67 protein-coding genes (2 of these 67 cut by a window edge) are annotated in these 55,638 nt (G+C 49.4%); 13 read left to right on the plus strand and 54 right to left on the minus strand.

From position 1 onward, the window contains the following. The 19 genes from ACKU35_RS14770 to ACKU35_RS14860 form a co-directional block, all read right to left on the minus strand. Window positions 1-212 carry the 5' portion of a hypothetical protein gene (locus ACKU35_RS14770; protein WP_319760302.1) on the minus strand. It extends 115 nt beyond the left edge of the window, so the window shows 212 of its 327 coding nt (coding positions 1-212); the start codon lies at window positions 210-212; the stop codon falls past the left edge of the window. Between the two features lie 12 nt (window positions 213-224). Beyond that, window positions 225-380: a hypothetical protein gene (locus ACKU35_RS14775; protein WP_319760303.1), complete on the minus strand. Its 156-nt coding sequence runs from the start codon at window positions 378-380 to the stop codon at window positions 225-227. A 40-nt stretch (window positions 381-420) separates the two neighbouring features. Next, window positions 421-903, minus strand: coding sequence for a hypothetical protein (locus ACKU35_RS14780; RefSeq protein ID WP_319760305.1), 483 nt, complete (start codon window positions 901-903; stop codon window positions 421-423). A 2-nt stretch (window positions 904-905) separates the two neighbouring features. Continuing rightward, entirely contained in the window at window positions 906-1,130 is a 225-nt protein-coding gene (locus ACKU35_RS14785) for a hypothetical protein (RefSeq protein WP_319760307.1), read from the minus strand. Window positions 1,131-1,134: 4 nt separating this feature from the next. Further along, complete coding sequence (locus ACKU35_RS14790) at window positions 1,135-1,320, minus strand: hypothetical protein (protein WP_319760309.1); 186 nt, start codon at window positions 1,318-1,320, stop codon at window positions 1,135-1,137. An 8-nt stretch (window positions 1,321-1,328) separates the two neighbouring features. Then, window positions 1,329-2,423 (minus strand): phosphoadenosine phosphosulfate reductase family protein, encoded by a 1,095-nt coding sequence (locus ACKU35_RS14795; RefSeq protein WP_319760311.1) that lies wholly within the window; start codon window positions 2,421-2,423, stop codon window positions 1,329-1,331. Further along, entirely contained in the window at window positions 2,420-3,286 is an 867-nt protein-coding gene (locus ACKU35_RS14800) for a hypothetical protein (RefSeq protein ID WP_319760313.1), read from the minus strand. The genes ACKU35_RS14795 and ACKU35_RS14800 overlap by 4 nt, the downstream gene beginning before the upstream one ends. After that, window positions 3,279-3,767, minus strand: a complete 489-nt coding sequence (locus tag ACKU35_RS14805) for a hypothetical protein (protein WP_319760315.1) — start codon at window positions 3,765-3,767, stop codon at window positions 3,279-3,281. The genes ACKU35_RS14800 and ACKU35_RS14805 overlap by 8 nt, the downstream gene beginning before the upstream one ends. A 42-nt stretch (window positions 3,768-3,809) precedes the next feature. Continuing rightward, window positions 3,810-4,922 carry a DNA cytosine methyltransferase gene (locus tag ACKU35_RS14810; RefSeq protein WP_319765413.1) on the minus strand — a complete coding sequence of 371 codons (1,113 nt, stop codon included), beginning with the start codon at window positions 4,920-4,922 and terminating at the stop codon, window positions 3,810-3,812. Beyond that, the gene (locus ACKU35_RS14815) at window positions 4,910-5,575 is read right to left on the minus strand and encodes a hypothetical protein (protein WP_319760317.1); all 666 of its coding nucleotides are present in this window, start codon (window positions 5,573-5,575) and stop codon (window positions 4,910-4,912) included. The genes ACKU35_RS14810 and ACKU35_RS14815 overlap by 13 nt, the downstream gene beginning before the upstream one ends. Then, entirely contained in the window at window positions 5,568-5,780 is a 213-nt protein-coding gene (locus ACKU35_RS14820) for a hypothetical protein (RefSeq protein ID WP_319760318.1), read from the minus strand. The genes ACKU35_RS14815 and ACKU35_RS14820 overlap by 8 nt, the downstream gene beginning before the upstream one ends. A 69-nt stretch (window positions 5,781-5,849) precedes the next feature. Further along, entirely contained in the window at window positions 5,850-6,107 is a 258-nt protein-coding gene (locus ACKU35_RS14825) for a hypothetical protein (protein WP_319760320.1), read from the minus strand. Window positions 6,108-6,109: 2 nt separating this feature from the next. Next, window positions 6,110-6,394 carry a hypothetical protein gene (locus tag ACKU35_RS14830; RefSeq protein ID WP_319760322.1) on the minus strand — a complete coding sequence of 95 codons (285 nt, stop codon included), beginning with the start codon at window positions 6,392-6,394 and terminating at the stop codon, window positions 6,110-6,112. Then, window positions 6,384-6,872: a hypothetical protein gene (locus ACKU35_RS14835; RefSeq protein WP_319760324.1), complete on the minus strand. Its 489-nt coding sequence runs from the start codon at window positions 6,870-6,872 to the stop codon at window positions 6,384-6,386. Before ACKU35_RS14835 ends, ACKU35_RS14830 begins: the two co-directional genes overlap by 11 nt. A 7-nt stretch (window positions 6,873-6,879) precedes the next feature. Next, window positions 6,880-7,380, minus strand: a complete 501-nt coding sequence (locus ACKU35_RS14840) for a hypothetical protein (protein ID WP_319760326.1) — start codon at window positions 7,378-7,380, stop codon at window positions 6,880-6,882. Then, window positions 7,370-7,573 carry a hypothetical protein gene (locus ACKU35_RS14845; protein ID WP_319760328.1) on the minus strand — a complete coding sequence of 68 codons (204 nt, stop codon included), beginning with the start codon at window positions 7,571-7,573 and terminating at the stop codon, window positions 7,370-7,372. The genes ACKU35_RS14840 and ACKU35_RS14845 overlap by 11 nt, the downstream gene beginning before the upstream one ends. Next, on the minus strand, window positions 7,552-7,749 hold the full coding sequence (locus ACKU35_RS14850) for a hypothetical protein (protein ID WP_319760330.1): 198 nt from the start codon (window positions 7,747-7,749) through the stop codon (window positions 7,552-7,554). Before ACKU35_RS14850 ends, ACKU35_RS14845 begins: the two co-directional genes overlap by 22 nt. 229 nt (window positions 7,750-7,978) lie before the next feature. Further along, a complete protein-coding gene (locus tag ACKU35_RS14855; protein WP_319760331.1) occupies window positions 7,979-8,428 on the minus strand; it encodes a phage regulatory CII family protein in 450 nt (149 codons plus the stop codon). 83 nt (window positions 8,429-8,511) lie between these two features. Continuing rightward, entirely contained in the window at window positions 8,512-8,766 is a 255-nt protein-coding gene (locus tag ACKU35_RS14860; protein ID WP_319760333.1) for a hypothetical protein, read from the minus strand. A gap of 147 nt (window positions 8,767-8,913) precedes the next feature. Between ACKU35_RS14860 and ACKU35_RS14865 the strand changes: the two genes are divergently transcribed. Together ACKU35_RS14865 and ACKU35_RS14870 are read left to right on the plus strand one after the other, a co-directional pair. Then, window positions 8,914-9,438, plus strand: coding sequence for a hypothetical protein (locus ACKU35_RS14865; protein WP_319760335.1), 525 nt, complete (start codon window positions 8,914-8,916; stop codon window positions 9,436-9,438). A 35-nt stretch (window positions 9,439-9,473) separates the two neighbouring features. Further along, window positions 9,474-9,704, plus strand: a complete 231-nt coding sequence (locus ACKU35_RS14870; protein ID WP_319760336.1) for a hypothetical protein — start codon at window positions 9,474-9,476, stop codon at window positions 9,702-9,704. 12 nt (window positions 9,705-9,716) lie between these two features. Here ACKU35_RS14870 and ACKU35_RS14875 read toward each other — a convergent pair whose 3' ends face one another. After that, window positions 9,717-10,298 carry a hypothetical protein gene (locus ACKU35_RS14875; RefSeq protein ID WP_319760338.1) on the minus strand — a complete coding sequence of 194 codons (582 nt, stop codon included), beginning with the start codon at window positions 10,296-10,298 and terminating at the stop codon, window positions 9,717-9,719. A gap of 150 nt (window positions 10,299-10,448) precedes the next feature. Between ACKU35_RS14875 and bamE the strand changes: the two genes are divergently transcribed. From bamE to ACKU35_RS14890, 3 genes are read left to right on the plus strand one after another with little or no spacing between them, the layout of a single operon-like run. Beyond that, window positions 10,449-10,871, plus strand: a complete 423-nt coding sequence (bamE, locus tag ACKU35_RS14880) for an outer membrane protein assembly factor BamE (protein WP_319760340.1) — start codon at window positions 10,449-10,451, stop codon at window positions 10,869-10,871. Window positions 10,872-10,882: 11 nt separating this feature from the next. Beyond that, window positions 10,883-11,623 carry a hypothetical protein gene (locus tag ACKU35_RS14885; protein ID WP_319760342.1) on the plus strand — a complete coding sequence of 247 codons (741 nt, stop codon included), beginning with the start codon at window positions 10,883-10,885 and terminating at the stop codon, window positions 11,621-11,623. Continuing rightward, a complete protein-coding gene (locus ACKU35_RS14890) occupies window positions 11,620-12,045 on the plus strand; it encodes a hypothetical protein (RefSeq protein ID WP_319760343.1) in 426 nt (141 codons plus the stop codon). The genes ACKU35_RS14885 and ACKU35_RS14890 overlap by 4 nt, the downstream gene beginning before the upstream one ends. 76 nt (window positions 12,046-12,121) lie before the next feature. Here the strand turns inward: ACKU35_RS14890 and ACKU35_RS14895 are convergent, their stop codons facing one another. Beyond that, window positions 12,122-13,426, minus strand: coding sequence for a pentapeptide repeat-containing protein (locus ACKU35_RS14895; protein ID WP_319760345.1), 1,305 nt, complete (start codon window positions 13,424-13,426; stop codon window positions 12,122-12,124). Between the two features lie 213 nt (window positions 13,427-13,639). Here ACKU35_RS14895 and ACKU35_RS14900 point away from each other — a divergent pair, with 213 nt between their 5' ends. Continuing rightward, on the plus strand, window positions 13,640-13,858 hold the full coding sequence (locus ACKU35_RS14900) for a hypothetical protein (protein WP_319760346.1): 219 nt from the start codon (window positions 13,640-13,642) through the stop codon (window positions 13,856-13,858). 58 nt (window positions 13,859-13,916) lie between these two features. Here the strand turns inward: ACKU35_RS14900 and ACKU35_RS14905 are convergent, their stop codons facing one another. From ACKU35_RS14905 to ACKU35_RS15060, 32 genes are all read right to left on the minus strand, one after another. Then, on the minus strand, window positions 13,917-14,141 hold the full coding sequence (locus ACKU35_RS14905; RefSeq protein ID WP_319760348.1) for a hypothetical protein: 225 nt from the start codon (window positions 14,139-14,141) through the stop codon (window positions 13,917-13,919). Beyond that, window positions 14,141-16,276, minus strand: coding sequence for a hypothetical protein (locus ACKU35_RS14910; protein WP_319760350.1), 2,136 nt, complete (start codon window positions 16,274-16,276; stop codon window positions 14,141-14,143). The genes ACKU35_RS14905 and ACKU35_RS14910 overlap by 1 nt, the downstream gene beginning before the upstream one ends. After that, on the minus strand, window positions 16,273-17,106 hold the full coding sequence (locus tag ACKU35_RS14915) for a hypothetical protein (RefSeq protein WP_319760352.1): 834 nt from the start codon (window positions 17,104-17,106) through the stop codon (window positions 16,273-16,275). Before ACKU35_RS14915 ends, ACKU35_RS14910 begins: the two co-directional genes overlap by 4 nt. Beyond that, complete coding sequence (locus ACKU35_RS14920) at window positions 17,103-18,248, minus strand: hypothetical protein (protein WP_319760354.1); 1,146 nt, start codon at window positions 18,246-18,248, stop codon at window positions 17,103-17,105. Before ACKU35_RS14920 ends, ACKU35_RS14915 begins: the two co-directional genes overlap by 4 nt. A gap of 1 nt (window position 18,249) precedes the next feature. Continuing rightward, entirely contained in the window at window positions 18,250-22,440 is a 4,191-nt protein-coding gene (locus ACKU35_RS14925; RefSeq protein ID WP_319760356.1) for a phage tail tape measure protein, read from the minus strand. Then, window positions 22,437-22,652, minus strand: a complete 216-nt coding sequence (locus ACKU35_RS14930) for a DUF1799 domain-containing protein (protein ID WP_319760358.1) — start codon at window positions 22,650-22,652, stop codon at window positions 22,437-22,439. Before ACKU35_RS14930 ends, ACKU35_RS14925 begins: the two co-directional genes overlap by 4 nt. A 74-nt stretch (window positions 22,653-22,726) precedes the next feature. Continuing rightward, window positions 22,727-23,083, minus strand: a complete 357-nt coding sequence (locus ACKU35_RS14935; protein WP_319760359.1) for a hypothetical protein — start codon at window positions 23,081-23,083, stop codon at window positions 22,727-22,729. A gap of 34 nt (window positions 23,084-23,117) precedes the next feature. Next, entirely contained in the window at window positions 23,118-24,554 is a 1,437-nt protein-coding gene (locus ACKU35_RS14940) for a phage tail tube protein (RefSeq protein ID WP_319760361.1), read from the minus strand. A gap of 10 nt (window positions 24,555-24,564) precedes the next feature. Further along, on the minus strand, window positions 24,565-24,999 hold the full coding sequence (locus ACKU35_RS14945) for a hypothetical protein (protein WP_319760364.1): 435 nt from the start codon (window positions 24,997-24,999) through the stop codon (window positions 24,565-24,567). Continuing rightward, window positions 24,996-25,769, minus strand: coding sequence for a hypothetical protein (locus ACKU35_RS14950; RefSeq protein ID WP_319760366.1), 774 nt, complete (start codon window positions 25,767-25,769; stop codon window positions 24,996-24,998). The genes ACKU35_RS14945 and ACKU35_RS14950 overlap by 4 nt, the downstream gene beginning before the upstream one ends. 2 nt (window positions 25,770-25,771) lie before the next feature. Then, window positions 25,772-26,116 carry a hypothetical protein gene (locus ACKU35_RS14955; protein WP_319760367.1) on the minus strand — a complete coding sequence of 115 codons (345 nt, stop codon included), beginning with the start codon at window positions 26,114-26,116 and terminating at the stop codon, window positions 25,772-25,774. Further along, window positions 26,117-26,380, minus strand: a complete 264-nt coding sequence (locus tag ACKU35_RS14960) for a hypothetical protein (protein WP_319760369.1) — start codon at window positions 26,378-26,380, stop codon at window positions 26,117-26,119. Beyond that, window positions 26,304-26,795, minus strand: coding sequence for a hypothetical protein (locus tag ACKU35_RS14965; protein ID WP_319760371.1), 492 nt, complete (start codon window positions 26,793-26,795; stop codon window positions 26,304-26,306). Before ACKU35_RS14965 ends, ACKU35_RS14960 begins: the two co-directional genes overlap by 77 nt. A 9-nt stretch (window positions 26,796-26,804) precedes the next feature. Further along, window positions 26,805-27,182: a D-Ala-D-Ala carboxypeptidase family metallohydrolase gene (locus ACKU35_RS14970; RefSeq protein ID WP_319760373.1), complete on the minus strand. Its 378-nt coding sequence runs from the start codon at window positions 27,180-27,182 to the stop codon at window positions 26,805-26,807. Next, window positions 27,175-27,753, minus strand: a complete 579-nt coding sequence (locus tag ACKU35_RS14975; protein ID WP_319760375.1) for a phage holin family protein — start codon at window positions 27,751-27,753, stop codon at window positions 27,175-27,177. The genes ACKU35_RS14970 and ACKU35_RS14975 overlap by 8 nt, the downstream gene beginning before the upstream one ends. Window positions 27,754-27,825: 72 nt before the next feature. Further along, window positions 27,826-28,182 carry a DUF2190 family protein gene (locus tag ACKU35_RS14980; RefSeq protein WP_319760377.1) on the minus strand — a complete coding sequence of 119 codons (357 nt, stop codon included), beginning with the start codon at window positions 28,180-28,182 and terminating at the stop codon, window positions 27,826-27,828. A gap of 34 nt (window positions 28,183-28,216) precedes the next feature. Next, window positions 28,217-30,463 carry a Mu-like prophage major head subunit gpT family protein gene (locus ACKU35_RS14985; protein WP_319760379.1) on the minus strand — a complete coding sequence of 749 codons (2,247 nt, stop codon included), beginning with the start codon at window positions 30,461-30,463 and terminating at the stop codon, window positions 28,217-28,219. After that, window positions 30,441-31,958 carry a phage portal protein gene (locus ACKU35_RS14990; RefSeq protein ID WP_319760381.1) on the minus strand — a complete coding sequence of 506 codons (1,518 nt, stop codon included), beginning with the start codon at window positions 31,956-31,958 and terminating at the stop codon, window positions 30,441-30,443. Before ACKU35_RS14990 ends, ACKU35_RS14985 begins: the two co-directional genes overlap by 23 nt. Continuing rightward, window positions 31,955-32,176: a hypothetical protein gene (locus ACKU35_RS14995; RefSeq protein ID WP_319760383.1), complete on the minus strand. Its 222-nt coding sequence runs from the start codon at window positions 32,174-32,176 to the stop codon at window positions 31,955-31,957. Before ACKU35_RS14995 ends, ACKU35_RS14990 begins: the two co-directional genes overlap by 4 nt. A 286-nt stretch (window positions 32,177-32,462) precedes the next feature. Further along, window positions 32,463-33,320, minus strand: a complete 858-nt coding sequence (locus tag ACKU35_RS15000) for a Bro-N domain-containing protein (RefSeq protein WP_319760384.1) — start codon at window positions 33,318-33,320, stop codon at window positions 32,463-32,465. After that, window positions 33,313-33,540, minus strand: a complete 228-nt coding sequence (locus ACKU35_RS15005; protein WP_319760386.1) for a hypothetical protein — start codon at window positions 33,538-33,540, stop codon at window positions 33,313-33,315. The genes ACKU35_RS15000 and ACKU35_RS15005 overlap by 8 nt, the downstream gene beginning before the upstream one ends. Window positions 33,541-33,856: 316 nt before the next feature. Continuing rightward, a complete protein-coding gene (locus ACKU35_RS15010) occupies window positions 33,857-34,663 on the minus strand; it encodes an SWIM zinc finger family protein (protein WP_319760388.1) in 807 nt (268 codons plus the stop codon). A 9-nt stretch (window positions 34,664-34,672) separates the two neighbouring features. Beyond that, window positions 34,673-35,080, minus strand: coding sequence for a hypothetical protein (locus ACKU35_RS15015; RefSeq protein WP_319760389.1), 408 nt, complete (start codon window positions 35,078-35,080; stop codon window positions 34,673-34,675). A 184-nt stretch (window positions 35,081-35,264) separates the two neighbouring features. Then, window positions 35,265-35,705 (minus strand): helix-turn-helix transcriptional regulator, encoded by a 441-nt coding sequence (locus ACKU35_RS15020; protein WP_319760391.1) that lies wholly within the window; start codon window positions 35,703-35,705, stop codon window positions 35,265-35,267. A gap of 1 nt (window position 35,706) precedes the next feature. After that, window positions 35,707-36,099, minus strand: coding sequence for a hypothetical protein (locus ACKU35_RS15025; protein ID WP_319760393.1), 393 nt, complete (start codon window positions 36,097-36,099; stop codon window positions 35,707-35,709). A gap of 48 nt (window positions 36,100-36,147) precedes the next feature. Further along, the gene (locus ACKU35_RS15030; RefSeq protein WP_319760395.1) at window positions 36,148-36,417 is read right to left on the minus strand and encodes a hypothetical protein; all 270 of its coding nucleotides are present in this window, start codon (window positions 36,415-36,417) and stop codon (window positions 36,148-36,150) included. Window positions 36,418-36,858: 441 nt separating this feature from the next. Continuing rightward, complete coding sequence (locus ACKU35_RS15035) at window positions 36,859-37,089, minus strand: transcriptional regulator (RefSeq protein ID WP_319760397.1); 231 nt, start codon at window positions 37,087-37,089, stop codon at window positions 36,859-36,861. Window position 37,090: 1 nt separating this feature from the next. Beyond that, on the minus strand, window positions 37,091-38,968 hold the full coding sequence (locus ACKU35_RS15040) for a terminase gpA endonuclease subunit (RefSeq protein ID WP_319760399.1): 1,878 nt from the start codon (window positions 38,966-38,968) through the stop codon (window positions 37,091-37,093). Continuing rightward, window positions 38,955-39,728 carry a hypothetical protein gene (locus tag ACKU35_RS15045; RefSeq protein ID WP_319760401.1) on the minus strand — a complete coding sequence of 258 codons (774 nt, stop codon included), beginning with the start codon at window positions 39,726-39,728 and terminating at the stop codon, window positions 38,955-38,957. Before ACKU35_RS15045 ends, ACKU35_RS15040 begins: the two co-directional genes overlap by 14 nt. After that, on the minus strand, window positions 39,725-41,248 hold the full coding sequence (locus ACKU35_RS15050) for a CHC2 zinc finger domain-containing protein (protein ID WP_319760403.1): 1,524 nt from the start codon (window positions 41,246-41,248) through the stop codon (window positions 39,725-39,727). Before ACKU35_RS15050 ends, ACKU35_RS15045 begins: the two co-directional genes overlap by 4 nt. Beyond that, entirely contained in the window at window positions 41,241-41,666 is a 426-nt protein-coding gene (locus tag ACKU35_RS15055; protein WP_319760405.1) for a hypothetical protein, read from the minus strand. Before ACKU35_RS15055 ends, ACKU35_RS15050 begins: the two co-directional genes overlap by 8 nt. Next, window positions 41,653-43,434, minus strand: a complete 1,782-nt coding sequence (locus tag ACKU35_RS15060) for a phage/plasmid primase, P4 family (protein WP_319760407.1) — start codon at window positions 43,432-43,434, stop codon at window positions 41,653-41,655. The genes ACKU35_RS15055 and ACKU35_RS15060 overlap by 14 nt, the downstream gene beginning before the upstream one ends. Before the next feature lie 813 nt (window positions 43,435-44,247). Between ACKU35_RS15060 and ACKU35_RS15065 the strand changes: the two genes are divergently transcribed. After that, entirely contained in the window at window positions 44,248-46,275 is a 2,028-nt protein-coding gene (locus ACKU35_RS15065; protein ID WP_319760409.1) for an RHS repeat-associated core domain-containing protein, read from the plus strand. 606 nt (window positions 46,276-46,881) lie between these two features. Here the strand turns inward: ACKU35_RS15065 and ACKU35_RS15070 are convergent. After that, entirely contained in the window at window positions 46,882-47,112 is a 231-nt protein-coding gene (locus tag ACKU35_RS15070; RefSeq protein WP_319760411.1) for a helix-turn-helix domain-containing protein, read from the minus strand. A 210-nt stretch (window positions 47,113-47,322) separates the two neighbouring features. Between ACKU35_RS15070 and ACKU35_RS15075 the strand changes: the two genes are divergently transcribed. From ACKU35_RS15075 to ACKU35_RS15100, 6 genes are all read left to right on the plus strand, one after another. Continuing rightward, the gene (locus ACKU35_RS15075; protein ID WP_319760413.1) at window positions 47,323-47,997 is read left to right on the plus strand and encodes an RHS repeat-associated core domain-containing protein; all 675 of its coding nucleotides are present in this window, start codon (window positions 47,323-47,325) and stop codon (window positions 47,995-47,997) included. Between the two features lie 197 nt (window positions 47,998-48,194). Next, window positions 48,195-48,641 (plus strand): hypothetical protein, encoded by a 447-nt coding sequence (locus tag ACKU35_RS15080; RefSeq protein ID WP_319760414.1) that lies wholly within the window; start codon window positions 48,195-48,197, stop codon window positions 48,639-48,641. Window positions 48,642-49,300: 659 nt separating this feature from the next. Continuing rightward, the gene (locus ACKU35_RS15085) at window positions 49,301-51,511 is read left to right on the plus strand and encodes a mechanosensitive ion channel domain-containing protein (protein WP_319760416.1); all 2,211 of its coding nucleotides are present in this window, start codon (window positions 49,301-49,303) and stop codon (window positions 51,509-51,511) included. Between the two features lie 29 nt (window positions 51,512-51,540). Continuing rightward, window positions 51,541-52,509, plus strand: coding sequence for a phosphatidylserine decarboxylase (locus ACKU35_RS15090; protein ID WP_319760418.1), 969 nt, complete (start codon window positions 51,541-51,543; stop codon window positions 52,507-52,509). Between the two features lie 733 nt (window positions 52,510-53,242). Continuing rightward, window positions 53,243-54,328, plus strand: coding sequence for a hypothetical protein (locus tag ACKU35_RS15095; RefSeq protein WP_319760419.1), 1,086 nt, complete (start codon window positions 53,243-53,245; stop codon window positions 54,326-54,328). 32 nt (window positions 54,329-54,360) lie between these two features. Beyond that, window positions 54,361-55,638, plus strand: the 5' portion of a protein-coding gene (locus ACKU35_RS15100; RefSeq protein ID WP_319760421.1) for a TolC family protein. It continues 270 nt past the right edge of the window; 1,278 of the gene's 1,548 nt are visible here — the first part of the coding sequence; it begins with the start codon at window positions 54,361-54,363; its stop codon lies off the right edge, out of view.

Consider the following 55,638-nt stretch of genomic DNA (forward strand, 5'->3'; position numbering starts at 1 on the left):
CAGACATTGCGCCAGTCATTATCCTTCACCAGATCGCAATCGCCTGAGCTGACCAGCCGCAGGTCGCGTTTATCAATGAGGATTGTTTCCCCCTTGCACATATGGCGCAGGTCGTTATTGCCGATCAGATCACATTCACCCGCACCGGCCATAAGGGGGGCGGCGAGGGTGAGTGTGGTTGTGGCCACGGCTGCGAGGATTAAATTTTTCATAACCAGCTCCCTTTATTCCGGCTCAGCAACGCCGACTAAAACGTCCAGTTCAACATCAGCAGCAGTTTTAATGCTGAATTCAACCTCGTTGAGGATTTCCTCTACCCGGTCAGCGGGGATGCCGCTGACTTTTATATCTACTGTGTAGGTTTCGTTATTTTCGCCCATAGTGTTATATTCCTCCTGTTTCTTACATTGGCAAGGCAACTTAAACCACAGTCACAGTCTTAGAGCCGTCACCGTGAGAAGTAGTAATCTGAACCGCAGGGGCTTCCCCCATTGACTGCCGCTCACTCGGCTCAACAACCGCCCCCACTTCGGGGAACTTACCGCCAACGGTGTAAGGCTTGGTGTGATCCTCGTATTCTTCATACGTTATGCCTTCATCAAAAATAGACTTTAAGAGTTCAAGCTGTTCGCCTTTGACTTCATAAAAATCGCAATTGGTGTAACTGCACAGCTTGCCATTAGGGAGGCGCAGCAGAACAAGATCAGTTCCATAATCGCCAGCCTTGATGCGGAGCTGCACAACGTACCCAGCGTAAAAAATCCACCCCTTCTCGCCATGCAGGTTCCCCTGCTGCATTCCGGTTACGTAATAATTGCCGGGCGTGGGGCTTTTCATAAGGCCGCACATAGATTTCCAGTCTCGGTTGTCTAAGAGTTTTTTGATAACTGTATCTCTATCCATCCTCATTCCCTCCCGCCGCTAACCGGAATTGCCGCCGCCAGTTCGCACTCTTTCACAGCCCATGCAACAAGAGACGTCTTTTCGACGGTATGAAGCGCACTGCAAAGAAATGGGAGTTTCAAAACAACCTGTTTTGCGACCACACCGTCAAAAGGCAGGACGCAGCCCGTGGACTTGTGGCGGAGCATGGTTCCTTTTTCGAGTTTTTTGAGTTCTTCGAGTTTCATTTTTTTACCCCTCCATCTCTTTCGGCTCACAAACCAGCAAAAAGCCTTCTTTGGTTTTAATGTCCTTTGCCACTATGACTTTGCCTTCTTCATTCTCGAACCCCAGAATATCGACCCTGCGCCCTACGAGGTCTTCAAGAATGAAGGTTTTGATCAAGTCCGGGTCTATGAATTGGTTGCTGTCTTCCATATTCCACCTCACATCCCCGGCAGCGTAAGCACCTTGCTCACAGCTTCCGGGTCACATTTAAATTTATTTGCCAATCCCGGCTTGGCGTTATCGCGGATGTACCGGAGCACTTCACGCATGCCCAGCTTGTCCATGCAGTAACTCCACAAGCGCGGATGAGTCCGGGCCAGTTGTTGAATGCGGTTCTGGCCTGTTTCCAGCTGCATGCCGAACAAACAGAACACGCAGCCCGTACCTTGAACTCCGGTTGTATCCAGACCGTGCGGAGTTTCTACGATGTGCCCATACACCGAGGCATAGGGCAGATCCTCGCGGCGGATGTATTCAAGGATGTCCTGCCGGGTCCAGAATGCAAGAGGCCAGCTGCGCGGGGTCTTGGCATCAAATGCATTACATCCGGTTTCCACATAGGTTTTCTCGCGGCCCTTGGATTCATCAGCGAGAATGCCGACAAACTGAACCCGCCCGGTTTTCTTCTCATAGCGGTGCATGGGTTCCTTTTTCATGATGTCGCAGCACTTGGATGAAATCTTAAACGGCGCATCAAGCAGGAACCGCCATTGCTGCGCCACCTTGTAGCCTTCAACCTTCTCACCGAAACGGTTGATACCGATGTCATAGAGTCGGTAAATATTCTGGTTGTTTCCGGTCGGGTTACGCAGCACGTTCAAGCCAAGTGCTGTTTTCTTGGAAGCGACCGGCCACCCCACTTCCTTGACCACCCGATGAAACGGCATTTTCGGGCGCATGACGGTTACGTTTTCAGTCCGCGCCACCTGCTGGTTGATTTCCGGATATTCCAGCCCGGTGTTACAATAAACGTTCGGGATTCCGGGACGAACTTTTTTGATAATGTCGATCATCACCGTTGAATCAAAGCCGCCGGAATAGGAACTGGCAACGTGCCAATCAAAAGCCTTTCCAAATTCCTCAATACGTTCCATGGAAAGCTCGATCTTCTTATCAAGAGGCAGGGCTTGCCGCTCTTTCAACGCTTCATATCGTTTCTGCGCTGTGCCGGAATTGAGCTTGTCCCGCCATTTCTTTTCATGGTCGGTCAGGGGTGCTGGGATGTTGCCTTTTGCGTCTAGGACTGTGTTCATGCTGCTGCCCTCACATACGCAGGAATCTCCCCACGATGTTTATAAAAATAGCCCATAATATGGCGTCTTCTTATATCGTTCCAACCTAGTCTGGTCTGTTCCTGCGTAACGGCGTTTTTGACAATTGCGCCTAACGGGTGAAACCACATGGGCAGGGCCTTGACTCCGTGGCTTTCGACCCACAGGCACCGCTCCCAACATTCACGCGGCCCACTATTAAAACCGATCAGGCAGTATGAGCGAATCCGGCTCTTGGGTGTGGCATTGGCAACCAACAGCTTGAAAGCACGTTCCCATTTGTCAGCCATGCCGAAATGGTCGAAAGCCAAACGGACCATCATCCTTTTCAAGCGGCCTATTCTCTCTGCGTGGTGATCGTTCAAAATTCGAGCATCTACACCCTGATTAAAATCAGTCTGAATCTTGCGCTTGTCCCACCGTTCAAGGCGTTCCATGACCCGGTCAAAATGTTCCGGGCTGGCGGCTAAAATATTGTTGTCACAGAGCACAGGGAGGTCGGGCCAATCGTCCAGCTCGACAAGTCCGCCGGGTTCCACCAGTCCTTCACCGATTGCGCAGAATTTACATTTGTTCACGCAGCCGGTTGTTGTGCGGGTAGCCATAGGGTTAACCAGCTGGAGCACTCCGGGATGGCTGTATTCAATGGTCACGTTTGGCATGTCTGCGAAAAATTCCGGCTTGAGGTATGCAGCGGGACCACCGACACGGACCTCATGAAACAGGTTCCCGGTCAGCCATTCACGGACTTCGGGCAGATTCCACGTAAATGGAATGGATACGTGCGGGATGCCGTTTTCTGTCCAGTAGGTGGGGCCTTTGGGCCATGTGGCTACGCTACCCATCACAACCCCCAGCCAAAAGCGGCTTATGAGCTGGAGGATATTCATAAATCTTTTCCAAATCCCCGCGCAGATGAACCCGGCGAAGTGCGGAAGTAAGCAAGGTCATTTCTGCCCTATGGTTCCGGGGCTGGTTTTCGGCCTTCTTGATCCTGCGGATAGTCTTGGGCAGGCAGTACAGCAGCCCCCAACCTTCGGGAAGCTCTTCCGGCTGGATCATGTCTTTAGGGCAAAGCATGTAGCGAAACATGCCCATGCCGTTCTCTGGAATTCGGCGGTGCCATTTTTTACGGTCAGCGCGGAAATCTGCCCGAGATGTTTTGCATTCCACGAGCGTGGAAATAAAGCCTTCGCGCCAGCCTATGGCGTCCGGTATTTCTGAACCGACTGAACCGAGTTCACGGAAAGCAAAATTGCATTTAACCGTACCCAGCAACCAGCGTTCAGCGCGGATAGTGAGGGCTTCGTGGGTGTATTCACTCATATCTAAACCGCCTCCTCGATCGAGCCGCAAAATTCAGCATAATCAGTCATTGTCTCGCATCCTTTTCCAAAGAGCCACGAACGCCAGCGCTGCAGCCACAGGAACCACTCCGTTTCCGAGCAGGCAAAGCTGCTCTGACCGCTGGCCCACCCCATAAGCTGCTCCACCCACGCCGGATTTAGTTGTCCTTGGTTCTTCCCATCCGTGCTGGTGTTCTCCAGGGCCTGCGGGCCAGAGGTCAGCGATTGTTGGCGAATAATTCCGCCCAAGCTCTTGCTCTGCTGGCTGTCTCCCTGCAAACGGTATTTGTGTTCGCTGGAGGTCGGTGTGGGCCAATTCTTTTGAACGCTGTTCATCATCTGCGGAAGACTCTGTCCGGACATGTTTTCCGTGATCGTTCCGCCTCGGGTCGAATCTGTCGCTGCGGGGGTTGCCCATTTGACTTGAGTGGGAAGTCCCGGCGAAGTTCTTTTCCTTTCGCAAGGGCAATCTCTGTGCTGGGAGGCTTTCGGGGTTGTCCACTTCTCCGGGCCCTGGACAACAACATCGTTCAAGTCTTTCGACCTTCCTTGTTTGTCCTTCCGTTGGTCCCGCGCACTGCCTTTCGGGTCTCCACTGCGAAAGTCTCTTGCTTGGGGTGTCGGCCAACTCTGCGAGGATAAACAATCTGTCTCGGACATGCGGCGCGCCGACTTCTTCCGCTGAGAAGATTCCTGTCTCAATCCGGTAACCATCTTCTTGAAGCTCCCTTCTGATTCGGGCAAAGCCACGGGTAAGGTGAGCTGCAACGTTTTCGAAGAACAGCCAGCGCGGATTAACTTCCCGCACAATCCTGCGGATTGCAGGCCAGATATAACGTGGGTCGTTCTCTGCAAGACACTCCCCGGCGTTACTAAAAGGCTGGCACGGGTAGCCGCCAGTGATGATATCCACGATTCCACGCCATGGTTTGCCGTTGAAGGTCGTAGCATCGTCCCAGACAGGAGCTTCATGTAATCCCGCCTTTTCCATCCGATCCACGAGAGAGGCCGCGGCATAGGCTTGCCGTTCGACAATACAAACGGTTCGGTACTGATCTGGCAAGACGAGCGATAAGCCCGCCTCGAGACCACCGCCCCCGGCACATAGAGCCAAGCCATTCACTATTCCCCCCATCCTTCCGGCTTCGCACAAATTTCATATCCGTAAACCCACACCCACGGGTTGTCTTCCCAGCGGGTGCCGGACTTGGTTGTGGTGGTGTCCCAGATATCGGCGAACCACTCAATAGCCATAAAATCAACATCGGCTTGATTTGCCCCCGGCACGGGAATATCAGGGCAGCCTTCCGCGCGGGCATCGTTTGCACTGATCTGCTGCAATCGCTCCATGCGAACATCAGTCACGCGCAGGAACAGGCGGCAGGCCCATTTGGGCATGTGGATAGATGGGGTCCATTTAATCCCGTACATTTCGCGGTCTTCGTCTTCAATGACATGTCCATCAGCTTTATAACAGGCAGGGGTGGACGGCTTTACGCTGCAAGTGCAGTAGTCGCCACCGCAACCGCATTCAGAATCTGACGAATGCCATTCGCGCCATGTTTCCCGGACATAAAGAATATCACCAACCTGATACGGTGCTATTTCTACGCCACTCCACCAGTTGCCAGCGTCGTCCTCAACACAAAAATAGCTAGGATCGTTGCGATCAGTATCGGCGAGAGAAACGTATTTCCACGGAATTAGTCTCCTGGTCTGCGTCTTCCGGTTGTCCAGAGTGGCGCGGGCCATTTCCGTGTTCATGAGGATGGGGCGGATTTTAGACATTCTCGGCCTCCTGCTTAGCCTTCGCAATCTCCACACGATTACGGATGATTTCATATACGGTCCGGTTCGTGGTCAGAGCTTCAACCTGCATATTCCATTCGTTGATAGCTGCGGATTTTTTGCTGCTTCTCGGACCGCATGTTCCGCATACAGTACAAATGACCTGACGCTTATCTTCACCGCCAGCAGTCCCGACTAGAATCATTGTTGGCACTCCGCCGCATGAGCACAGGTGCAAGGGCGTTCGGTGCGTTTGGGCCAGAATTCAGAATTATTATTCATTCTCGGCCTCCGGGCACTCCTCATGCCAGTAAACACCCTCGGTATCGAGGTTGTATTTATCCTTTTCGAAGATCGGCAGACCGCAGTTTTCGCAGTTACCTACGTATCCGCCGCGCTTTTCGTCCTCGGCTCCGATCAGGGTGTAGCCCTGTTCGGCCATTGCTTTTAAGTGTCCCTTAATCTCTTGATTGTTCAGATTAAACACGGATGCTTTTATTGTTTTTGTATAAGTAAGAATCATTTCGCCCATGACTACGCAGCCTCCTCTTCTTCCAATTCATCGCCTTTAGAAAATTCTTCATCAATGTGCCGATGATATTCAAACATCGAGCGGACTTTATCTTCTCCGTACTCGGCGAACTCCTGCGCGGCTTCGCCCATGGAATCGCAAAATCTGGTGTGGGTAGTGGTTCTTCCCCAGCTCCCTTCGGGAAGCATTGCCGGGGACCATTCAAATCTAAACTCTATCCTCGGCTTGAACTCAGCAAGGATGACTGTGAGGACTCCTTCAAAAATCTTGAATTGCTTAACTTTCATCGCAACCACCCTCCCCATCACATCCCTTGTGCCAATGTCCGCCCTGCCCGTCTGAACAAATCTGCTCACCGAACTCGATCGGGGTTTCGCAGACATTGCAGGTTATATTTGTATCCTCACGACCGAGATCAACCCCCAGACACTGAACTTCCTTCTCCTTAGGCTCCATACTGCTGCAAAACGCACTCACGTAATCGATATAATTCTCAGCGGAAAACGGGCCGAGATATTCAACGGCATCACCTGCCGGGACCATTTCATTGAGCACAGTATTATGCTCGAACGGATGCCACTTATTCACCAAGTAGCAATGCACCGCCGGTTCCGCTGCGGAGTCAGCCCGCACAAAATAGAAACCGGAGGAATTCGGTTTTTCGGTTGTCCAGCCTTTAATGTCGGCAAGACGGCGCATAAAAAAATTTTCATAAGCCTTGACCTTAGCCATGATTGATTCGTGCAAATTTTCTCTATGACTCATAATCCCCTCACCCCAGCGGACAGTAATCCGCCATTGTAGTTTCCTGAGAACCGATTGCGGGCTTGCCCACAGCAGCGGCAAAATCATCTAAATTCTTGAGCACGTTAAAGCGAGAACCCAGCCGGTGACGGTATCGATCTGTCGGAGCCAATTTCGGCTCTTGAGTCGGTGGGAGTTTGGGCTTGCAGGTCCTCTCCTCGCGCAATTTTAAATTGCTGATTTCGGCCTGATCCTGCAGCTGCTGCATGAAACGTTTTTTGTTATCGATAACCAGCTCCTCGCCGAACAGTTCGCGATATAGCCTCGTCACAGGTTTAACCATGGTTTTTCTCCTGCCACTATGGGATACATTCGTCAGCGGCAGCACGTAATAAATCGTCGCGCTCTTCATAACTGGCCGGCGGCAGTACCCAATCGGTGAATAACCGGACGGCACGACCCGAATTACGGCGCAGTCACGGTCCATGGCAAAATCAGTACCCGGTATCCGTTTAATTTCATCGCTCATGATAAACTCCTCTCTCGCATGTATCCGGCTCAATTTCCGGTACTCCCGGCAGGGCCAGTTCGTTTAATTCGTCCATATCAATCAACAGCACGCCTATTTTGCAGGACCCAATCGGTTCCAAATGAGGGCGCAGCCTGCGCAGCCTCCGCTTAATGGCTTCCACTTCCGCCATTACGTGGGGATTGTCGTGCATGGTTCCCTCCGTTCTGCTTCCCGCTCAAGAGCGTTTTCCAGCCGAGCCACGCAGACCGCAGCGGTAAAACCGTCAACAATAGGCATGTCCCGCAGCTTGTCGGCAACGCCGCGGGCAGCCTCTTCCACACTTTCTACGCAGGTCATGCCCTGCGGGTTGTAACTTAGCGGAATCATGCTTTTCTCCTTTCAACTCTCCCCGGTCGAGGGGTGTTATGTGGTAAAATTACCGGGGAGAGCCGAATTTTGCCGGGTAACCCGATTCCGGCTGGCCTGCTACAGGAGGATTTGTAAAATGAGTCCCGACCGGGAATCCTACGAACCGACCTTAGATCCCTAGGACGCATCTAACACCGAGGCCGACCCCATGCCGACCCAGCGCTCCCGGCCGGGAAATTTATGAAATTTATTTTATGGCCTCCAGCCCGTTGAGGATCGCAATCCCCTTGTTCAGCACGTCCCGCAGCTCTTTACAGATGCGCCGCGCCTCGGCTTTATCAACCTCGTTGTCTTCAACTGCTTTTTCCGCTTCTTGGGAAACCTCGCCCATTTCCAGCACCAGCAAATTCAACTCCCGGAGCAGTCCGAGGCAATCGAGGGCGTCAAACTCCAGCTTCAAACCGCCGAACTCAACCTGTGCCTGCAGCCAGTCCAACAGGATGGTGTTACCCAGCACAACGCAGAGCTTCGGAATGGTCGGCAGACTCGGCCAGTAGCTGTCGTCATAAAAAATCCTCTGCGCGTGACCGGGTTTCCAGCTCATTTCCGCTTGAATTTCATCTATAGTTTTGCCGGATTGGATGCGTGCCAGACTCAGGGCATCGGGGAGGCTCATGGTTTCAAATGATTTAGTCATAGTGTGTTTTTCACTCCGTCACTCACATTGGCAGGCTAAAATTTTTGTGTAATTATTCGAGAATTGGAAAAGCCGTTCCAGATTTAGACGTCCATTTTTGCCTTAGGTTGCAATCCGGGGCGTCCGCTGGTGGCGACAGGCAAATAGCGGGGTTCAACACCGGCCTGTTTCAACGCTTCACGTTGAGCAGGAGAACAAAGTCCGGAGTGCATTATCTTGGAGGCTCGCGCGGAGGAAACACCCAGCAGATCGGCTACCCACGCATTCCATTTTTCGTGCCGGATCAACCAGCAGCGGAATTCCTTTGATTGACGGGAGGCGTCGCTTTTTGTACTCATAATCTTTGTATTAGGTTAAATGGTTAACCTAATTGATGAGGTCAATTAGGTTTATTCGTTCACTTAGGTTTATAATTAATCCATTTTTGGAAAAAGAGTCAATACTAATTTCCAAAAATAGACATAAAAGCGGAAATTACTTTAAAAATGGAATTATTTGAACGCATTAATCAGGTTATAGAAACCTTTTATGATGGAAAATCATCACATTTGGCGGCTGCTGTGCGGGTTCCTGCCAATACGTTCAACAGACAAATTTCCAAAAACAACCAGCAAAAAATCAGTCTGCATCTACTTTTTCAAATTTTGGAAAAAACGCCTGAGGTCTGCCGGGATTGGCTGTTCTTCGGAGAGGGAGGAATGCTAAAATCGCAGACGGAATCATTGAAATCACCAGAACAATCCGAGCCGGAACAAACGTCAGAGGCACACCCTGCTCCGCCGGAGGTCTCCGACCCGATTAGTCAGCGCATTTTGATCACAACCCAAGCACTGGAAAAAGCGGGCGCATCACAGGAAAAAATTCAGGACGCCATTATGGCTATACTCAAACCCGGCACTACCTACACAACAGGCGATGACCGTAACAGCTGGCGAGAACGTAAATTCGCAGCAGAACAACACACAGAATATGAACCGAGTGAGGGGAAGGGGAAGGACAGGGCCAGCTAAATTTTTTATAACCAGACAGACGGGCTAAAAATACCATGAACGAGTATAAACATTTCGCGCAGCAGATAAAAAAAATCGGCGCAGATTTCCAGAGAGGAAATATAACGCCGGAAAGATGCGCCATAAGACTGCGCGCGCTGGCTGAATCAATCGAGGAAGAAGCCGCCACAGCAGGCCCCGAATGGCAAGATTTTCTCGCGGAACTGGTTGAGAGGATTCATGGCATCGTGGAAAATCTTCAGCCGGAGAAAACTGTATTGCAGTGAAATTTTAAATTATCAATCTTTTGCCACATACTTAGCTATACCCAGCTTTTTACGCCGCAAAGCCACAGCTGGAGGCTTGCATCCTATCATTTTGGAAATTTTGTAATCTGTATCAGTGCCCAGCAAATAATCCCATTTACTCCAATCCACCCGCCGCCGGGAACCTTCAGCGCGAAAAGCCTTTTCCGTGCGAACCCACGGCGAGATACCTTTGCTCACCCGTCTATTTCTCACAGCTGCAACTAAACAGCCTATTTCTGCAGCCAGATCAGCATCAGTTTCTTTTCCCAGACGAGAATCCCAGTCACTCCAATTTATAAAAAAACCGGGTTCGATCCCAAGCTCACGGCGTTTTTTCCTTAGCGCGATCAACGAGCACCCTATCTTATCTGCCAGTTCCGGGTCAGGCAGCACTCCCATCAGTGAAATCCACTTTTCCCAATCAATCCTTTTTTTGGAACCATATGACGGAATCCCCAATCTAGCACGATGCCGGGCAACTGTGGCTGGGGCACTACCAATCTCAGCAGCTATATCCTTATCAGACTTTGTGCCTAGTAAATGCCTAACTTTTTCCCAATCTATTTCAGACATACAATTCTCCTTGCCGCGCTAAATACCCAAAATAACATCCCTGAATCAAGCACATAATCCGTAAAAATAGTTTGATTCCCAATAATAATTACGCTAATTGAGTTTGGTTCTTATATATAAAACAAAACATGTATTTCCATAGGAGGGATCATGCATAAAATCAGGGGAACTTATTTAAATATTGTCTTGATTGGGCTGCTTTCGCTTACCTGCGGCTGCGTTGCCGCATCAAAACACAAGACAAATGTTCAGGATACAACCGCTGACAAAATTACAGTAGGTAAAGTACAGCGGGAAATTAAAGTCGGCATGAGCGGCGCAGATGTCATTTCCGTGCTTGGTTCACCCAATATTGTCAGCACCGATTCCAAACGCCGCGAAGTATGGGTTTATGATAAAATTTCTACCGAACAGGTCTACTCAAAATCAAGCGGCTTTGCGAGCTTGATCCTCATTGGTGGCAATCAGGCATCCGGAGCATCATCCACCAGCCAGCGCACCCTAACCATTATCGTTAAATTCGATGATCAGGGTCTGGTGCGCGACTTTGCATACAGACAGTCTAGCTTCTAATGGAACTACGAATGAAAAATATAGCAAAATTAATACTGCTGATTCTGATCTGTTCAGCTTTTGCCGGCTGCGCCACAAAAATCCCCAAAGACGCGTTGACTCTGGCTCCTGAGAGCCTCAAGGAACGCGAAAGACAAACCCGCTATTTTGAGACCGGCGATGAACAATTCTTGATGTCTGCCGGAGCTCAGGTGCTGCAGGATATGGGATTCAATCTAGAAGAGTCCGAAATGGAGTTAGGAGTCGTAACCGGCTCAAAGCATAGGGACGCAACAGATGGCGGTCAGGTTGTTGCAGCCATTTTCGTGGCCGCGCTTACCGGTGCGGTAGCCCCTATTGATAAGGACCAGATAATCAGGGTCTCTATTGTGACCAGACCACTCGACTTCAACCAGGAACAAGCCGATAAAATATCCGACAAGCTCCGTCAGAAACTTACCAAAAAAATCAGGGATAAAACCGCACAAGTCCTTAAGAAAGAGTTTGAAGATGGACTTGAAGGACAGGTTCAGCAAAACTTGATCTCTACAGTTGTCAACGATCTCTCCGAAGATTTTGGCGATCAGGTAGATATGGAACTCCGCCAGCTCTTAAGTTCAGGCAGAGTCGCTTTTCGCGTCACGTTCCAGAGGCTGATCTACAACACTCAGCGCATGGTAACTAAACGCGAATCAATTAAAGACGATAAAGTTTATCAGGAATTTTTTGCAAAACTCAGCAAATCAGTATTCTTAGAGGCTCATAACATATGAAAAAATTAATTCTACTCGCCACACTACTTACAGTTTTTATGGCTGCAGGCTGCGCAAATAGAAATCAACACATCCTTGATTCAAACGGCGCGGAGCAGCTCAAACTTAGATCAATGCAAACCAGAATTTACGATACATCAGATCGTGAATCCACCCTGCGTACTGTCATTGCTACCCTGCAGGATTTGGGATTTGTTATCGATAAGGCTGATAGCCGCCTCGGCTCAGTCTCAGCCACAAAACTCGAAAAATACGACCTGCGCATGACTGTTTCAGTCCGCCCCAAAAGCGCAGAACAGCTCTCAGTCCGTGCCAATGCGCAGTACAACATCTACCCCGTGACCGACCCAGAGCCGTATCAACGGTTTTTTGATGCTCTATCCAAGTCGTTATTTTTAACGGCGCAGATGGAAGAAGAATAAAGCAATAAAAAAGGCCACGACTAAATCGTGGCCTTTTTTATTGCCTGATAACGCTTAGCAATAATAAGAAAATAAACTATTCCTCAAAGGGACCGGGCTTAAAAGTTCCGTCGGGATGCAGGTAACCGGTTTCGGCCACAATTTCCTTTGCCTTCCTTTTTTTACATTGTGCAACTGCACTCGTCATAGGCTCAGCCGCCTCAGTAAGCAAAATTTCTTTATTCTCTTCAACGGTCTTACTGTTAGGAACAAACTCGTCGGGAATGTCTAGATGCTCTTTAATGATCTCCTTAGGCACCTGAGGTGTTTGCATTTCCTCTGGCAAATCTATGATACCACGCAAAGCCATTTCATTTTTCATTTTCACAACTTCAAGCTGCGCTTTTTCTTTCAGTACCTTGTTCAATTCCGTTTGGGAAACAGATTGCTGGTGAAGGTCCCATGCTGCCAAACTACAAGAACTGGTGATTACCAGTCCCGCCGCCACAATTAAGACTTTTGCATATTTAGACGGGAGGGTCTTTTCAACGAAATTTCCAAAAAAATCCAAAGACCCCGTATGAATGGATGCCACACGCATAGTCTGGGCATACCCGGGAAAGGCAGTTCTCAATTTAAGTTTAATCTTCTCCAGGTCAGTTTCTTCAGTGGTCATCAGATACTGCACCCGGTTGACACTAAGCTGAATGCCCATAAGAAATACGCTCATGTCATAGGGGGTCCAATCATAAGCATCAGTATAGATTCTAAGCGTATAGACTGGTTCATTTTTGGTTTCAGTGTCCGCTTTTTCGTGGGACTGTTTTTCGTAATATTCTTCTTCATCTCTGAAAATACACCCAGAAAGTTGTTTCTCTGTTAAGGGTACTTCCAATTCATTGAGCTGTACTTTGGAAGTAAAGGTAGTATTCAAAAGGGTCCCACCTCTAAGGTTCGCCCCTTGGAGATTCGCCCCTTCGAGGTGCGCCCCTTTGAGATACGCCCCTCCGAGATACGCCCTTTGAAAGCTCGCCCCTTGGAGATTAGCATCTTTGAGATTAGCATCTTTGAGATACGCCCCTTGGACATTCGCCCCTTTGAGGTTAGCCCCCACAAGACACACCGAATCGAGGTTCGTAGCTTGGAGGCTCGCCCCTTTGAGATTAGCCCCTTCTAGGTTCACCTCTTTGAGATACGCCCCTTCGAAATCAGCCCCTTTGAGATTAGCCCCTCTGAGGTTCGCATTAAAAAAATTCGCATCACAAAAAATCGCATCTTCGAGCTTCATAAATTGGAGGTCCGCCCTAAAGAAATCCGGTTTTGCACCTTTATTTTCCCCACGCCATTTATTCCAAGCCTCAACTCCTTGATTCAATATTGCCATATAATTAAGACCCGCCATCGTTATAACCTCCTTAGAAAACTAACAGTAAGAAATTTTTTAGCGATTTGAATGAAAATAACAAGCAATGTCAATATATTTAACTGATTATAGTTTTGAGATATGCATAAGGTAGGGATAAGAAACAGACGAGATAGATTTTTTATATCCCGTCTGATAATAAGGAAAGGGTAAAACTAAAAATACCACTATTCAGTAACAAAGGAGAGCAAGATGTCTATGGCTACTGGAATTCTCGTGAAGCTTAGATCAGGCGGACCGATCATGGTCGTAGAAAAGACAGAAAACACAAACGAGGTAACATGCGTGTGGAGCACTGAATATTATACAGCCAGAGAAACTTTTTTAGAGAACTGCCTCACGAGAGTAAAAGAGAATACAGATAGTGGTTTCATTGTAGCGCCTTTGGAAGATAATTATAACGAAGAATAAAAACAACAATCCCTGCCGCTCACAACGAACGGCAGGGATTTTTCAGGGGTACGCGATTCTATTTCAAAATTTCAGCTACCACATTCCGCCCCAGCACGGATTCAAAAACATGCCTGTAATCATCGGGGGTAGCACCGCCGTCCCGGCAGACACGTATAAATGATTCCCGTGTTTCGGTACTCATTAAGCTAATATCAAAATCCTTGGAGCTGCGTTTTGCCGGTATTTCACGGTGGATGGAAACTCCTGCCTGCTCCGTCACCTTATGCATAATCTCGCTCATTACGGTTTCTCCTTGATATAAATTTTACCGGATTTGAAAGTCAGTCCATCCGCCCCGCTCACAGCCAGTGCCAAGCGCTTAAGCGCGGGATCGTCTTCCAGCGTTATCTCCGCCCCGGTAATTTTGAGGTCGCTACCGTCTAGCGCATAGCTATAACTGTCAGGAGAAAGTGTACAACGGTCGGGGATTGATACAGATTCAGGAACTGCCGGGAGTTCTACTTCAGGTGTAACAGTAGTAATGGTTATATCTCCACGCTCTACGTAAAGAGCATTAATCTCGTCAGTAGTAAGAGTACGATTAAAAATACGGAGTTGGTCAAAGTATTGCGCTATGTTGTTGTATGTTCCAACCCTAGCAAGTTTGTGTTTACCTGTAGGTCTAGCTTTTCGGAACACTTCAACCTTATCTGCATAAACAACAACGTCATTCTCCTCTACATTGTAAACAAGATGGTGAGGCTGACCATCTTGTAACGCCCAAAGCCATTCTTGTCCGTCAGTAGTGCCATCTAATGTTGATACCCAGCCACCGGGGGTGGTTGTGTATCCTTGAACACCGACTTGAACAATAGCATTATCAGATAAACGTTCAAAGAAAACTTGTTGCTTCAAGCCACCACTTTGTGATCCATCGTACCATGATGACAGACAAAAACCTGTATCTAAATCAACTATAGGACCTTCAATCCTGTAGTCTGACTGACTCTCAACCAATGAAGCTTTACCAAAAACCCCATCAACATATATTGTAAACTCTGCTACAGGTAGTTCAGGAGATAAATCATCAATCGATTTAAGTGTATCATCAAAAGTGTAAGTGGCTACACAAGACGTATCACCAAAGGGTTGTGCAAGATTTGCGGTGTCACCCTCGGCAACAGACTCACTAGCAGAACTAATTTTTATGTCCTGCCCATCAACAGTTAGGTTGTTGTTTAGACCACCCTCGGTATAAATTTTGTTAGCATGTCCACCCTCTACATCAAACGAAGACGTAGAAGGAGTTCCAGTAAGTGCGAGGCTCTTTTCAGGTCCGAGATACTCCCCTACTACGCCTGCGCCGACTTTAAGAGTGGCGTTAGATTTTTTTACTGCCACAGCAGGGATACTTGGTAGAGGTTCGTTTAGAGTGACACTGTATACGCCTGTATTTTCCGACACTGTTAATACCGTTCCTTGTCCTGTATCAGTAAAAACAACGTCACCAGCCTCAACAGCTTCATTAGTATCAAAGCCGCTGGCGGTTGCATTGAAGATATTGAGATTGTCGCTGGTCTGGGTAACCTCTGGCTGAGCAGAAACAATCTGATTTGTATTATCCGCTCCTACGGAATGAGCGGGAGCATGAACACCGTCAGCGTCTACGGTTGCTCCGGGATAACCAGCGGTAGTGTCAGCGAAAGCCACAGTGGGGCCGTTCTGCACCGGCATATCAATCACAGTCACGGCCAGACTAATATCGTTACTCCGGGCGTAGCCGTCCTTTGTGGCGTAAACCAACAGGGAGTAAACAGCATCAACGTCCAGAGTCGGCATGGTCCATTCAAATCCCCATTCCCCGGCATATAGTCCTCCGTCCTCCGGGAATTGTTTCAGCTCTGAAAGCATCCCGCCGGAAACCATGGGCCAGTAACGCGCGTTCGCATCGTGGCTCTGGCCGAGGCTGATCCGCTGGGTAGTACCCTCATTGGCGGAAATCGGTCCGGCCAGCGTGGGCGTTGGACATTTTTCCCAGCCGAGCATGTTTTTCCAGACCGTATCCGCTGGCGGGGCCACCCCGGACACAGGATCGGCAGCAATGCAGATATACAGCCCGCCGTCAAAAACTACGACATCGTTTTTGCTATAGGTTGCCGCTGGATCATACAGCACCGGGCCAACCCCGGCGGCCAATGCCTGCACCATCGCCAGCAGGTCAGCGTCAACGCCGTCCATATCCTGAATTTTTGCCAGCAAGTTTGCAGCGCCGGACCGGGCCGCGCCCACTTCGGCGGTTACGGATGCGGTTGCGGCGGTTTGAGTGGTTTCCAGCGAATTGATGTAGTCAACTATTTTATCCATCAACGGGAGGAGCCACGTAGTTGCCCAGTCGAAATTGTTATCACAATCAACAGAATCACGGGTAAGGGTCATAATGCCTCCGTTAAGCTTATTTTTGCCGCATAGCGGTTGTATGCGGGTTGCGTCACCTTGGGGACAGTTGAAAATTTGCAATGAATTGATGTGTACTGGCTGGCAATGGCATCATCCGGCAACAACGAGACCACCAGAGGAATCGAAGTACCGCAGTGGTGGCGCATTTTCATCAGCGGTCCGTTAACCTCACCCTCGGCGAGGTTGTCCAGCGAAAATGAAAAACCATAACGGCGGTTTTTCTGGTCAACCCAGTCCTGCCCGCCGAGGGAACGCTGGGTGCTGGAATCATCGCCAAGATTGTCCGACCAGCCATAGGAAAAATTAATCTTCGGCTCCCAGTGTTCGCACAGAATGACCCGGCCCACGTGGAATGGGTTGGGTGAATCTATTTCTATTTTAGTGTTTTTGCGACAAAACGGCTTATCCAGCAGCATAATCAGGTTTGTACGCGGCAGGATGGATAAATCGTCTTCCGAGGGATAACCGAGCATGGACGAATTACACAGCGGTAGCTCCTTCATGTTGTAAACAGGTTTAATTACCTCGGTTTCCTGCTGGTAAATTTCGGTCAGGAAATTATCATCATAAACCCGCAGCCGGACCTTGGAACCGAGTCCGAGGTTATGCCCCACCAGCACCAAGGCGGTAAAGGTGCGCGGGATATCGTTGGAAACCTTGATCCAGCCCCCAGCGTCTGGACATTTCCATGCCCGTGCAATCTGCGGGTTCTGCAGATTCTGCACGGGCCAGCCCGGAGCCGAGGCCGAGGCCTCAAGCACGGCTTTATCAAAATGGGTGTTGTTCCAGAAAAAATGCACATTCTTCATCGAAAAAGCTCCAATTTTACTTGGTTTTTGGTCATGTCGTCGGAAATTTTCTGCACCCGGTAAACGTGATCCACGTCCAGCCGATCACGGGTTACGCGCACATGATCCCCGATGTTGAGTGCGAACAGCTCGATATGTGCGGTGCAGCTTGCCACCAGACGGCGCACCGAAAAAAGATCCTTCCAGCGGTCGCGGATGGTGTCGGCGTCCGTGCTGCTGGTCAGGGCTGTTTTTTTGGTCACCTCCTCGGCGGAGGGATTTGCATCGTGCAGCGCGGAATCCTCCCAGCTGCGTTCGGCAGTATCGGCGTTATCCCCGGTAGCGCTGTAATAAACAACGCTGATTTTCCAGTACCGTTTGCCGTGGTCGGCCTCGTTGAATTTGAAAAGTTCGATATCGGAGAGATTGAGGACGGGATCGGCTTCGGCAACCGGAGCGGCGAAGGTGGACACGCGAAACAGACCCGCGCGCGAAAATCCGAACCAGCAGCCCAGCGGTGCAAGCAAAATATCCAGAACCGAACCAACGGACTGATTTTTTGTGACCGGGAGCCAGACATTGAAATTATTCTCAGTCGCCCAAGCATCCCAGAAAGCGGAATCGCGCTTCTCCGGAACTATCCCGGCATCATCGAGCAGCCCGGAGACCACCGTGGGCAGTGTGCCGGATAGGTTCTTGTCGCTGCCAATTTTCTTATCCAGCAGGTCGCGCACGCCATCCACCAGCGGCAGGGTAAGCTTGACGTCATCCCATGCGGGTTTCGGCCCTACCCGGCCGGAAAAGATTTCCTTGAATTCAGAATTATTCAGACCACCGAAACCGAGTTTGATGGAAACAGGCGCGCCCGCAAAATCCCTGTTACGGATTGAATCGTCCAGATGCCCGCTGGCAGTAATCAGGGCACAGTTTCCGTAGGTGGCAACAGTACGGCCCAGCGTCAGAGCCTGCACCGATCTAGTCAGCACAGGCAGGGATTTGATACACGGCGCGTGATAGAACTCACATAAGGCGGGGTCGATAGCGTCCGAGGAAAAGTAAAGAGTTTCGCGCTCCGCTGTCGGGTTCGCCGGATCGCTAACCTGCACCTCAAGAGTGTAGATTTTGCGGCTCAAGGGTTGCGCTGCGTAAATTTCCCAGCTCATATTATGCCCCCGCCTCGATCAGCGTGTCCGCATGGACAAACTGTTCACCGTTTTCCGATGCCTCGCGAAGGTGAGGAACCATAACCTGTGCCAACTGCTGCCCGTCCAGATGGATGTTAACCACAGTTGTCCCGCCACCGCTGCCGGAAACAGCAACACCCTGCTCACGCGCTGCAACCAGATCGCGCACTGCTGCGATAAACTGTTCGGAAACCTCATGGTTGAGCACAAAGCCGTTAGTCTGCGGCATGAAGATTTCACCGGGGAGACCTGGTTCCTGCCAGAGATAGGAATCACCCCGATAGGTAGGGCCGCCGTGACGGCGGGAGCCATCGGTACCACCGGAGTCGCTGTCAGAATCGGAACCACCGGAATCGCTGTCAGAATCGGAACCGCCTCCAAATCCACCTCCAAATCCACCTCCAAATCCGCCACCGAAACTACCGGAAACGCCATCATAGCCGCCGTAGCCTCCGAGATCGGAGGAAAAACCGCCACTACCGCCAAAATCGGAGCCACCGCCACCACCGGACCAGCCGTCTACTCCCGAATACTGACTGTAGGAGCCGTAGCCGTCCCAGTCCCCATAGCCAGCTGCGCCAAGCCCATCCCCAAACGAATAATTATGAATAGCCTGTGCCTGAGCGTAAGCCTTACCCCAAGCGGAATTGGGGTTTTCCCAAGATTCCCGGTCAACCCTGCGACCATCAGATGTATAATAGTCATCACCATAGGCAAAACCGCCGAGTTGTTTAGCGGCAAATTCGCGGGCAGTGTAGCCGAAAAAGCCGAGATCATCTTTAATGGCTCCGGCAATGGCCGTCCTATCTTCGGCAGAACCGCTCATCATAGCTGAGGTGTATTCGTTACCGAACTGATGGGCTGAGGCTAACGCCTTAGAAACCGGACTAGGTTGCGAAGCAATGCCGTAAACGGCCTCCATTTTCTTCTCAATTAATTCCGCAATCTGAGCAGTGGTGAGGGCTTGCGGACTAAATCCCCAGCTAAACTTATCCGGGTCAATAGCACTAACTGAAAGAGCATTCCTGAATCCCTGAAATGCTACTCGCCCACCAATAGCACCAAGACTATCCTCCAGCTTGTCCCGCACTGTTTCGTACTCGCGTACATCAAATGCGTCTGCGATACCCGAGACCGCCATAGAAAAGGCAGGCGAGAGCACACCGGAGACAATAGCTCCCGCCGGGCCGCCCAGCAGGACCGAAGCTACAGACCCAAGTACATTACCAATATTTGCAGAAGAAATCTCAAAAGGGCCGAGACTGAAAGCTCCGTCATCCATACCCAAAGCCCGGTTACCCCACGAACCAACGAGATTCCCGGCAAAATTCGGAGCAAAAGAACCTACAAAGCCGGAAAGAGCGTAATTGTACTGAGCGTTATCCACAGCAGACTGCGAAATATCCATGCCCTGCTCGCGCAGAAAATCGGCCTGTCTGCCGATGTTACTGTAATTCTGGAACGCAGTTGAAAATCCGGACAAAGCTGATATGCCCGCAGCACGCAGAGCATCCCAGCCGTATTCATCCCGTTGGGCGTTATTGAAATGGTCAAAATTTGAGCGTTTACCCACCGAAACGTAATCAACAACGTTATCAAAGAACTGCCCTTTACTTATTCCATCGGACCCCATAGTCTGACGGATGGTCTCAGCCTGCTTGGCCGGGATAACCATTTCTCCTTCCTGCAAGATAGCTGCTGCCTCATCAGCTGCAAGGCGCACGTTCCCGGAATGCCAGATATTAGAAAAAAACGTTCCGGCCATGTCGAATAGGCCGCCGCCCATATTAACAAGGGCATCAATGCCCTTGTTAACCATCAAATCGGCAACATGATTCATCACCGAGCGAGTCATGCCCTGCCAGAAACTATCCCAGTAATCGGAAAAGCTTTTCATTTTCCCCATGGCAACGTCAAAACCCAGATCGGAAAGAGACGATTTCGCGCTGGTGGCGAAACCATTAAAAATATCCACGCCCCGCTCGGCCCATGTCTGCTGGTTTTCCAGCATATCCTCATAGCCGAGGGCTATACCATCGAAAAAATCACCATGAGCCAGCAATCTTTCACGCGCGGCTTTCTTTTCTTCCTCCAGCCGTTTTTTATTTTCCTCTTTAACCTGTTTAGTATGCTCACGCTCTAATTTCGCAAGCTGGGATTTTTCCCACTGGGCAACCTTGACCTTGTTGTTGCCGTCTTCTCGGTAGATGCGGGCCTGTTCGCGGATGGCGCGGCGATCGAGTAGGTATGAATCAAGGAACTCCTTAGAATAAGCAGAATTGAACTCTGCCTGCCTGCGCAGCCTCTCAGCGTTGTACTTTTCGTCAATCTCGCGCAGGGCAAAGGTTTCCCACTCCACCAACTCTACATGATCAACCCCGGCTTTTTTCCAAACCGCTTTCTGCGCTGCAATCTGCTTTTTCTCAAACTCGTAAGGCTCGCTGGTCAGCTTGGTGATCGCGCGGTTAAGCTCTTTCTGGGCGCGGGTGCGGGCTTTCTTTTCTTGATCAGTGAGGGAAGAAGATAAATCAGCGAGAGCCGGGTCTTTGCCGCCAAAAGCCTCCCTATGCCTTCGAATTGAAGCCTCAGAAGCTTTTAAAACCGTATCGAGATTTCGAACCCCATCCATTGAGGTAGAAAAAGAATTCTGAACCTGTTTAGAAAGGTCATCACCAAAAACGCCAGCACCACCGACAGAGAAACGAAGTCCTTCAGTCAGGATCTGGGCATCTTTTGTTCTAGCTGTTTCCAGCTTACGGATTCGATCAGCATTCTCTTTGAGAGAATCAAGTCGCTTGCGAAGCTGTTCTCCATTCATGTCCGAGAACTCGCCCCAAGACATGTGTCCCATTGAAACAGCAGCCAGCCCCTGACCGATATCCCAAACCATAGGACCGATAGAGAGCAGCGAACCAAGTCCCCAACTCCCCAATAAATAGCGGCCTATGATTCCAGCCCCGGCAGGTCCGGTGATTCCATCAGGCAAAGTGTTATAAAAATCATACAAGCCGGCAACAGAGGCCCCTATCGTATTAACGCCCTGCCCGACATCCTTGGCTAAATCTTTAACTTCATCGCCGTGATCGGTAATCCAATCTGAAAGATGATCCAAACCCTTGTTGAATTCCGGGGCAAATGCTTCCCCGAAAGTCTTCATGGAATTATCCCACACAGAATCGAACTTCTTGCGGGTAGCTTCTGAGGTCTGGGACCATTTTTCAAAGGCTTTATCCGTAGAGCCTGCAGCCCCGCCGATGGCTTTGATATTATCCGCCAGCTTGCGCCCGTCTTCAGCCAGCAGCGCGGAAACACCCATGAATGCCTCTGAGGATTCAAACAGGCTGGAGACTCCCACGCCTGCGCTGTCCGCGTATTTCTTCAAGAGCTTCAACGAGCGGACAACACCCTTGTCCGCAATCAGGGCATTACCGGATTCGTAACCCAGTGAGGTCAGGGCCTCGCTCATGGTTTTGGTGGGTTTGAGCAGGTTGACCAGCATGGCCTTGTACTTGGTGGCAGCTTCGGCAGTGGAACCGGAGGTCTGCGTCAGCAGCGCCATGGACGCGCCCATCTCATTTGTGGAGACGGCGGCTTCATTAGAAATATTTGCGAGGTCACCGATTACAGGCACCAGCTCACTAAAGCTGGTCTGGCCCTGCCGCTCGATGGCAAAAAGGAGGTCCGAGGCTTCACTGGCGGTTTCAATTTCATCGCCATAACCGGCCATAACTTTGGTCAGGGCCTTGATGGTCTCGGACTGGGTGACGTGCGCGGCCTGCGATGCTTTGGAGGCCACGGTCAGCATTTCCACAGACCTGACCGGATCGGTAACGCCTGCGGAAATGGTCTGGTAGTACCCGCGCATCAGCTCGGTGGAGCTGCCTAGCACGGGGTTGATTGATTCTATATCTGTGCGGATCGCGCCGAGGTCGCGGTCGGAGACCTTGCCCATGTCAACGAGAGCGGTTTCAAACTGACCGAACTTGTCCACCGCACTGGCTACCGACATACCTATACCGGATAAACCACTGAAAGCAGCCAGCCCGCCCATGGCGGAGCCGAGGGAATTTACCCTCCGGGTAACGCCCTCGGCTTCCATTCCGACTCTGTTGAAAACTCTAGAAGCTTCGTCCTTTGCGGAAATAATTATCCGGGTGTTGGTGTCGTTCAAAGTCCATGTTCCGTACTCCGCTCGGTGCTAGTCATCGCAATTTCAACAGCCCTAATTTTTTCGATTTCATGCCGCCCGATTTCCATGCCCAGCCTATCCGCAACCGCGAAGACAGCAGGCATATCAAAACCAACCAGACCGCCGAAACCAACACGAACCTGCCGGGCGCAGAGGCAAAGAAGCTCGAAAACCTCCTCATTTTCCTCCAGCAACTCCGGGGCCGCCCATTCGCACTCTCCACAAGGCGGGTGGCCCCGGAAATGTTTCCGGCAGTGTTCGCAGTGTATTATTTTTTCTTCTTTGTCCGGACTGTTGTGCCAGAGCCAGACGTCAACAAGTTTTTTATGGCGTTCTCGTTCATTCCTCTGGAATAATTTTCAACAACACCACATAAATAGGCTACATCATGGGCGTTTTCTTCAACCTTCTCTTTTATTTCAGGGTACAACTCCAGAATCAAATCCTCTTTCCAGAAACGAAAACCCAGCTCTCGTACACCAGCCGAAGCGGCGTCATCGCCCTCCTCAGCTTTCTTGCACAGCGCAAGAAACTCAGCCTGTTTTTTATCCAGTTCATGCAACTGGTTACGGGAAAGAGACTTCACTTCGAAATCAAGACCGGAACAAGGTAAAGTAAGACTCATTTTTCTTTTCTCCACAAAAAGTTAAAGTGTTGGTTTAAGCGTAAGAAGCGATGCCGTTAATCAGCTCCGCGACAAAAGGTGCTTCATAGGCGTTGTTTTCCTGAAAACCCTGCACCTGTGCTTCAATGGTAATCCCGGAGGGACCCTTAATTTTTGGCTTGGTTCCCTTAGGTTCAATCTGGCTTTCCGGCAGGATGAAGGAAATCTGCGAACCCTTTGAAATAAAGGAATCCACAAAATCCATAACCACACCGTCTGCGGCTTTTTCGCCCAGTTTGGTGTCTGTGTAATGGCAGCTCAGGGAAGCGCCGATGGTGATATCGTCCTCATTAAGGCAGGTCAGAGTACCCTTGCTGCCCTTGGTGTAACCGTTGGTAGTATCAAGGCTGAACCCCACGTTAATCCCGGAGGAAATCGCCGAGGCCATTTTTTCACCGCCGAGCTGCAGCTCACCATCGGAATGGGTAAAGTTGACATGGGCAAATTTTTTCACTGACCCAGCTGCGGTTTCCAGCGCGTTACGGCAGATCGCAGCGGTGGCATTCAGGGAGAAATCAAGCGCGCCCTCAGTAGAACCGGACGAAGAATAAGAAAAGGAGGAAATCTTGCAGCCCTCGCTCAACCAGAACGGGGCATTATTTTCAGCAGCATCAACCGGAATTTCTTCCTCGACCGTAAAACTAGGCAAACGATCAGAAGTTTTGAAAAGGTGTCGGAAGAATCTGGACGCGACTTCTTCGGCACCACCAAAATTTTCATCAGCGAAAACAGATTCGATAACAATTTCATCGGCAGTACTGGAGGCATGAACAACATAATTGCCATCGTATCCGGTAGTGCCTGTAACGGTAATATTTTCGCCGTAATTATAACCGTGGGCCTCACAAGGCAGGCCGACCAGACCGTCACCCTTATCCACTGCCGCCGCGGCCTTGAGTTTGCGATAGGCACCGCGCTTTACGGTTTCGGTTCCGGCAAAGGCTTCGTCAACGTGAATCGCTTCAATCACGATATCATCGGCACCGGATTCGGGCTGGACGATGTAAACACCGTCGTAGTTTGTGGTGCCCCGGACCGTGACCTGCGTATAATGGCGGAATCCGTGTCCGGCACAGGGGAGCTTGACCAGACCGGGACCAACCTTGACCGGAGAACCGGAAAGGGTCGGTGCGGCAGTAATCTCGGTGGTAACGGGCAGGCCGCAGAGCATTTTCATGATAATGCCGGACATATGCAGCCCCGCAGTCATGCGGATGCTGCCCCCGGCAGTCATGTTTCCCTGTGAGGGCTTGCTGGGCGCGAACTGCCCAAGGATGGATTTATCAGCAACCAGACTGCGTCCGCCATCCAGATCGCAATCCAGAACCGGAACCAGCACCGCCTCAGGATTATCAGGCCGGGTGCGGTACGCGCTTTCAAAAATAACCTTAACCGTTGATTTGTAGCCTCTTGCGGCTTCGAAACTAGCCATGAAAGTCTCCTTAAAGTACGTTTTCCCGGCCAACGGCGCGGGTTTCATTGAAATAAATATCCGAATAAACCACCCGCAACGGAGAGCGGCTGGATACGTCAAAATCATAGTCGGCGCGGCAAACTGGAAAATTGTTTTTGACCAGTACGTCAATTACCTTGGCGTAGAGCTGCCAGACCTGCTTGACCCCGGTTTTCGGGTCTTTCTCGCGGATACCAATATCGAGCCCGATAAACCCGGTCAGCTTCTCAGCCTCAAGCCCGCCGGAACCTGATTCCGGGTTCAGAACGATCCAAGGGGCCGAGCTTTCGCCCTCCGGGTTCAGGTCGTCAGCCGGATAAATCACACTGGGGCTATCCAGCCCGACTTCCGCACACCACTCCACGAGAACCGGGGAGTTCTCAAGAATGGCGGCGGCTTCTAAGACTTTATCCATGGCACTCATTTTTTACGCTCCTTCTTCAGATACCCGGCAATGCGGCGTTCCATGAGCGGGCCGATTTTCGGGCGAAAATCCTCGAACGCCGGATCAATAACCGGACGCTGCGGGGATTCAATGGAGGTCATGTCTGCCGGGAGTGCGCGGCCCGTGGCAGCAAAGAACCGCCGCATGCGCGGGGTTACGATCTGCGGGCCAGCGTGCCAGTTGTATTTTCCACCACGGGAACCGAGAGCCAAAGCCCGCCCGAAACTGCGCGAGGACAAACCCATGTAACCGATTTGCACCTGTTGTTTGGCGGGTTCATGCAGGTATCCGATAGCCTGCGCGACCTTGCCGTATGCGCGGCGGTGCCCGCCCTTTGAAGCCCTGTAACCGCCGATAAGTCGACCGTTACGCATACGCCGTTTCGGAGCGTCAGTTTTGTCTCCAGTACGGTGAAAAGCTGCCATCCTGCGAAAACGGGGGGATGTTTCGGCGGGGTCAATGGTCTCACCGCCTACCCGGCTTTGATAGATGGATTTCTTGATATACCGCTGCAGGTGAAAACCAACAGAACGCAAAGCCCGGTTGAATTCACCGGGAAAGCTTTGCGCCAGATGCTTGAGATACCGTTCACTGCCGTTATCAATAACCACCAGAGACCCGGAGCCGCCGGAATAAAAATCATACCGCTGGCCACGAGTCATGCGCCCGGTAGGACGTCCCTGGTTATCGAGAGCTTCGCGGATTCCGGTGCGGACCTCACCGTCCGATTTAGGTCTTTGCCATGGCATGGTTAGCTCCGTTGGTCAGTGTTGGCGAAAACACGCCAGATTTGCACCTCTCCATCCACGTGTGTGGGCTGGAACTGACGCACGGTGAAAACAGACTCGCCCACCCGGACCTGTTCATCATGAACAGGAGAAACGTCTTTTCCGAGTCTATTGGAGGAAAACGTAAATTTTGCCCAGCGGGAAGCTCCTGAACGGAAACGCTTATTAACTTCCGGCGGCTCCGCGCCATAGCCGTAATCTTTGAACATAGCCTTAAACGGAAGCGGATCGGCCCCGCCCTGCATGTAAAGAATTTCGGCCCCGTGGGCCTCGCATGTCTGGTCGAAAGTGTCGGCGATTGATGACATTTATTTACCTGCCTGTGCTTCGTAGCAGTCGATTACAGCATCACGCTCCTCCACCGCATCGGTCAGGCTCATAACATTAAGCCTCTGACGGCGGGTGTTTTCAGCAGAACCGATATGTTCGACTTCAACCAGCGGATAAACTTCATAAGGACCGGGACGCGGACATTTTTCCAATTTGGCCTCGACCTCAATAATCTGCACTTGCGGCTTGGGCAGTTCGGTTGCCTTCGGTGCGCATGAGCACAGAATTAATAAAATGAACATTGTTACGGCTCGTTTCATCGTCAATCACTCCGCTGGTTTGTTCAGGGGAAACATTAACGGCCTTGCGGTCCAGTTCCTGAGAACGGGCCAGCCGCTTGATATAGTCCCGCTTGGATTTCTGCAGGCTGGTGACCTGCCCTTGAAGCCCGGTCACTTTCTTATGCAGTTCGGCCTCATCAGCCTCGGCAAGGTTGGCTCGGGTCTCGGCGTTAGCGCGCAGGGCCTGTTCAGTAACCAAAGTGGCATTGAGACAACCATTTTCATAACGCAGCTGCTTGATATCACCCTTTAAGGAACCGATCCGCCAGAGCATCCCAGCGAGGATCAGAGCGACCAGAACCAAACCGCCCACGGAGGCAGCAAGTTTGATTTTGCTGCCTCCGCAGAGGTTTAAGAGGAGGGATAAAATTTTCATTTAGCGCACCTACGAGTACAACCAGACCACAGGCCCGAACTGATTAAGTTTTTCGGGGTCGATATCCACATGGATAAAGGTTTTAGCAATGCCTATACGCTCAAACCCAGCCATGACGAGTCCCCGAAGAATCTCCGCACGCTGAGGACTGCCTTCCACTGCGATATCAACAGCGTATCCACCCAGATGGGAAGAATTAGACTTACCGCCAACAGACTCATTATGAGCCGCACACCGATATCCGCTGTTGATTTTAAAAGGCACACCAGCAAGAGAACGGGCAGCGTCCAGTTTTTCGAGGAGGTAAGGGTCAAGTTTGCAATCAGCGCAGCAAGGACATGCGAGCATCGGGTCAGTGGATAAAGAAAAGAACTGAGAGTTAACCATAAAGTTCCTCGTCATTTGCTCCAGCAGGACCGGAGGATGAATTATTTTTGTGAGCTACAGGACGATTATAAGGCCGAGACTGGGGACCGTATTGGCCGGGGCCATAACCATATCCACCTGCGCCGTAGTCAATCCGTCCGCTGATGGGGTCGTAATTGTCCTGATAGTATTGCAACCGTTCAATCAACTTTTGTGGGATGATGCGCACACCCATCCTTGTCAGGTGCTTTGTGATGCTGATGAACTCAGTCACTGCGAACCAAAAAACTACGAACTCACGAAATTTAGCTAAAACAGCGGGGAAATCACCTTGCTCTATGGTGATATCGACCATGTTTGAAACGGCAATGACCACTCCATAAAGTAGAAATTTGAGGCAACCGCGTACAATTCTAGGGTTGTTATATGTTCCATCCCGCAGAGCCAAAGAAACCCCAAGAATAAGGTCCGCAATCATCAGAACCAGAATGGCAGCAAGGGCCATGTCATACCCACCCACCAACCACGAAATACCCGTACAGCAGGTAGATAAAATTGTTTTAACTATGGCATCGCTGAAAAGCTGATTCATTTTCGACCCCGGTTGCCCGCCCCAAGCCCCGCCAGCGGATTGGCGAGACAAGGGGCGGACGGTTGTGGAGATTTATCCGTTAAGCTGGATTTCGACGGTGGGATCGTCGGTGCCAGCGGCTTCGTACACGTATCCGGCATAGGTGTTGTCGGTGGCGGTTGTGGTCAACGCACCGGAACCGATCTCGCCACCCTTGGGATCGCCGTCTGCATCCCAATAGACTTTGGCTCCCTGAAGCAGGACGCCAGTAACCTTGGGCAACGCCCAGACTCTGGTTACAGCGCAAGCCCCTGACTGACCGACCGGGATATCCACGGTAGCCACGCCCATAATCTCGCCGATAACAACGGACTGGCCGGAAAGAATATCCGCAGCGGTGCCGTTGGTGTAAATGATGACTTTGCCGTCACAAATGCAATTCTGTGCCATTTTGATTTGCTCCTTTTGAGATTAGGGCTGCTGGTTAGCCAGTAGCTTTGCCTGTCTTCTGGAGGCCTTCGCGACCCATGGGACCACCGCCGAAGCAGATACGACCTTTGTAGGAAATAGAATCTGTTTTAAAAGAATCGTGTTCGAAAATTTCCGGCTCTTCACGACCACGGAGGAAACCGACGTCAACGGTTTCGACCTGATTAGGATCACCAGCTAGATAACGCGCACCCTCTTTATCAAGAGCGGGATCGGAAATGATTTCGAGCTTTCCGGCGTTGGGGTTATGGACCCCAGCGGAAAGATTCGCTTCGGGCAGAGCCGTGGAACGCAGAAGAATTTCTGCATTTGTTTCCATAGTGGTGGGGACGACCAAATATTTAGGAGTAACGTAGAGAGGATCGCCGTTCTCGTCCTTCTGGGTACGCATTTTAGCGCGAGAATCAGCCAGCGAAGCAGACGTCAAGTCACAACCATCAAGTAAGTTGCCAGCCCCTGCATAGAAAAGAGGGTATCCGTCGGACATGTTCGGGTTGGAAATAATCATATCCCAAACAATCTTATTCAGAACCTTTGCCGCAGAAGAACCGAGCTTCTGCGGAATTTTGGTAAACAGGCTCAGATCGTCGTCAGTAATCATTTCAAAAGTCAGAGAAATAATGCGTCCGTATTTAGCAATCTGGAAACTTTCCTGAACATCCTTGAGGTAGGTTTCTTTGTATTCGCCGTTTTCCTTAACTTCGCGGAAGTCACCAGCATCTTTGAGCGCAACCCCGTACTGTTTTTTGAAATTGCTCACCGGAACAATGTTAACCAGCGGGCGCCAATTCTGGGGGATAGCCTGAAAAGACTTCAACACCCGAATATTAGAAACATCCATGAAAATGGATTTAAAATCGCTAGTGGAAGTCGGAGCACCAGCAGAAAGCTCAAGGATTTTCTGGGCAAGCTGATCAGGAGCCAGCGTGGAAGCGTCAACATTCATGCGGGAAAGGCACTGACGCGCCAGTTCATGAATGGGCATGAAGCGGAACTTTTCATAACCGGGTGCAGGCTTGTCATCACCTTCAAAACGTCCACCAAGGCGAGCGACAAGACCGTGCACAGCGGCAAGGCGGAACTTATCAGCCTCATCAGCCCCCATCTCAACACGACCCATTGCAGCGGGACCATTCTTTTTCCCAGCAAGCTCGAACATCTGCCGGGTCAGCTCGGCCATAGTGTTTCCGGCCTTGATGCCATCGGCGAGATCGTCAAGCGAAAGACCCAGCTGCGCGGCATTCTGGCCGAGAAGCAAAGTATCAGTAGCGGAAAGGGTTGCCACCGGAGCGGGATCAGCTGTAGGAATAACCGGCTGTTCGCCACCGGGCTGCTGCGCGCCGAAACCTGCCTTGGCTGCTGCCAATTCAGCCTTAGCTTTCGCGTAAGCTGCCTTTGCTCCCTCAAGGTCATTGTTCAGAGTGGCAGTGGTGCCGGGTTCGGGATCACCTTCGAAGGTGGGAACGGTAATGATGCCAGCGTCCTCGATCTTTGCCAGAAAAGCCTTTGCGGCTTCGTCAGTTGCTTCGGCACTGAGGCCGAGCGAAACCAGCCATTTTTTTAATCTTGCGTCCATGCGGACCTCCTTATTTTTGCGGGGTCCAGTCATGGAGATACCCGCGGTGTCATCGTCAGCACCGAATGTGCAGAACGAAACTTCAAAAACACTTGATTTAAGCCAGACATCAATGGGGCCGGTTACGGTCTGCCCGTTGACCTCGTATGTCTCTCCTTCTGCAATTTCCAAAACCTGCAGGGCACGGACTCCGATGGAGCACTGCCACGGGAAATCCTGATCAGCGCAGTTTAAAACCTCTTCCGCTGCGGCAGTTCCTTTGAGGAAATAGCCGTCAGCAATAAAGCCGTTATCACTGGCTTCTGTTTTATCGATCACACCAACCCGCTGATTGGTGTAGTGGTCCAGCAGCGAAGGCATTTTTGCTTTTTCCGCTTTGATGCCATCAAGAGAGATGATGAAACGCCCCCAGAAACCCCAGTCGATCTCTTTCCCGGTGTAACCGAGCATGGAAAAACGGCGCGGGGTTTCGGCTTCATTCCCTTTTGGTTCGGCCTTCAAAAACCGGACATCACCGCGCAAGTGGGCGATGTTGTCATCTGCAAAAGCGGTTAACCGGGCCTGATTCCAGAACCCGGAACACTGCGCCATGGAATTTTCAGCACGGCACCGCTTTAAAAAATCCTGTTTTGCCTCGTCCTTATTAGGCAGCAAGTGCGACATCATCCGCCTCCAGCAGTTTAATTTCTTTCAAACGCTCTGTTTCCTGTTCGAGCTTGTCCGCCACCTCAAAAAAATCCTTGCCCTGCTTGGCGCAGGCTTCCTGCCTGCTGGTAATGCCGAGTTGGATTTCAAGTTCTGTGGCCCTGGAATCCTTGAGCGGATCAATCCATGCCCAGCCGGGATTCTGCCAAGTGACCGGAACTTCATTATCCAGCGCACCGGAAAAAAGACCGGTCATACGCAGGAAGGAAATAAATTTTTCCCAGATGGGATCGTTAAAACGCTCATTGATGAAATTTTGCAGAACCTCGTAACCGCGCCGTTCCAGCAGGGTGCCGGAACGCGCGGAAGAATAAGAAGCATCGGTAAAATCGTTAGAAAAAGTTTCGTAGGAAACGCCCGCCCCCACAGCGGCACCCTTAAGAGTGCCCTTAGTGAAACTTGTGTAGGCCTCACCGCCACGGGTATACTGCTGGGCTTCGGGTTCGAATCCGGGCGGCAGCTCCACGATCTGGCCCGGACTGGTATATTTTGGAACACCAGTTCCACCGGGGATGGGCTGACCGTCCGGGCCTATCTGCATAGCTCCGGGAAATGTCCCACCACCATTGCCACCCATGGTCCGCTTGAGAAAATAGACGAAAGAAGACATCAACCGAGCGGCGATACGCTCGGAATTCTGATAGTCTTCAAAGTCGTGCATGGTCATGATCAGCGGGGTCAGCCAAGGCATGCCGCGAGACTGGGAAGCGCGTTCACGCTTGAAAATATGCTGGATCTGCCCTGCAGGAATGCGGCGGGATTCGCCGGAATAACGGATAAAAGACCCGTCACCGGGATGGACGGGCAAAATGTGATAGGCAAGGGGCTTGCCATAACTGCTGTATTCAATGCCATGGCGGGCGTACTTTCCGCCCTCAAGCTCACCGTGTACCATGCGGTCGAGCTGGTCGGTTTCGATCAGCTCGATACCCAGCGGCACCACACCCTTTTCCAGTAATTCCGGGTCCGGGTGAGTATGAACGAGGATTTCGCCATCCTGATACAGGTGGCGCACAACCAGCTCCTGCAGCTCGGAAAGTTTGACCTCTTTGGCCCACTTTTTATAAATCTTTTCAAGCCTGGTATTTTTTCTGGTATCCAGCTTTTTATCAGCCTTGCGGCACCCGGCTTGCGGGAAAATGCCCTTGTAGATCACGTTGTCACAGATACGCTTAAGCGTACCGGAAACGTATTCCGAGTTGCGCGCCAGATCGCGGGCACGGGCTACGGTTAAATCACGGTCTTTGCTGATCAGGTTATCAGCGGATTCCTTGGAGGGACGCCAGCGGGCATTCGGCCCTTTGCGGGTAGCGGCCTTGTAGGAAAGCAAGGCTTGACGGCCACGGGAAAATTCAAGAGCAGCCGAAGGGCTGAAAATTCCGAGGCAGGCACTAACGGTGTTTGTCCAGCCGTTAAAAATTTTCTCGGAACGGGTCAGATGTTCGGGAGCGCTCATCGTCCACCCCCGAAAACAACCTGCGAAACACGAATGCCACCGGAACCGTCCTGCTGAGCGATACGCTCTTCCAGTTCGTCAATTTTTTTCTGAATCTTATCCAGCTCGGCGGACTGAAATTTCATGCCCTCGATTTCAACGGAAAAACTGCCGTTCAGAATTTTAGTTTCTGCGGCCAGATAAGCGTCAAGTCGTATTTTGTCCCTTTCCAGTGACATTCAAGCCCCCAATGTGAGATTTTCCTAAAAGGCTACACATTGGGTGCTTTTCCACAATTGGAAAAATGTGTTTTGTAGTAAACTAGTCTGGCCCAATTTTGGAATAACAATAAATATCAAAAGGTTACAAAGACCGGAATTTGACTTGTTACTAGATTGCTTAGATTTTTTCTTGACAATGGAGTTGGACAAGAGATTCGGGAGGTTAGGTTTTATTTCATACCGTGAATAGGTGGGAATAAGAAAACCCCCGCTTTGTTGGTTACAAAGAGGGGGTTGAGGTAAATCAAGCTATATTGATGTCAGAAAAAGGAATTGTTTTAGGGCCATCATCGCCGAGCCATTCAACAAAATACCAGCCCTTGGCCCGTTTTTCATGACGAAAATTAACCTCAAATTTCATCCAACGGCCCCACATCTGGATAGTCACGGGTTCGCATTCCTGCTCGCGTACCCACTGGCAATATAGCTGGTAAAGCGGCGTGGCCTGAATAACCATTCTTTCCGAAAGACTGAACTTCTTGGCCGAAGGCTTAAGGAATCGTTCGACCCATTCGCGGAACAATATCATGGACTGGTCCCCGCCCTGAATCTGCAATCCAGAGCCGGGGCGCACATCGGAAAGAAGGTGGCAATATTCAAAAAACAAACGGTGAATATCATCTTCGCAACCACCATTCATTCGTGCTACCTGCACAGCGGATTGTAAAGCAACGGACCGCTGATTCGGACGCAGCCGGGGAAGCTTATCCAACTCATACGGCAAGGAAGGGGTCGAAGCAGATTCTTCGCTTTCGGGATCGTCATCACCAAGAGCATAACAACCTCGTTCACGCAGAGTAGGAAGAACTTCCGAGGTGACCCAACGGCGAAACTTTTTGGCTTCGGGTTTACGGCTTTTGAAGATTAGGGAGTAGAGGCCGGATTCGGAGACGGCTAAAACCTCCTGCCTTCTGCCTATGGGGTCGGTAATACCTACCCCATCTCTTTCGTCATCATCCAATCGCGAAACTGCGTCTTTGTGGTTAGAGATTTCCAAAGCAGCACAAACATCCTTGGCCACAAACCAATAAAGACCTTCTTGATCTGTAACAACCCGGACCACACGGTCACCGAAATCAAAAGGGATAATTTTATCAGACATTGCCAAGCCTCCGCTCCAGATCGCGCATGAACTCGGCGTTCTTGGCTTCCATTGCCTCCCATTCAGTTTTTATCAGATGGGACACACCGCCGAACTTCTCAAAATCAAGGACATCAGAAAGAATTATGAAGGGATAGAGATTAGCTTGAAGCTGTTGCTGGACAAGAGATAAAACGCGGGATTGTTCGGTTTCGTTGATGGGGGTTACTTTTGAGCTCATGAAGAGCCTCCTTGCGGCTGAAAGTGTTTCAAGACTTTAAAAAAATTACCGGGAGCTTGAAACAACGTCCGCAAGAACGCCCTGCTAAACTTTCCCCCTAAGGGTCTTGTATGGTAAAGCAGACTCCCGGCAAAAAATGGAGACTAAATATGATTATGCCCAGAAAGGGGTATGGTTAAAAATAGGGCATAAAAAAGCCACTTCTGACGGGAGCGGAAGCCGCTTGCGGTTAAGAGTGTTTCAAGCTCTTGAGTAATTATTTATCCCGTTATTGGTTAACAAGTCAACCAATAACGGGATATTTTATGTGGTAAGGTCATTTCTTCTTTTTCAATTCATCTCGCAACTTTTCTTTTTCATCCCTAATCCACTTAGACAAGGCAGGCATCAAATGAATATACTTACGTTTAGAAACTTCCCTGTTCTCTGAATGAAAATTAAAACTATCACCGTTGAACTTGATCTTAGAATTTACAGTATTTGCTCTGAGGCTTACTTCAGCACTTATTTTTTCTCCTTCAACCTGCCCTGCAATTATCCACTTCATAGGATCATCAAGCTGGGTCTCTTCAACAGTTGAAATTGCATCTACTGGCAAATCATCAGGAATTCCATGCACAGAGCGAAAAACAATATCCTGTACTTCTATCGGAGTTCCATGAGTCCAAACATTTCCACTCTTTTCCCATCCATACCGCTTGCCTTGGAAACAAACACTGTACCAAATATCATCCTCGCGATCTTTAAAGTAAGCAATTTCACCATGAGGGCTGTCCAGCTTCACAATTTTTTTATCCGCTGGAATTTTCCACCCTTTTTTATAAAACCACTCCAAAGCTTCTTGATACAAAGATAAATACTTCGGTAATCTATCCTGCCCGATACAGTACTGTACAAGATGTTTACAAAGTCTACGGGGATCATCCTGTGGGAATTGCTGCCTGCGTTTCTGCCAATCAGGACAAGTACAGGACAATTGCCCCAGACTGACATGGTAAGTTTCCCCGGATGAACGCGAAACCACCGCTACAGCATCATCTGGAAGAACCGGCCCAGAATTCATCTTGAAATTCTTGAAAAGCCAATAAAGACCAGCCGCGAGAACTATTAATAGCCATTCCATAACATCACCCTAAGGAGTAAATTCAACGTTTCTTGCACTTCCACTGGTCGCATATCCAAGCGCCGCATTAAAAAGGATACCCAAAATAGAACTGACTGTTTCCTTCCGAATCACAGTAGCTGAAGCATACTTGTTTTTCTTAAAAGCAAGGTATTTTTCATTTTTCACGGCAATGTCATAGTCATTATTCCGCATCTGAAACAAGATTTTCCTGTAAACATCTTCCGGGATAGGCTTGGCAAAAGTCACATAAACAACATTTTTCGCATATGTTAAATTATTATTCCTTGAATCTGGATGATTATACGAAAACTTTACTCCATAAGGATTTTCTTTACCTTCATCATATTGCATTTTTTTTGCTGCACACCCCCCAACTAAACAACCCACCATAACCAATAACAAAATTTTTCTCATAAATGCCACCTCGTTAAATTTTACCACCCACCACGATTATAATATTATCTAAAGAGTATCAAGGCGACACAAAGATTCCATAAACAGAAAAATCCCCGGCCGCACAAAATGCAACCGGGGATACAGATGAGGGAGATCCGGACAACCCGGAGACCCTGAAATCTATTTATGCACTAAACTAAAATCAGTCAACGCCATCCTCCGCCGCTGCGTAGACCTCCCATACGGCACAAGCCCGCGCGGATAGCTCGGCAACCCTGATCCGGTCCGGTTTTTCATCCGGCCAGTCAAATTCTCCGACAGTAACCCCCGACTCAGGATCAGTGAAACAGCCCTCGCCCGGTTTATCCATAACACGGACGCTAAAACGTTCCGGGTGCAGGTGAAAAACAAAAAATATTCCCTCTTCGCCATGCTGGACCATCCACTCAGGCCCATCTGTAGGGTCCAGAGCCCAGCCGCGCAATTGCAGCTCAGCGCAGAGCGATTCAGGGATTTCCATTTTCTCGGATTCCATTTTACTAATACGTGTCTGGTCTATTCCGTTTATTGCCAATTCCTCAGCAAATTTAGTCTGGTTCAGTCCAGTCTTTTTCCGTATTTTTTTCAGGTCTGATCCTGTCATTTTATAAATCCTCAATTTTTCGTGCCAGTTCATCACGGGCAATCTTCACCAACACATCAACTACATTTTTAGATTTTTTCGGGCCGATATCCCGCCTGCGTGAACGGATCGCCTCCGGGGTTCTCCATGGCAACAACTGGCAGCACACACAGTCAGGCCATTTAAGTAATAGCCTATCCTCCTCCGGTTGCCACTGATGAATCATTCCTATGCCGGGATCAGTCGGGAGTTTCCATTCAGGAACCCCGGCAACCATGGCAATACACAGCAACTCATAAGTTCCGACCAGAGGGGCGAAACGTTCCTCTGGTAACATCCCTTTTGTCATGCCAGACTGAGGACTACGACGCCCCTTTCTACGATTTTTTGAACGCTCACCGGGGGGTTTACACATAAAAACCTCCAGAAAGGAAATCCCCGCCCGAAGGCGGGGAACATGCTTTTAATCTTCAAGCATTATTGAAATTTCTTCTTCGGCTTCTCTTACCAGCTTGTTTTCCATAAATGCCCGAACAACAGTGTGGAGAGGGCCTTTGTAGTCTACATCATGGATAACGTTTACAGTCTGACTTTCTTCAAAGCAGACCTCATCATAACCATTCTTCTTCAGCCACCTGTTGACTCTCATTTCAATCTGACGAGTGCGATCAAAAGCTGCTGTCCCGTCTGATACTCCGTGCCAACCAAAGTGAGTTGTTGTTGAAGCTGACATCCTAGTTCTCCTGAGTTTGGTTTTGTCTGGGGAGGATTCCCCTCATCTGTTGAAATCAGATTATCGAAACCATAACTCGCCGTCAACATATTTTTGCATATTTTTGCATATTTTTATTTATCTCATTTCAAATACTGAAAAGACACAATAAATCCCCCTCCCGGTAGCCCGGAAGGGGGATTTAAATTTTCATCACACAGGCGATTATATAAACCAGCTCAAGAGAAACAACACCGCCACAGGTAATATAAACCACCGCCTGAAACTACGCCAGAAACTAGCCCAGAAACCCAGCTGCGGCTGTTCCAGCGTGTAGCTATACCCGTGTCCGCACTTCGGACACTTGGCCGGACAATCTGAAATATCAGTTCCGCAGATATGGCAATAAAATTTACCCATAACCCACCTTACCTTTTTGAACTTTCGAAAGCGAGGGGAAAATCACCCCTCGACAACCTCCACACTCTTCATTTGTTCCTTGAGCGCACAAATCAAACAAGAATCGTTTGTACAGGCATGGTAGCGCACCCGCGCCCTGTCCTGTTTTTTTGTGGTCACCACCCTAGCCCGTTCACCGCAGAGCGGACAATCAGCACGCTTTTTCTCGCTGTCCCACTCTACTCCCTTGCGGGCCAGTGCCATTGCCATTCTAACTTTATCGTGTGTGCTCATTTTATCCGACCTCATGAGTGTAGGGGTTGATGACCGGTTCTTGTTTTATGACAACGGGATTTTTCGGCATAATATAGGGACTGCCCAGCGTAATCAGCGAGGGCGTCCAGATGTGTTCCGCGCAGGCATGGCAATAGACTTCACAGTCCAGTAGATGGTTATCGCGTTTTTGGGCAATCCACTTGCCATCCGGCCCACGTTCCTCGGCGAACATCTGCTTGAAATAGTCCTCGCCCGTCTGGGAATGCAGCCACATGGGCTGTCTGGAAGCGGGATTCATGCGCACCAGATGAATTTTATCCTTCATGTCATCAGTGCCGACCAGATAAAGCGGCACTTTCTGCTGCATCTTGGCAGGAATTCCGGGCTGCCCACCCATGGAAGACGGTTTAATGGTATCCTGCTGCCGCTGGGATGCACCCTTGACCCCGTAGACCAGACCGGGCCAGCACCCCGGCTTTGCGTAGTTGTCGATAGAGAACAGCCACGCTTTTACTTCATCGGTTTTTGACCAGCCGAGTTCGTTGGACTTATCTTTGTTACCGCCGATATCAATCCCTGCGCGCCAGATCGGCATAACCATATCGTCCCGGCCTTCAATCGGGTAGCGGGTACGGAAAAGCAGCTCTTCAACATCCGCGAAAGTGTTCAGCCAGCCGTATTGCAGCATCCAGCTTTGCATCTCCCGGCCCCACGCGCGGACCACAAACCAGAATCCGGTCATCTGCATATCAATACCGCAGGTAATCGCCACAGCTTCCGCCGGAGCCACCAGCGGCGGCAAGAGCGGATCAACCATTTTCCGGGCGCGGCTCTCGTTGGTTTCAATGGCAACGACTTTATGCGGTTTGGCACAGAAATCATTATCAAAGCGCTGCATAGCCTTGGGCGTGCCGTCTTTGATAGCCTCAAACCACGCCGCCGACACGGTGGACAGCGAAACATAGCGGCTGATCCATGCCGGAATATGGAAAGCAACACATTCCGGACGGCTGACTTCCTGATCGCAGTGCCAGTGCCCGCGCTTGATAGCCTCGTTGCGTTTGTAATCGTTCCAATGCGCGCCGCAGCCCTGACACTCGTACCAAGCAAGCGTCTGGTGCCGAATCTGGGCAGGATCGCGCATTCCTTCCGGCACCCGGATATGCTTGTGATCCATCACCTGCGCATGTCCGCAGGTCGGGCAGACAGCCTGGTACTGGTAAACAACCTGCGCTTTGTGGGTTAAGGCCTTCCAGATGGATGATTGATGCTCGTTGCCGCGCGGTTTGGAAACGCGAATAATTTTGCTATCCACCGGATAACCGATAGTTCGCTCAATCATGGTGTCCACGCTGGCCGGATCGGGGTAGGCATCCTCTTCATCCAGCATCAGCACCCGCATGGAAACCGAGGACATGGACGCCTCAGACCCGGAAGTCATGCCGTAAAGGGTTGCGCTGTGAGTATTGAGACTCATGGACTGCACGGATTTCTCCGCATCGGGCAGCATCTTGCGCAGCTTGGGCGAACGTTTGAAATGAGGGCCAAGCTTTTCCTTGAAAATTCGCTTAGCGACCTTTTCGTCAGGCATGCCCAGCCCTGTGGGGGACGGCTCCCGCTCCATTTCCGCAGCAAGGCAGGCGTAGCCCGTGGAGGTTTTCACAGTCTGGGAAGTCCCGACCACGATAATCTCACGAGTCCACGGCTTATCCCACGCCTCCATGATGCCCCGCGCGTAGGGCGCGAAATCGTGATTAAAATTGCGGTTTTCATAGGTCCCGGTAACCAGAACAAAATCATTTTCCGCAAATTCAGCAGTGGAAACCTGTGGACGCAGGGCCAAGACCTCGATTTCAGCCGGGGAAAGCTTGAGCGGATTCTCGTTAGGACAAGTCATCGGGACGCTCCATCAGGTCAAAGTATTCCAGCAGCTCGCCGACCTTTTCCAGATTGCCATCCACCAGCCGGATCGCGGCCCGCGCATCCCGCCGGGAACCCTCGATACGATTCCGTTGCCATGTCTCCCATGCCTCGCGCATTTCCTCGGTGTACCACTCGCCCGTGACCAACGAATCAAGCGCCTCGCGCACGCGCTCCCGAAAAATCTGGGTGAATTCCGGCAACTGCTTGACCATATGGCGGGTGATTTCCCCGGCCTTGTCCGGGTCACCGCCGACCAGCTCCACCAGCTCGCGGGCCTGTTCATCACCACCGAAAATCTCGGCAACTTCCGGCCCGACCTCATAGGAAAAGTTAGTCAGCATCAGCTTTGTGGACTTAAAACGCTCCGCCAGCTCACGATAAAAAACCAGCACCGGAATCAGCTTCCCGATTTCCTGCTCGAACATCATACGCTTGCGCTTGGCCTCGATGGACTTCAGATCGGCATCAGCGTTGATTTTCCGCTCATGCGCGCCGCTGGTGGGTAACGGGGCTTGTTTGGGGGAGGCGGTGGCATCTTTTAAACCGTATTCATTGATAGCAATCTTCAAGATTTCATCTTCATCCCATTTCCCTTTTTTCTCCCCGCTCTTCCAAGTAGGCGCCAACTTCCCACCGAAAACAGCCTGACCGGTAGGATTACAGACCACACCGCGCGAAACCTTGACCCCATTTTCCTTAAGGAATTTATATAATTGATTTCGATTTTCGATCATATCCGCTCCTTAATCCGATCCGGGAAATAGTATTCGATAATTTCCTGCAAACATTCGTGATCCACCCACATTTTCCAGATGGCCTGCATGGTTTCATGATGCTTCTGGCCCCATTCAGGCTTGACGCTATCCACGTAAATCCCGCCGAACTCGTTCCGGTAGAACCCGACCGGTTTGCCTTTGATCAGTTCCCGGAAAGACTTGAATACCGCGTAAAATTCCGGGAACTTGGCAACCTCCGCCATAACCGTTTCCATTCTGCTTTTCGGTTTTGGCGGAGGCGGTGGTGGCTTGACCGGAGCCGGGGCAGGCTTGGGAGATTGCTGGAGCATACTCACGGCCCGGCGCACCCGCGCGGATATTCCGGCCTCAATCCACGCGCAGATGTCGAGATAAAAGGGATCAATGCCCATGTTGTAGAAATCATCGAGAGGAAAATGGGCAGGTTTGAGCCAGAGCGGACGCACAGCCTCGCCCACGTCTTTGCCGTACCGGGGCGGCACGGGCCAGCGGCGCGCATTTGGAAATTCTTTTTTCCAGAAATCCCAGAATGCCTGTTTTCCGGCAAAATCGTTATCAGTTGCGCAAAGAATCAGCTCAGCGCGGCACAGGATTTTCGCGGCATAGGCATCGGGACGCGCCCCAGCAGCGCCCACGGCCATAACGCCTATAGGCAGATCAGGAGAAAGGACACGGCAGGCAGCCCAAACCAGATAGGCATCACGGTCAGTTTCCACGATTACCCAGATTTTCCAGCGCGGATCACCGGCTATGAGATACGGCGGCAGATAACCGCGAGGAACATCACCGGCGATAACCTGCCAGTATTTAGGCATCCAATCTTTTTGGTCTGCAACCCTAATTTTGACCTTTGCCGGGAGGCCGTCACGCATAGAGGCAAAGACCAGACCCACAGGCCACCAGACTTTACGTTCAGCTTTCGGATTATTTTTTGAAGACTGATAGGGAAGATCCATGGCCGTGACCGGATAGAAACGGTCCTTTGCGTTCCAGCCGATCCGGCAAGCCTTGGCGGTGGCGGCATCAATCCCCCACTCTGCGAGCTGGGCCAGCACTTCCGGCCGCTTCTGCAGATCTTCCACGCTTTCCATGACAATCTGGTGCGCTTTCTGCTGCCATTTTTCCGGCGGAATATAGGCGGCATCCGGTTCCCAGCGGCGAACAACCGCCCTCGGAGCCGGGGCTGGCTTGGAAGCGGAACCGGAACCATCCGTCAGGCGTTCCGGACAGAACTCCTTGAGGAATGCGCGGAAGCCTTCGAATTCGTCATAGCCGTTCAACTCACAGTAAACATTGATCAGGTCACCACCGGCCTGACAGCCGAAGCAGTGATAAAGATCCTGCGTTGCATCATAGTGAGCCGAGGGAGTATTTTCGTTGTGCAGCGGGCAGCAACACCAGAGGTCCAATTTGTTACCCTTTTTATCATCCACAGCCACCAGAAAGGCGAAAACAGCCGCACACCGAGCCGCACCGAGATATTCGAGAGCTTTACCCATGGCGGCGCCCCCCCTCTTCGTGCCAGATTCCGACCGCTGAAAAGAAAAAAGAGCAGGCAGAGGCGGCAGATTTCCATTTTTCCAATCGAAAAACGGGAATTTCCAATCGTTTTTGAAATGAAAAGTTCAATATTTCAGGAAGATATACAGAAAAAACTTTCCAAATTTCCAATTTTCCATTTTGTTGGAAAACTCTCTCTTGCGCGTATGCGCGTGCGCATGAGCGCGCGCGTTCAATATAAGATAGAACCTCTTCCCCTTTTTTTTGTTTTTTTAAAAAACTAAAGAAAAATGGAAAAATGGAAATAACAGTTAATTCTTCCCGTCCAAACCCTTGTTTTACGTAGCTTTTGCCGATTTCCATTCCTAAAAATGAATTGGAAATAAACGGAAACAATTGGAAATTAAAGAGGATCATTCTGAAAACCTCCCTGCTCGGCTTCGGGCCATTCGGACTTATCTATGGGCAAGGTGCCGCTCTTGGCGGCCTCGACCCAATGATCTTTGAGACGCCAGCCGCAATAATGGGGAGAACTCAGCCCCTGCGTTCCTTTGGGAATCTTTTTGACATCCGGGCGCTTGGAAAGCTCTCGGCCCATCTTATTGGGGGTGATCCAGACATCATCTTTAGCGGTCAGGTTATTGGAATCGCGAAACCAAAGCTTGAAGACCAGATGCAGATCCTTGTTGGGGTACTTGGCTTCGGGATCAGGCTCACAGCAATCACTCAGGAACTGGGCCAGCCAGTCTTGTTCTTCCTCGTACTCCGCATTTTGTTCAAGTATCGCTTTAGGTGCCGGCGGCATATGACCGAGTTCGAGTGCCTTCATGGCGCAAGCAACCATCCAGCCCAGAATCCCGGAGGATTCGGCCTCAAGCTTGGCGGTGACTACCGATTCAGGAAGCATGGGAAAGATAAAATTTGCTTCATCGACCGGGATTTCCCCTTCCGGGTCAACAAAGCGGGCATTACAAGGAAAGATCCTCAAACGATTTTTGAGAAAAGCGTTATCCGCGCCCTTAAGCTTGGGCACATTGTTAGTGTGCAGGCACAGGGTGTGCGTCTGGAAAAACTCCTCATCACCCTTGTTCAGGGTTCGAGCTTTGATACGGTCCGAGGCCGAGGTCAAAAGCTTGATTTTGGCGGTGGAAAACTGCTGGTTCTCATCGGCCTCACTGGCCACAGCCATGCGCCGGCCACGAAGATCCACAAGAGAGGGACTAGGCTTATCAGCACTGGTGAACTTATCCACCAGCAGCATCTCGACTTTAACGGTCGATGCAAACTCACCAAGCCCCTTCTGGAGGGTATCGAAAACAACGGATTTACCATTATCCCCGAACTGACCGAGAAAAACAAAAAAGTTTTTCGGCTGCACCCCGCAGACACAGAAACCGACAAAATACTCGAAATACTTGATCAGCTCCGCATCCCCGCAAAAAACCTTCTGCAGGGTCTCTTCCCAGAAATCAGCAGGCTCGGACGTCCCCTTGTATTCCCATGGGGACTTGCACCTAAAGTGAAGATCCTGCCACGGAACATCCTTGTATTCCCGCCCCGTGCGCAGGTTGACCACCGTCTTGGCCGTGGGCAAAAGCTCGCGGTGCGGCTCCATGTCGGAAGACTCCATTCCGAGCAACGTACCGCGGCGCAGCATCTTGAGGACGTTGCTAATTTTGTTTTGGTTGCGCAGGGAAGTGGCAGAAGATTTAAATTCTTTTGCCCTAGCTCTTAACGGAATATAAATATTAGATTTTTTACCTTCATCTTTCTTTTTCTTGGCTAGCTTATAAAAATTCTTAGCCTCTGATTCATAGCTGGAAGCGACTAAATCAACTTTCTCTTCAATCTGCCTGTTACGATCCTGTTCCCATATAGTGGAGTTGAACTTAAACCAGTCCTTGGTAAAGTTGTCGTAAAGGTGTGATCCTTTCAGCAAGAACGCCGCAAGCTCTGCAGCTCCCAGCTCTGCCCGGCGATGACACCTATGGATGAATTCGCGCGACGGACCATCTGACTTTTCTTTTTTGGGGCGCGGCGGCTTGCCCTGCTCGGCCCGGCGCTGGTCGGCTTTTTTCTGATTCTCGGCTTTCTGCGCGGACTTTTCCTGCTCAACCTGTGCGGGTTCGGCGGCGGCGGCGGCTTCAACTTCTGCGGCGATGTTTTTCTGCTCGGTGTTACCCATGGCAACCTCCGAACATTACGCATTCCGCAAAAAAAGCCCCGTTATTTTCGACACCTGAATCAATGTCCAAATGTCCAAAAAAATTTCCAACCCCCACACGAAAAAACACCGCGCTGATACCGACCCCTACAAGATCAAGCCTCTGAAAGGACCCACCATTTGGGTTTCCGCCTTGTTGTTTTTGCCAGTTTGATAATAAAAGAGGGGGGAGGGAGAAGGGGGAAGCAGCAACCCCGCTGCTAGAGGTCGCCCCCGCTGCCGCGTGGGCGGAATTATAAAGATACTGGTGAAGATAAGAAAGGAAACCAGAGGTAAGTAAAAGGTAAGTTAGGTGTAAATGTAAGCAGAGAAAACCAGCATATGGCTCTACTGCAAAAAGAGGGAGAAACCCAACAAACGGACAGCTTCGGAGTATTTCGGACTTGCGCCGCTTTGCCCTTCTAAGCCGTTGGCCGAGGGTTCGAATCCTTCCTGCCCCACCACGATATTTCAAGGACTTACAGCATAATTGTTGTGAGTCCTTTTTTTTGGGCTGCTTTCCCCGCAGCTTGGACGAAAATTGATGCAAAGGCATAAGAATACTTTCCCTTAGTTGGATTAAAAAAATGATGACTACACAGAGGGTGTGGTTAGTTCAAGGGGAAAAAATAGGTCCATCTTATTAACAAGCCATCGATCCCCTCTCCCGGCCATTGTCAACCCACCCCAAGTCCGCTCCACCTCCTATCATGAAAATTATAGGGGACGGGCCATGTGAATCACGTAATTCCAGCCACCCTCCCCGCGAATCTTTAACGCCGGAGGTAATACGGCATGGTGAATTTTGCAGATTATGTGATGAAACGACGGGAACGTGGAGAACTGACAACGGGGCTTGTGCTTTATGGCGAGACTGAACCGCCTGAGATGCAGATTGAGAACTTGTGGAAGATCGTCCATCATCGGACAGGAGAGGATCTTGCGCCCCCCAGACCGGACCTTGATGAGTTCTCTTCCTCGGACCGCATGTATCCTTCCATGATGAAGCCGGAAGTCAAACGTCGTTGGGACTTGAAAAATTACGAATGGGAAGAGACCAAGGCACAGCATGCAAAGCTGAAACGCATGGTCCATGCTCAGTTCATGCAGGAGAATCCCAACCTGTCCGTGGTTCAGGGGTTGAAAGGCACAACCTACGGCAGTGAAATTCAGGCTGAATTCAAGAAAATGTTCAGCGGAAGCCAGTCGATGCTTAAGTCCCGCATGCCGCAGGCGGGTACGGGGCGGACCATCCGTGATGAACTGGAGCGTGACAACGTGGACCTCAACGAAGTTGCCGATGAGGTTATACAGTTTCAGACCCCCGATTCTCGTAATACCTTTGCTGTTATGGGAGTGGATAGGAACGAAACCCTGCGTATCACGGGTAAAATCCTTGCTTCGGCAGAATCCAGCCATGCCCTTGAATATCAGTACGATGAAGAAGGCAGGCTTCAGGTTGTGTATTATGGAGGAAAGCCGGTTGAAGTCTATCGTTACAATAACATGGGGCAGCGCGTGTCCTCGCAGGTCTCCGGTGGTCAGCCGCTGAAATACCGCTACAATGCACTTGGACAACTCGTTCAGGCCGAGGATGTCGCCTACACCTACGATGAAGACGGTTCTCTCGCAGGTAAAAAGGATTCTCATGGCTTGACCCGTTATCACTATCTTGACAATGGCCAACTTTGCGGCGTGCTGCTTCCTGATGGCAGGCAGATTGAATACCGCTTTGATGAAAACGGATTCCGTGCCGAGAAGCTTATCGACGGTAAGCTGGCTCAGCGTTACCAGTGGGACGATCTGATTACTCTTTCTGCCGTGGAGGACCGTTCCGGTGTGACTCGCATTCGTTATGGTGAGAATGGGAATGCTATCGGCATGGTCCGCAACGGCCAGAAGCTGTTGCTGGCTACCGACCAACTGGGCAGCATATTTACTGTTGCTGATCTGTCGGGTGATAGTGTACAGGAAGTTCTATATGATTCTTTCGGCAGAGAGATACAAAACAGCAGTCCCGAACTTGCGCTTCCGCTCGGTTTTGCCGGAGGTCTGCATGATGCCGATACTGGATTGAGTCATTTCGGTTACCGTGAATACGATCCTGCCACCGGTCGTTTCATTTCTCCTGATCCGCTGGGGTATGCTGGCGGCGATGTGGATTTGTATGGTTACTGCGGTGATGATCCGGTTAACTTTGTGGATCGGTTGGGGCTTAGTGAGACCAGTGAGGCGAGTGAGGATGAGGAGGAAAATTCTGAAGAATCCGCCGAGAACCAAAAGAAGCCGACGCAAGCAAAAGCCAGTTCTAAAAGTCTTTTGGACAGGAATATAAACAAAATTGCGGAGGGCCGCTTTGGCAAAGACGTTGCAAAGTACGCTGATGACTATAGACGTCGATCAAAACCGGGCGAGCCAATAGACGAAGTCCATATGTACCATAGCAACGGCACCTTTGAAGTGCGCCATAAAGACGGCACTTCAGAAACTTACGAAGTGACTTCCGGGAAACTGGGAGAGACAGATCAGTCGAAGAAAAACAAAGGGCCACTCCCTAAGGGAGAATACGAGTTCGACCCTAAAGAAGCTTCTACAGTTGAAGGTTGGAAATTTTTGGGAAGAAGCCGTTCTGGTGACTGGGGGCATGGAAGAGTTCCGCTGCATCCATCAAAAGATACAAAGACCCATGGTCGAGACGGTTTTTATATACATGGCGGGAAACTGAAAGGCTCGGCGGGCTGTGCTGATATTGGTGACAATGACAGGGAATTTTTCAGAAGCGTTGGAAAGACAAAGAAAAAAGTGAAAGTTACTGTTCATTAGTTATTATAAAAAATAGGCGGACTGTGGGATGCAGTCCGCCATTATGGATATGATTATGATTAATCTCATTGTATGTTTTATATTTGGAAATATTGCTAAGTATCTTTTTTATTTGGCAGTCCCCCATGACAGCATACTGATAATTTTACCGTTAGCCCTATCTTGCCTAATCATGAGGGCATTATACCAAAAAAAGATTTGGGCATATCTTGGCTTTGCTCTGGGCTACTCTCTGTATGAATATATTTTTCAATCGTTAGGCCGTTCACGAGAAGATATACTTACAGAATTTGGATGGCACTTAGCTTGGGACTCTTTCGGATATTACCTTATATTCCAAATCGCTATTTTTTATCTTTTTGCCATCGCTCCAAAGATATATTCTAAAATGCGCAGAAAGGGGACTCTCAGGAATGAATAAGGAGGAGAAAAGACGAATCTTAAAACCGCCGCGAGCACTTAGTTGACGACAACATTATTTATGAAGAAATCTCACACAAAACCATGCTTTTTCAAACCTTAATCATCATTTACTTGATGTAGGATTACTAGTTTTTTATGCTTTATGATTACTAGTTTTTATTGCTTCAGCAACCGCACACCGCCCTAAAAAACTTCCACTGAATTACCCTTAACGTACTGGACCAAATCCACCCTTCTGTACACGATCCTGCGACCAAGGGTTGAAAATCGCGGCCCTTCGCCATTACTGCGCCAATGGTCCAGCGTATTCTTTTTCACGGTTAGGAAATCTGCGGCTTCTTGAACTGTCAGTGTCTCTTTTCGATTCAAAATTTCCAGTTCCACGACCGGCTTAAAAGCTTCTTCAATAGCCAATCGAATGTTCTTTATATGTTATTCATATTATTCTCTAAAATATCTTTTTCCATAATCACTATCTAATTCTCCAAGCTTATTTCGAATTCCGACTCAATAAGTCTTCGCTAATTTAGCAAGAAAATTTTACAAGCTCAAGAGAAAGATCAGCCCATAGAGTTAGTTCTTGGATAGACAGTTTTTTCATAACATTAATCAGCGTAGCCTCTCTTGGACACGAAAGAACAGGCTGACAACACCAGATACCAATATCTGAAAACAGGACAACTTTGCGAAGTTCTGCTGCCGAATGGGACCTACACCGAATACCGTTTTTATAAACGCGGCTTCAGGACAGCCAAACACCTCAACGGTCAACTGATCCAGAGATACCAGTGGAAGGATTTGACCACTCTTGCAGCAGTTGAAGGCGCAGAAAATATCAACAAATTTCACTACAATGAACATGGTCGTGTAATGGGGATGATCCGCAATGGCCAGGTATTCCTCTTTGCAACCGACCAATTGGGCAGCATATTTACTGTTGCCGATTCAGCAGGAAACAGTGTACAGGATATTCTATACGATTCTTTCGGTAGAAGAGTATATAACAGTGATCCCGAATATGACCCGGTGCTCGGCTTTGCCGGAGGTCTGTATGATGCTGATATCGGCCTGATCCATTTCGGTTACCGTGAATACGATCCTGCCACCGGGCGTTTCATTTCTCCTGATCCTCTGGGATATGCTGGCGGCGATGTGGATTTGTATGGTTACTGCGGTGATGATCCGGTTAACTTTTCAAGAGACATTTCAAGGGCTTCTACGTTTCGGGAACACTTCAAGGTCAAGGCAGCAGCCAAAGTTATAAATTCGGTGCCGGACAGAAAATCATTGTTGAAGTGAGGAATCTCGGTCCCTTTGCTGCTGGAGCTTGGGTACAGGTTGACGGAGACGTATGGAAAAACACCGGACATATGGCTCCGGGCCAGTCCGAGTCTTTTGAATTTACGAAATTCGGCGAGATACCGGTGCCATGGGAGGTAGCGATAACCTGTGATGGGGCCGACAACTGCACCATTACTTATTCCATAAGGGGTTAAATGAAATTCGCAACATTTATTCTACTTATCGCACTGTTCATGCCAACGAATAGTTGGGCGCAATCTATCTTGCCACTTTCTTGTGATGATGTAATCAAAATCGAGGTATGGCGCTATCGTGGAGAAGTTTGGCACTGTCCAACCAAAGAGGGTTATCATTATGTAGTCATAACCTACCTAACGAAGGAGGCTCTTACACGCTCTGCTCAAGTATATGAGGCTACTGAAAAAACTATCGTTATGGTCGATAATTGCAAAATCTACACTAGGCCTGTGCAAATTAAGGCTCAAGGTAGACTTATACAGAGTGATGCTCCTACCTGGGACAACTTCCGTGGTTACAAAGCAGTCATTATAACCAAGAAAACCAAGGAAGCGGCCTTTGAAGCTGCTCGGCTTATTTGCCCAGACAAAGCACCAACGGTCATGCTTACAGACGGGAGTTGACTCTCGCTGGTTTTTTCTGGAAAAGGCAGCAATGGTTTTACAGATAATAATCAATTCCCCCCGCCCCCCCTCTAACTCATGCTCCAAAATATTAACCAGCACAGGAGCATTGGGTTTTAGATCGCATCCTTTCTGTGGGACAATCTCCTCAAGAAGAATTTTAACCATACCTGCGTCCAGCTCTGCTGCTTCTTCCGGCGGCGTGCCGAATTCGTTATTGTAGAGCTTCAATAGCTCGTTTGCGAGCAGCATTGAGAGATACAGAACAGCAGTCCCGAACTTGCGCTTCCGCTGGGATTGTTTCAATTCGGTAAGAGGCGTCATAGTCCATTAAAGGCTATGGACAACAAAGCACTTAGAAATGCGGCAAAGAACACACCTATCGGACGTTTAGCATCAGCAATTGACGCCGTTACTGGAGACAAATTCGACCTTCCCATGAAAGGCGCGGCTAATGATTTGAAATTGCAGCTCAGGGTCGAGACTCCAATAAATAAGATGGCTAAGTATTCAGACGAAATTTTTTGTTTTATTCAACCCCGTGACGTTTATAAATAAAAGACCATGCTGGACCAAAACCGAAGACAAGAATATAACAACCAAAATTGATCGACAGCAAAAACACATGAGACCACAAGATAAGGGAGCGCAAAGCAAAAATGACAAGCCTTTTTAAAAGACATGCCCACCAAAGATTGATTCTCGTTGTTTTTACCTTTTTGATCCTACTGACAGCATTCCCTGTGATGGCGCAATCCACCACAGATTTGGCCAACTCAGCTCTTTCCAAACTAACTGGTGGCGAAAAAGCCGCCTTAGCTCCCAGCAAAGAAGATCTAAAAAAGGCTCATGAATCTGGAAAGAGACTCACCCTGCCGCAGGCTATTCGTGACAGCATCGAGATGACCCAGTCGGGATATAGCGAACTTGATAAGGGTATCAAATATGTATCTGAAGGGTTCCGCATCGCCCCGCAGGAAATGGAAAAAGCTCTGGATAACCTTGCCGAAGGACAGGGCGCAGCAAGACTCTTTCACATATTAGCGGCGGTACTTTTCATTTACGGTGCAGGGCTGGCGGTAGAATTCGCAATCCGGCGCATAACTTTAAAAATACGCTCTAAAGTCGAGGCCCGGCATGCAGGAAATCTTTTCAGGAGACTTATAAACGACCTGATCCTGACCGGATTCGAGTTCGGTTATTTTGCGGTCTTTCTCTATACTACCATAAATATATTGGCGATGTTCTCACCACATGACAACATCACCCTTGTGGCCGGCGGCTTTCTGGTCCCCATCACCCGGGCAAGAATAGGCGTACTTATCCTGCGTTTTATCTTCTCGCCGCTCTCGGATGAATCCCGTCTTATTCCCATCAGTCGCTATGCGGCGAAGCAGATCACATTCTGGGGGACACTTACCCTGATACTTTCCCCGCTTACCGGAAGAATGATTCTCACTCTCTCAACCATGGGCATGTCCGATGAGACCACCGCGGCACTTTTCATGCTGGAAATTCTCATCCCCACAGTACTGTTGCTGATGCTCATCTGGCGCAATAAAAAAGAACTCAGAAATTACATTCTAGAGAAATCTACCAATGCGGAACCGGGAACATTCGCATACTGGCTGGCTTATAATTGGCACCGGGCCGCGACAGCTTATCTTTTGATTCTGATTATTATGCGTCAGGTCAGCCTGCTGCAGGGAAAAGAGATGGCCGGGGCATTACTGCTGAGCCTTATCTCCGTTCCTGCCGCCATCCTACTGGATATGACTCTGCTGGCGGCGCTCGAAAATATTATCACTAAAAAGAATAAGCCGGCCGAGGATGCAGGCCAAAAGCCACAAGACCCCATCTACATCCGCCAGATTCATTCCGGATTGAGAACAATACTCGGAGCCGGACTTGTGCTCTATCTATTTGAAGTATGGGGGATCTCCTTTAACCTGGGACACGCTCTTTCACAAGGTGCCTTGAGCATTTTCGTAACAGTTCTGCTCAGCTATCTACTCTGGGAATACCTGTGCGGACTGATCGACAACCAGTTTGAATCTCATGATGAAGAAGCGGATGAACTGGCAGAAATGGGTAAAGGCGGTTCACGAAAAAACACGCTGCTGACCCTGCTCAAAAAATTTCTTACCCTCAGCATCATCACCATCAGTTCGCTGATTGTGCTTACTTCTATCGGAGTGAACATCGCCCCTATCATAGCTGGTGCTGGAATATTCGGTCTGGCTGTTGGCTTCGGTGCCCAAACTTTGGTAAAAGACGTCCTTTCCGGGGTCTTTTTCCTCATTGATGATGCTTTCAGAATAGGTGACTACGTGGAATCCGGGCGCCTCAAAGGAACAGTTGAGCGAATTTCCGTCCGATCAATCAGCCTGCGCCACAGCCGTGGACAGGTCCAGATCATTCCATACGGATCACTGGGTTCAGTAACCAACTTCAGTCGGGATTGGGTTGCTATGAAGCTGGAAGTAAGGGTTCCCTTTGATGTCGATCCTGAAAAAGTACGTAAAATTATTAAAAAAATGGGTAAAAAGATTGCGGCTGATGAAGATCTCGGGCCGTTACTCCTCACACCCATCAAATCTCAGGGCGTAAAGGAAATTGACGATTCCTCACTGGTTATTAGGATCAAATTCCGCTGCCGCCCCGGCGATCAGTTCTCCCTGCGCAAGGAAGTCTTCAGCCGAGTCCGCGAAGACTTTGCCGCGAACGGAATTGAGTTCGCACCCAAAAAAGTGACCGTACATGTCCCGAATATTGAGAATGCTGTGCTGACCAAGGAACAATTGACCACCATAGCAGCGGCGGCTGCTGAAACAGGACTGGCGGCAAGTGAGCAGGAAAAAGACGAATAATAAGGAATCGTTCTTTTTCCCGGAACAACATGAGTACCTTGCGGCCTCTTCATTCCAATGATATCAAACGCCCCGATGAACAGAATAAACATGGGATCAGTATGGAATATATAGAATACATTGACAGAGAAACCAGCACGTTATGTAAAGAAAAAGTACCGGGAGAGCGGTGGCTCAAATGGTTGTATCACAATCCTTTCGGTAAAATAGCTCTGCACAGCGTTGTGAAAAACAAATTTCTATCCGCATGGTACGGTCATAAAATGGACAGTCCCCAATCATGCGCCAAAATCCCCGACTTTGTAAAGAATCTGGGAATTGACATGGACGAAGCTACTCGGACGATGGAAGATTATACTTCATTCAACGATTTTTTCATCCGCAAACTGAAGCCGGAAGCAAGACCGGTTGACGATGAATCAGAAAGCATCGTTTCCCCTGCTGACGGCAAAGTTATGGCCTTTGAAAGGATAGACCAACTAGGCTCATTCTTTGTCAAAGGTAGCAAGTTTTCACTGGATAATTTCCTACAGGATAAAGAGCTAAGTACAAAATACAGTGATGGCTCGTTATTGATTTTCCGGCTCGCCCCTGCCGATTACCACCGCTTCCATTTCCCGGCAAACGGTCATATTTCCGCCACTACTCAAATCTCCGGGGAGTACTATTCCGTTTCTCCTTACGCAGTTAAAAACAAGCTCGACATATACTGGAAAAACAAACGAGAATTCAGCACGCTTAAGACCGAAACATCCGGAAATATTTTGCTGTGCGAAGTTGGAGCAACAATGGTAGGGGCTATCATCCAAAACTACACCCCCGAGAGTGAAATCAAAAAAGGTATGGAGAAAGGATACTTTAAATTCGGAGGCTCGACAGTCATAATGCTTTTGGAAAAAGGCAAAAACCAAATTGACAAAGATATCCTGCAGAATACAGCAAAAGGGTATGAAACAAGTATAAAAATGGGAGAGCGCATAGCAACTGCCTGCACTTAGATTTCAGAAGCAAAAAATCGGGGCTTATTTTTATCCTTTTTTCCAAAACAATTTAAACATACATACAATTATGTTTTTATCTTTTCATAATTTGTAAAAATCAACCCGGAAAGACTTCACTTTCACTCTGATATATTATAAAAAATAACATTACTAGGCATGGTTATTTGTAAAACAATTATGCCGTCGCAAAAAATAAAATCACAAATCCTTTTTAGATTTATATTTCACTGATCCGGGGAGGGAATCTGTGAAAACCATTTTTATAAGTCTATTCGGAGTCTTAAGCTCCCTATTGCTTTTCTTCTCATACAAATTGAGACCCGCTGACGCCCGGCTTCATTTATATAATTGCCGGGAAAAAATTGCTTGCCCAACACATCTCACCGACAAAGAATTAGGGACCCGTCTTTTTACCTCCGCCTATGTAGGGTATCTGGAGTTTTTTACGAATCTCCCCAAAATGATATCTGAAACCCAATCACCACTGCTTCAAAAGAAGAAATGGAGATGGGTTTGGTCTCATTCTACGCTCCGGTGCAAAGTCTGATATAAAACCTGTTAAAATCGAACTGAAATTCGACTTAAATTTATCACAATCCTCAATCCACATTATAAATTTCTTTTTATAAACTTTTTTTAGAACTTTTCTTTTAGATATATTTCTTTTATATGATAAAAAATTTCATCTTAAGAATTTTGCAAATAAAATGAATCGAAGGAATCAATAAAAATGGCTTACAACAGCAATAAATATAGATTATATTTAACCTTATCCTTACTAGTTCTCCTCACGGTTGTCGGAAGTGTGGTCATCAGTTATGCTTTCCTCCAAAAACTTTTCGCCACTTCGGAGATAATAAATTCAATAATTATTGCTGTTTTCGCCGGAAGCGTAATCATCTCATTCCGCTACATTTTTTCAGTACGCAGAGACATGTTCCTTTTAGCAGAATTTACAGAATGGTGTGAAAATCCTGAGGATAGTTCCTTTGATCTCACGGACCTGAGCAAAGGAATGCTCGGCAACGTGCTCACATCAATAGGATCTTCCATCAAAGAAAACGGTGTTCTGATCGTTAAGTCCTCCAGTGACAGCCGTTCCATCATAGAAAGTCTGGAACAAAACTTTTCTTCACGGTCTTCCCTGATCTCGTTCCTTGGTGGATTCCTTGTTTTACTCGGGCTCATGGGAACATTCCTCGGCCTTACCCTGACCCTTCAATCCATGGGAGAAATTTTATCAACCCTTGCCGGTGGGCTCGCAGATTCCAGTGATACATCTATTTTACAGGTTATGATTCAACTGATTGTCGAGCTTAAAAATCCCATGGCCGGCATGGGGACAGCCTTCTCCACTTCTTTATTCGGTCTTGCAGGAAGTGCCGTTGTCGGCATCCTGGCCATTCTTCTGAGCCGTATGCACGACCAGCTGAAACAACGCCTTGAAAACTGGCTCAACGAAAAGACAGAATACTCCGCCAGTAAATCCGGTGCACCCGGAACAGTTTCGGCAGATCAGGACCTTGGCAGCCAGATGGCCGCCATTTCCGCTCAACTGGATAAGAACAATGAGGCATTGCTTGAATCCCTTGAAAACACAAATAAATTCCTGCTGAAACTGACACTGCTCCAGCAACGGTCAGCAGAAGCCATTAATACAGTTCAGGACCAGTCTCTTGAAACAACCAAGGAAATCGGCCTCGGAAACGAACTGACGGGAAGATTGATTAAAGAATCGCGCCAGATGGTAACTACTCTGGAAAAAAACATCGAAACCATGAACTTAATACATACTAAACAGCCTAGCGAGAATTAATGCTGTTGTTAATATATAAGTCGGGTAAAAATATGACATGGCAGATGATTAAAAATTTTGGAAAAGTTTGCGCACTTTGTACGCTGCTGATGTTCCAATGCAACCTTGTCAGTGCAGATAACTCCAAGGCGGACACTCCCCTGTCTACCGGGAAAGCTGTTTCAGCAGAAGCTGCAGAAACGAACCTCTCCGGCCTTGGAGACGCAGATAAGGCATTCAAAAACGCAACGGACATCGAAAACTTCAAATCCGGAACAATAAAAATTGACGATCCGGGAGAAAAAGGTTCTTCCCTGCAGAAGTATGCCCCCGGCGAAAGCAACAGCACGGTTCTCACCCTTTACCGTGCTTGTGAACTGGCCATCAGCGGACACCCTCTGGTTGCGTCTTCACGCTATTCCCTGCTGGAAAAAAAAGCTGAATACGGCATGGCCCGCAGTGTGTATCTGCCGCGCATTGACCTTACTGCACAGGCCGGTCCTTCACACAACCTTGATGCCGATACCACCAGCTATGGCCAATCCGCAGTTGAGATGACCCAGACATTTTATAAATTCGGAGGTCTGGATTCCAGTGTGGACAGCGCCAAGCTCAAGGCGCAAGGAGCAAAATACCGCCTTGCCAGAACTCAGGAAGATATCGCAGCCCTGACAATAAACGCATACCTGAGTGTGCTACAGGCGCAAGAAACACTGGAAGTGTACAAGAACACCCTGAATTTTTATGATAAATTATTAAAAACATTCTGGGAACGTTATAATGCTGGGATTTCTTCAAAAGCGGATGCACGCAAAGTCGAAGTTTCACAGCGTTCAACTCAATCACAGGTAACGATCCAGCAACAGCAGCTAAAAACCGCGCGGTCGATGCTTGAAAACATCATCAAGCAACCGGTCAATGAAGTGGATACAGAGATTCCAATGAATAAAATGGAAATTTCTGATACCCTCGAAGGAGCATACGAAGTTGCCAAGAATCATAACGTCAATCTTAAAGCTTACGATGCTGAAATAGAATCACAGAAGAGAGCTGTTTCGACAATTGAATCAGACTACTACCCAGCATTCGGATACCGTTTGCAGGCAAAAAGTACTTTTGAAAAAGTTGACGGTTACAAAAATTCACTGGACGGCCAGTTAACCCTTAACTGGAACCTGTTTCACGGTTTCGCAACTGATGAAAATGTAAAGAAAGAAGAAGCTGTACTGAAAAGGCTTGTCGCAACAAAAGAAGCAACTGAGCTTGAGGTTCAGAATATCCTTTCCGATGCCTTCAATGCGTACAAATCTTCAGCAAAAGAATTTAAACTG

The sequence above is a fragment of the Maridesulfovibrio sp. genome (genome assembly GCF_963676065.1).
Lineage (GTDB): Bacteria > Desulfobacterota > Desulfovibrionia > Desulfovibrionales > Desulfovibrionaceae > Maridesulfovibrio.

Coding starts and splice junctions, on each gene's coding strand:
- ACKU35_RS14775 (WP_319760303.1), bottom strand. CDS start 380: ATGGGCGAAAATAACGAAACCTACACAGTAGATATAAAAGTCAGCGGC.
- ACKU35_RS14780 (WP_319760305.1), bottom strand. CDS start 903: ATGGATAGAGATACAGTTATCAAAAAACTCTTAGACAACCGAGACTGG.
- ACKU35_RS14785 (WP_319760307.1), bottom strand. CDS start 1,130: ATGAAACTCGAAGAACTCAAAAAACTCGAAAAAGGAACCATGCTCCGC.
- ACKU35_RS14790 (WP_319760309.1), bottom strand. CDS start 1,320: ATGGAAGACAGCAACCAATTCATAGACCCGGACTTGATCAAAACCTTC.
- ACKU35_RS14795 (WP_319760311.1), bottom strand. CDS start 2,423: ATGAACACAGTCCTAGACGCAAAAGGCAACATCCCAGCACCCCTGACC.
- ACKU35_RS14800 (WP_319760313.1), bottom strand. CDS start 3,286: ATGGGTAGCGTAGCCACATGGCCCAAAGGCCCCACCTACTGGACAGAA.
- ACKU35_RS14805 (WP_319760315.1), bottom strand. CDS start 3,767: ATGAGTGAATACACCCACGAAGCCCTCACTATCCGCGCTGAACGCTGG.
- ACKU35_RS14810 (WP_319765413.1), bottom strand. CDS start 4,922: ATGGGGGGAATAGTGAATGGCTTGGCTCTATGTGCCGGGGGCGGTGGT.
- ACKU35_RS14815 (WP_319760317.1), bottom strand. CDS start 5,575: ATGTCTAAAATCCGCCCCATCCTCATGAACACGGAAATGGCCCGCGCC.
- ACKU35_RS14820 (WP_319760318.1), bottom strand. CDS start 5,780: ATGATTCTAGTCGGGACTGCTGGCGGTGAAGATAAGCGTCAGGTCATT.
- ACKU35_RS14825 (WP_319760320.1), bottom strand. CDS start 6,107: ATGGGCGAAATGATTCTTACTTATACAAAAACAATAAAAGCATCCGTG.
- ACKU35_RS14830 (WP_319760322.1), bottom strand. CDS start 6,394: ATGAAAGTTAAGCAATTCAAGATTTTTGAAGGAGTCCTCACAGTCATC.
- ACKU35_RS14835 (WP_319760324.1), bottom strand. CDS start 6,872: ATGAGTCATAGAGAAAATTTGCACGAATCAATCATGGCTAAGGTCAAG.
- ACKU35_RS14840 (WP_319760326.1), bottom strand. CDS start 7,380: ATGAGCGATGAAATTAAACGGATACCGGGTACTGATTTTGCCATGGAC.
- ACKU35_RS14845 (WP_319760328.1), bottom strand. CDS start 7,573: ATGCACGACAATCCCCACGTAATGGCGGAAGTGGAAGCCATTAAGCGG.
- ACKU35_RS14850 (WP_319760330.1), bottom strand. CDS start 7,749: ATGATTCCGCTAAGTTACAACCCGCAGGGCATGACCTGCGTAGAAAGT.
- ACKU35_RS14855 (WP_319760331.1), bottom strand. CDS start 8,428: ATGACTAAATCATTTGAAACCATGAGCCTCCCCGATGCCCTGAGTCTG.
- ACKU35_RS14860 (WP_319760333.1), bottom strand. CDS start 8,766: ATGAGTACAAAAAGCGACGCCTCCCGTCAATCAAAGGAATTCCGCTGC.
- ACKU35_RS14865 (WP_319760335.1), top strand. CDS start 8,914: ATGGAATTATTTGAACGCATTAATCAGGTTATAGAAACCTTTTATGAT.
- ACKU35_RS14870 (WP_319760336.1), top strand. CDS start 9,474: ATGAACGAGTATAAACATTTCGCGCAGCAGATAAAAAAAATCGGCGCA.
- ACKU35_RS14875 (WP_319760338.1), bottom strand. CDS start 10,298: ATGTCTGAAATAGATTGGGAAAAAGTTAGGCATTTACTAGGCACAAAG.
- bamE (WP_319760340.1), top strand. CDS start 10,449: ATGCATAAAATCAGGGGAACTTATTTAAATATTGTCTTGATTGGGCTG.
- ACKU35_RS14885 (WP_319760342.1), top strand. CDS start 10,883: ATGAAAAATATAGCAAAATTAATACTGCTGATTCTGATCTGTTCAGCT.
- ACKU35_RS14890 (WP_319760343.1), top strand. CDS start 11,620: ATGAAAAAATTAATTCTACTCGCCACACTACTTACAGTTTTTATGGCT.
- ACKU35_RS14895 (WP_319760345.1), bottom strand. CDS start 13,426: ATGGCGGGTCTTAATTATATGGCAATATTGAATCAAGGAGTTGAGGCT.
- ACKU35_RS14900 (WP_319760346.1), top strand. CDS start 13,640: ATGTCTATGGCTACTGGAATTCTCGTGAAGCTTAGATCAGGCGGACCG.
- ACKU35_RS14905 (WP_319760348.1), bottom strand. CDS start 14,141: ATGAGCGAGATTATGCATAAGGTGACGGAGCAGGCAGGAGTTTCCATC.
- ACKU35_RS14910 (WP_319760350.1), bottom strand. CDS start 16,276: ATGACCCTTACCCGTGATTCTGTTGATTGTGATAACAATTTCGACTGG.
- ACKU35_RS14915 (WP_319760352.1), bottom strand. CDS start 17,106: ATGAAGAATGTGCATTTTTTCTGGAACAACACCCATTTTGATAAAGCC.
- ACKU35_RS14920 (WP_319760354.1), bottom strand. CDS start 18,248: ATGAGCTGGGAAATTTACGCAGCGCAACCCTTGAGCCGCAAAATCTAC.
- ACKU35_RS14935 (WP_319760359.1), bottom strand. CDS start 23,083: ATGAGTCTTACTTTACCTTGTTCCGGTCTTGATTTCGAAGTGAAGTCT.
- ACKU35_RS14940 (WP_319760361.1), bottom strand. CDS start 24,554: ATGGCTAGTTTCGAAGCCGCAAGAGGCTACAAATCAACGGTTAAGGTT.
- ACKU35_RS14945 (WP_319760364.1), bottom strand. CDS start 24,999: ATGAGTGCCATGGATAAAGTCTTAGAAGCCGCCGCCATTCTTGAGAAC.
- ACKU35_RS14950 (WP_319760366.1), bottom strand. CDS start 25,769: ATGCCATGGCAAAGACCTAAATCGGACGGTGAGGTCCGCACCGGAATC.
- ACKU35_RS14955 (WP_319760367.1), bottom strand. CDS start 26,116: ATGTCATCAATCGCCGACACTTTCGACCAGACATGCGAGGCCCACGGG.
- ACKU35_RS14960 (WP_319760369.1), bottom strand. CDS start 26,380: ATGTTCATTTTATTAATTCTGTGCTCATGCGCACCGAAGGCAACCGAA.
- ACKU35_RS14965 (WP_319760371.1), bottom strand. CDS start 26,795: ATGAAAATTTTATCCCTCCTCTTAAACCTCTGCGGAGGCAGCAAAATC.
- ACKU35_RS14970 (WP_319760373.1), bottom strand. CDS start 27,182: ATGGTTAACTCTCAGTTCTTTTCTTTATCCACTGACCCGATGCTCGCA.
- ACKU35_RS14975 (WP_319760375.1), bottom strand. CDS start 27,753: ATGAATCAGCTTTTCAGCGATGCCATAGTTAAAACAATTTTATCTACC.
- ACKU35_RS14980 (WP_319760377.1), bottom strand. CDS start 28,182: ATGGCACAGAATTGCATTTGTGACGGCAAAGTCATCATTTACACCAAC.
- ACKU35_RS14985 (WP_319760379.1), bottom strand. CDS start 30,463: ATGATGTCGCACTTGCTGCCTAATAAGGACGAGGCAAAACAGGATTTT.
- ACKU35_RS14990 (WP_319760381.1), bottom strand. CDS start 31,958: ATGAGCGCTCCCGAACATCTGACCCGTTCCGAGAAAATTTTTAACGGC.
- ACKU35_RS14995 (WP_319760383.1), bottom strand. CDS start 32,176: ATGTCACTGGAAAGGGACAAAATACGACTTGACGCTTATCTGGCCGCA.
- ACKU35_RS15000 (WP_319760384.1), bottom strand. CDS start 33,320: ATGTCTGATAAAATTATCCCTTTTGATTTCGGTGACCGTGTGGTCCGG.
- ACKU35_RS15005 (WP_319760386.1), bottom strand. CDS start 33,540: ATGAGCTCAAAAGTAACCCCCATCAACGAAACCGAACAATCCCGCGTT.
- ACKU35_RS15010 (WP_319760388.1), bottom strand. CDS start 34,663: ATGGAATGGCTATTAATAGTTCTCGCGGCTGGTCTTTATTGGCTTTTC.
- ACKU35_RS15015 (WP_319760389.1), bottom strand. CDS start 35,080: ATGAGAAAAATTTTGTTATTGGTTATGGTGGGTTGTTTAGTTGGGGGG.
- ACKU35_RS15020 (WP_319760391.1), bottom strand. CDS start 35,705: ATGACAGGATCAGACCTGAAAAAAATACGGAAAAAGACTGGACTGAAC.
- ACKU35_RS15025 (WP_319760393.1), bottom strand. CDS start 36,099: ATGTGTAAACCCCCCGGTGAGCGTTCAAAAAATCGTAGAAAGGGGCGT.
- ACKU35_RS15030 (WP_319760395.1), bottom strand. CDS start 36,417: ATGTCAGCTTCAACAACAACTCACTTTGGTTGGCACGGAGTATCAGAC.
- ACKU35_RS15035 (WP_319760397.1), bottom strand. CDS start 37,089: ATGAGCACACACGATAAAGTTAGAATGGCAATGGCACTGGCCCGCAAG.
- ACKU35_RS15040 (WP_319760399.1), bottom strand. CDS start 38,968: ATGACTTGTCCTAACGAGAATCCGCTCAAGCTTTCCCCGGCTGAAATC.
- ACKU35_RS15045 (WP_319760401.1), bottom strand. CDS start 39,728: ATGATCGAAAATCGAAATCAATTATATAAATTCCTTAAGGAAAATGGG.
- ACKU35_RS15050 (WP_319760403.1), bottom strand. CDS start 41,248: ATGGGTAAAGCTCTCGAATATCTCGGTGCGGCTCGGTGTGCGGCTGTT.
- ACKU35_RS15055 (WP_319760405.1), bottom strand. CDS start 41,666: ATGATCCTCTTTAATTTCCAATTGTTTCCGTTTATTTCCAATTCATTT.
- ACKU35_RS15060 (WP_319760407.1), bottom strand. CDS start 43,434: ATGGGTAACACCGAGCAGAAAAACATCGCCGCAGAAGTTGAAGCCGCC.
- ACKU35_RS15065 (WP_319760409.1), top strand. CDS start 44,248: ATGGTGAATTTTGCAGATTATGTGATGAAACGACGGGAACGTGGAGAA.
- ACKU35_RS15080 (WP_319760414.1), top strand. CDS start 48,195: ATGAAATTCGCAACATTTATTCTACTTATCGCACTGTTCATGCCAACG.
- ACKU35_RS15085 (WP_319760416.1), top strand. CDS start 49,301: ATGACAAGCCTTTTTAAAAGACATGCCCACCAAAGATTGATTCTCGTT.
- ACKU35_RS15090 (WP_319760418.1), top strand. CDS start 51,541: ATGAGTACCTTGCGGCCTCTTCATTCCAATGATATCAAACGCCCCGAT.
- ACKU35_RS15095 (WP_319760419.1), top strand. CDS start 53,243: ATGGCTTACAACAGCAATAAATATAGATTATATTTAACCTTATCCTTA.